The organism is Pseudomonas danubii (assembly GCF_042980055.1).
In the GTDB taxonomy this organism is placed as follows: Bacteria; Pseudomonadota; Gammaproteobacteria; order Pseudomonadales; family Pseudomonadaceae; genus Aquipseudomonas; species Aquipseudomonas danubii.
Genome location: NZ_CP116502.1, coordinates 937338 through 992563, shown reverse-complemented (window position 1 = coordinate 992563; position 55226 = coordinate 937338). Strand labels below are relative to the sequence as shown.

At 62.3% G+C, this 55226-nt stretch carries 56 protein-coding genes and 1 pseudogene (2 of these 57 cut by a window edge); 34 read left to right on the top strand and 23 right to left on the bottom strand.

Annotation, left to right across the window (positions count from 1 at the left end):
• Positions 1-417, top strand: partial view of an MFS transporter gene (locus PFZ56_RS04735; protein ID WP_170002917.1) — the final stretch only. The gene continues 732 nt to the left of window position 1, outside the view; 417 of the gene's 1149 nt are visible here — the last part of the coding sequence; its start codon lies beyond the left edge, outside the window; it ends in the stop codon at positions 415-417.
• A 4-nt stretch (positions 418-421) separates the two neighbouring features.
• Here PFZ56_RS04735 and PFZ56_RS04730 read toward each other — a convergent pair whose 3' ends face one another.
• Positions 422-1993, bottom strand: a complete 1572-nt coding sequence (locus tag PFZ56_RS04730; protein WP_170002919.1) for a phospholipase D family protein — start codon at positions 1991-1993, stop codon at positions 422-424.
• A 69-nt stretch (positions 1994-2062) separates the two neighbouring features.
• The gene (locus PFZ56_RS04725) at positions 2063-3487 is read right to left on the bottom strand and encodes a PLP-dependent aminotransferase family protein (RefSeq protein ID WP_170002921.1); all 1425 of its coding nucleotides are present in this window, start codon (positions 3485-3487) and stop codon (positions 2063-2065) included.
• Between the two features lie 180 nt (positions 3488-3667).
• On the opposite strand from PFZ56_RS04725, the gene PFZ56_RS04720 reads away from it, so the two are divergent.
• Positions 3668-3910 carry a DUF1127 domain-containing protein gene (locus PFZ56_RS04720; protein WP_102881281.1) on the top strand — a complete coding sequence of 81 codons (243 nt, stop codon included), beginning with the start codon at positions 3668-3670 and terminating at the stop codon, positions 3908-3910.
• 27 nt (positions 3911-3937) lie between these two features.
• On the opposite strand, the gene PFZ56_RS04715 is transcribed toward PFZ56_RS04720, so the two are convergent.
• Positions 3938-5251, bottom strand: a complete 1314-nt coding sequence (locus tag PFZ56_RS04715) for an FAD-binding oxidoreductase (RefSeq protein ID WP_115581206.1) — start codon at positions 5249-5251, stop codon at positions 3938-3940.
• A gap of 148 nt (positions 5252-5399) precedes the next feature.
• On the opposite strand from PFZ56_RS04715, the gene PFZ56_RS04710 reads away from it, so the two are divergent.
• Positions 5400-5753 (top strand): YkgJ family cysteine cluster protein, encoded by a 354-nt coding sequence (locus PFZ56_RS04710; RefSeq protein WP_102862531.1) that lies wholly within the window; start codon positions 5400-5402, stop codon positions 5751-5753.
• Between the two features lie 47 nt (positions 5754-5800).
• Here the strand turns inward: PFZ56_RS04710 and PFZ56_RS04705 are convergent, their stop codons facing one another.
• The gene (locus tag PFZ56_RS04705) at positions 5801-6289 is read right to left on the bottom strand and encodes an Lrp/AsnC ligand binding domain-containing protein (protein ID WP_011064210.1); all 489 of its coding nucleotides are present in this window, start codon (positions 6287-6289) and stop codon (positions 5801-5803) included.
• 157 nt (positions 6290-6446) lie between these two features.
• Between PFZ56_RS04705 and dadA the strand changes: the two genes are divergently transcribed.
• The 6 genes from dadA to PFZ56_RS04675 all read left to right on the top strand — a co-directional run bounded on the left by dadA (position 6447) and on the right by PFZ56_RS04675 (position 12582).
• Positions 6447-7748 (top strand): D-amino acid dehydrogenase, encoded by a 1302-nt coding sequence (gene dadA, locus PFZ56_RS04700; RefSeq protein WP_102862530.1) that lies wholly within the window; start codon positions 6447-6449, stop codon positions 7746-7748.
• Positions 7720-8073, top strand: coding sequence for a RidA family protein (locus PFZ56_RS04695; RefSeq protein WP_102862250.1), 354 nt, complete (start codon positions 7720-7722; stop codon positions 8071-8073). The genes dadA and PFZ56_RS04695 overlap by 29 nt, the downstream gene beginning before the upstream one ends.
• Positions 8074-8163: 90 nt before the next feature.
• Complete coding sequence (gene alr / locus PFZ56_RS04690) at positions 8164-9237, top strand: alanine racemase (protein WP_170002923.1); 1074 nt, start codon at positions 8164-8166, stop codon at positions 9235-9237.
• A 132-nt stretch (positions 9238-9369) separates the two neighbouring features.
• Positions 9370-9918 (top strand): cupin domain-containing protein, encoded by a 549-nt coding sequence (locus PFZ56_RS04685; RefSeq protein ID WP_102862248.1) that lies wholly within the window; start codon positions 9370-9372, stop codon positions 9916-9918.
• A gap of 182 nt (positions 9919-10100) precedes the next feature.
• The gene (locus tag PFZ56_RS04680) at positions 10101-10517 is read left to right on the top strand and encodes a cytochrome c5 family protein (protein ID WP_102881278.1); all 417 of its coding nucleotides are present in this window, start codon (positions 10101-10103) and stop codon (positions 10515-10517) included.
• Positions 10518-10653: 136 nt separating this feature from the next.
• Positions 10654-12582, top strand: a complete 1929-nt coding sequence (locus PFZ56_RS04675) for an acetyl-CoA hydrolase/transferase family protein (protein WP_170002925.1) — start codon at positions 10654-10656, stop codon at positions 12580-12582.
• A 113-nt stretch (positions 12583-12695) separates the two neighbouring features.
• Here the strand turns inward: PFZ56_RS04675 and PFZ56_RS04670 are convergent, their stop codons facing one another.
• Both PFZ56_RS04670 and rep read right to left on the bottom strand, forming a co-directional pair.
• Positions 12696-13268: a xanthine phosphoribosyltransferase gene (locus PFZ56_RS04670; protein WP_011064203.1), complete on the bottom strand. Its 573-nt coding sequence runs from the start codon at positions 13266-13268 to the stop codon at positions 12696-12698.
• Between the two features lie 55 nt (positions 13269-13323).
• A complete protein-coding gene (gene rep / locus PFZ56_RS04665; protein ID WP_102862245.1) occupies positions 13324-15333 on the bottom strand; it encodes a DNA helicase Rep in 2010 nt (669 codons plus the stop codon).
• Between the two features lie 267 nt (positions 15334-15600).
• Here rep and PFZ56_RS04660 point away from each other — a divergent pair, with 267 nt between their 5' ends.
• Positions 15601-17274, top strand: a complete 1674-nt coding sequence (locus PFZ56_RS04660) for a bifunctional diguanylate cyclase/phosphodiesterase (protein ID WP_102862244.1) — start codon at positions 15601-15603, stop codon at positions 17272-17274.
• A gap of 54 nt (positions 17275-17328) precedes the next feature.
• Here the strand turns inward: PFZ56_RS04660 and PFZ56_RS04655 are convergent, their stop codons facing one another.
• A complete protein-coding gene (locus PFZ56_RS04655) occupies positions 17329-18729 on the bottom strand; it encodes a NorM family multidrug efflux MATE transporter (protein WP_170002927.1) in 1401 nt (466 codons plus the stop codon).
• A gap of 157 nt (positions 18730-18886) precedes the next feature.
• On the opposite strand from PFZ56_RS04655, the gene PFZ56_RS04650 reads away from it, so the two are divergent.
• The 3 genes and pseudogenes from PFZ56_RS04650 (at position 18887) to PFZ56_RS04640 (ending at position 21977) form a co-directional block, all read left to right on the top strand.
• Positions 18887-19807, top strand: coding sequence for a LysR substrate-binding domain-containing protein (locus PFZ56_RS04650; protein ID WP_102862242.1), 921 nt, complete (start codon positions 18887-18889; stop codon positions 19805-19807).
• 193 nt (positions 19808-20000) lie between these two features.
• A pseudogene (locus tag PFZ56_RS04645) lies at positions 20001-21074 on the top strand (Cache 3/Cache 2 fusion domain-containing protein); the annotation flags it as partial.
• Between the two features lie 42 nt (positions 21075-21116).
• Positions 21117-21977 carry a methyl-accepting chemotaxis protein gene (locus PFZ56_RS04640; RefSeq protein WP_372342485.1) on the top strand — a complete coding sequence of 287 codons (861 nt, stop codon included), beginning with the start codon at positions 21117-21119 and terminating at the stop codon, positions 21975-21977.
• A gap of 86 nt (positions 21978-22063) precedes the next feature.
• On the opposite strand, the gene PFZ56_RS04635 is transcribed toward PFZ56_RS04640, so the two are convergent.
• A complete protein-coding gene (locus tag PFZ56_RS04635; RefSeq protein ID WP_170002931.1) occupies positions 22064-22990 on the bottom strand; it encodes an ABC transporter six-transmembrane domain-containing protein in 927 nt (308 codons plus the stop codon).
• Positions 22991-23103: 113 nt separating this feature from the next.
• Here PFZ56_RS04635 and PFZ56_RS04630 point away from each other — a divergent pair, with 113 nt between their 5' ends.
• Both PFZ56_RS04630 and PFZ56_RS04625 read left to right on the top strand, forming a co-directional pair.
• Positions 23104-23682, top strand: a complete 579-nt coding sequence (locus PFZ56_RS04630; RefSeq protein ID WP_170002933.1) for a TetR/AcrR family transcriptional regulator — start codon at positions 23104-23106, stop codon at positions 23680-23682.
• 113 nt (positions 23683-23795) lie between these two features.
• Complete coding sequence (locus PFZ56_RS04625; RefSeq protein ID WP_102862238.1) at positions 23796-25010, top strand: aldose 1-epimerase family protein; 1215 nt, start codon at positions 23796-23798, stop codon at positions 25008-25010.
• A gap of 4 nt (positions 25011-25014) precedes the next feature.
• Here the strand turns inward: PFZ56_RS04625 and PFZ56_RS04620 are convergent, their stop codons facing one another.
• Both PFZ56_RS04620 and PFZ56_RS04615 read right to left on the bottom strand, forming a co-directional pair.
• Positions 25015-26508, bottom strand: coding sequence for a YifB family Mg chelatase-like AAA ATPase (locus tag PFZ56_RS04620; RefSeq protein ID WP_170002935.1), 1494 nt, complete (start codon positions 26506-26508; stop codon positions 25015-25017).
• A 178-nt stretch (positions 26509-26686) separates the two neighbouring features.
• Entirely contained in the window at positions 26687-26947 is a 261-nt protein-coding gene (locus PFZ56_RS04615) for an accessory factor UbiK family protein (RefSeq protein ID WP_072451854.1), read from the bottom strand.
• A 416-nt stretch (positions 26948-27363) separates the two neighbouring features.
• Here PFZ56_RS04615 and glnK point away from each other — a divergent pair, with 416 nt between their 5' ends.
• The 4 genes from glnK to sutA all read left to right on the top strand — a co-directional run bounded on the left by glnK (position 27364) and on the right by sutA (position 30134).
• A complete protein-coding gene (gene glnK / locus PFZ56_RS04610) occupies positions 27364-27702 on the top strand; it encodes a P-II family nitrogen regulator (protein ID WP_002555808.1) in 339 nt (112 codons plus the stop codon).
• A 33-nt stretch (positions 27703-27735) separates the two neighbouring features.
• Positions 27736-29073, top strand: coding sequence for an ammonium transporter (locus PFZ56_RS04605; RefSeq protein WP_102881269.1), 1338 nt, complete (start codon positions 27736-27738; stop codon positions 29071-29073).
• A gap of 209 nt (positions 29074-29282) precedes the next feature.
• Positions 29283-29708: a secondary thiamine-phosphate synthase enzyme YjbQ gene (locus PFZ56_RS04600; protein ID WP_102862235.1), complete on the top strand. Its 426-nt coding sequence runs from the start codon at positions 29283-29285 to the stop codon at positions 29706-29708.
• Between the two features lie 102 nt (positions 29709-29810).
• Positions 29811-30134: a transcriptional regulator SutA gene (gene sutA / locus PFZ56_RS04595; RefSeq protein ID WP_007926654.1), complete on the top strand. Its 324-nt coding sequence runs from the start codon at positions 29811-29813 to the stop codon at positions 30132-30134.
• 124 nt (positions 30135-30258) lie between these two features.
• Here the strand turns inward: sutA and PFZ56_RS04590 are convergent, their stop codons facing one another.
• From PFZ56_RS04590 to PFZ56_RS04565, 6 genes are read right to left on the bottom strand one after another with little or no spacing between them, the layout of a single operon-like run.
• On the bottom strand, positions 30259-30963 hold the full coding sequence (locus PFZ56_RS04590) for an HAD family hydrolase (protein ID WP_170002937.1): 705 nt from the start codon (positions 30961-30963) through the stop codon (positions 30259-30261).
• Positions 30963-31859 (bottom strand): tyrosine recombinase XerC, encoded by an 897-nt coding sequence (gene xerC, locus PFZ56_RS04585; protein ID WP_170002939.1) that lies wholly within the window; start codon positions 31857-31859, stop codon positions 30963-30965. The genes PFZ56_RS04590 and xerC overlap by 1 nt, the downstream gene beginning before the upstream one ends.
• Positions 31860-31861: 2 nt before the next feature.
• On the bottom strand, positions 31862-32587 hold the full coding sequence (locus PFZ56_RS04580; RefSeq protein ID WP_102881265.1) for a DUF484 family protein: 726 nt from the start codon (positions 32585-32587) through the stop codon (positions 31862-31864).
• A gap of 13 nt (positions 32588-32600) precedes the next feature.
• Positions 32601-33431, bottom strand: coding sequence for a diaminopimelate epimerase (gene dapF, locus PFZ56_RS04575; RefSeq protein WP_102862231.1), 831 nt, complete (start codon positions 33429-33431; stop codon positions 32601-32603).
• 4 nt (positions 33432-33435) lie between these two features.
• Positions 33436-34683, bottom strand: a complete 1248-nt coding sequence (lysA, locus tag PFZ56_RS04570) for a diaminopimelate decarboxylase (RefSeq protein ID WP_102862230.1) — start codon at positions 34681-34683, stop codon at positions 33436-33438.
• Between the two features lie 9 nt (positions 34684-34692).
• On the bottom strand, positions 34693-34851 hold the full coding sequence (locus tag PFZ56_RS04565; RefSeq protein WP_082729310.1) for a lipoprotein: 159 nt from the start codon (positions 34849-34851) through the stop codon (positions 34693-34695).
• Between the two features lie 239 nt (positions 34852-35090).
• Between PFZ56_RS04565 and cyaY the strand changes: the two genes are divergently transcribed.
• From cyaY to rnk, 3 genes are all read left to right on the top strand, one after another.
• Complete coding sequence (gene cyaY / locus PFZ56_RS04560) at positions 35091-35423, top strand: iron donor protein CyaY (RefSeq protein WP_102862229.1); 333 nt, start codon at positions 35091-35093, stop codon at positions 35421-35423.
• Between the two features lie 4 nt (positions 35424-35427).
• Positions 35428-35661: a DUF1289 domain-containing protein gene (locus PFZ56_RS04555; protein ID WP_102862228.1), complete on the top strand. Its 234-nt coding sequence runs from the start codon at positions 35428-35430 to the stop codon at positions 35659-35661.
• Between the two features lie 142 nt (positions 35662-35803).
• Positions 35804-36217: a nucleoside diphosphate kinase regulator gene (rnk, locus tag PFZ56_RS04550; protein ID WP_011064182.1), complete on the top strand. Its 414-nt coding sequence runs from the start codon at positions 35804-35806 to the stop codon at positions 36215-36217.
• A gap of 7 nt (positions 36218-36224) precedes the next feature.
• Here the strand turns inward: rnk and PFZ56_RS04545 are convergent, their stop codons facing one another.
• The 3 genes from PFZ56_RS04545 to PFZ56_RS04535 form a co-directional block, all read right to left on the bottom strand.
• Positions 36225-39071 (bottom strand): class I adenylate cyclase, encoded by a 2847-nt coding sequence (locus tag PFZ56_RS04545; RefSeq protein ID WP_170002941.1) that lies wholly within the window; start codon positions 39069-39071, stop codon positions 36225-36227.
• A gap of 167 nt (positions 39072-39238) precedes the next feature.
• A complete protein-coding gene (locus PFZ56_RS04540) occupies positions 39239-39484 on the bottom strand; it encodes a TIGR02647 family protein (RefSeq protein WP_025130885.1) in 246 nt (81 codons plus the stop codon).
• Between the two features lie 193 nt (positions 39485-39677).
• A complete protein-coding gene (locus PFZ56_RS04535) occupies positions 39678-39962 on the bottom strand; it encodes a hypothetical protein (RefSeq protein ID WP_102862226.1) in 285 nt (94 codons plus the stop codon).
• 125 nt (positions 39963-40087) lie between these two features.
• On the opposite strand from PFZ56_RS04535, the gene PFZ56_RS04530 reads away from it, so the two are divergent.
• The gene (locus PFZ56_RS04530; protein ID WP_102862225.1) at positions 40088-40735 is read left to right on the top strand and encodes a glutathione S-transferase; all 648 of its coding nucleotides are present in this window, start codon (positions 40088-40090) and stop codon (positions 40733-40735) included.
• Between the two features lie 60 nt (positions 40736-40795).
• Here the strand turns inward: PFZ56_RS04530 and argH are convergent, their stop codons facing one another.
• Positions 40796-42190, bottom strand: a complete 1395-nt coding sequence (gene argH, locus PFZ56_RS04525; protein ID WP_102862224.1) for an argininosuccinate lyase — start codon at positions 42188-42190, stop codon at positions 40796-40798.
• Positions 42191-42814: 624 nt separating this feature from the next.
• On the opposite strand from argH, the gene PFZ56_RS04520 reads away from it, so the two are divergent.
• The 7 genes from PFZ56_RS04520 to rsd all read left to right on the top strand — a co-directional run bounded on the left by PFZ56_RS04520 (position 42815) and on the right by rsd (position 49140).
• Positions 42815-43561: a LytTR family DNA-binding domain-containing protein gene (locus PFZ56_RS04520; protein ID WP_102862223.1), complete on the top strand. Its 747-nt coding sequence runs from the start codon at positions 42815-42817 to the stop codon at positions 43559-43561.
• A gap of 126 nt (positions 43562-43687) precedes the next feature.
• The gene (gene hemC / locus PFZ56_RS04515; protein ID WP_102881262.1) at positions 43688-44629 is read left to right on the top strand and encodes a hydroxymethylbilane synthase; all 942 of its coding nucleotides are present in this window, start codon (positions 43688-43690) and stop codon (positions 44627-44629) included.
• The gene (locus PFZ56_RS04510; RefSeq protein WP_170002943.1) at positions 44626-45393 is read left to right on the top strand and encodes a uroporphyrinogen-III synthase; all 768 of its coding nucleotides are present in this window, start codon (positions 44626-44628) and stop codon (positions 45391-45393) included. Before hemC ends, PFZ56_RS04510 begins: the two co-directional genes overlap by 4 nt.
• A gap of 17 nt (positions 45394-45410) precedes the next feature.
• The gene (locus PFZ56_RS04505; RefSeq protein WP_170002945.1) at positions 45411-46550 is read left to right on the top strand and encodes a uroporphyrinogen-III C-methyltransferase; all 1140 of its coding nucleotides are present in this window, start codon (positions 45411-45413) and stop codon (positions 46548-46550) included.
• Positions 46547-47785 carry a heme biosynthesis protein HemY gene (locus tag PFZ56_RS04500; protein WP_110652920.1) on the top strand — a complete coding sequence of 413 codons (1239 nt, stop codon included), beginning with the start codon at positions 46547-46549 and terminating at the stop codon, positions 47783-47785. Before PFZ56_RS04505 ends, PFZ56_RS04500 begins: the two co-directional genes overlap by 4 nt.
• Positions 47786-47951: 166 nt before the next feature.
• A complete protein-coding gene (locus PFZ56_RS04495; protein ID WP_170002947.1) occupies positions 47952-48473 on the top strand; it encodes a disulfide bond formation protein B in 522 nt (173 codons plus the stop codon).
• A gap of 208 nt (positions 48474-48681) precedes the next feature.
• Positions 48682-49140 carry a sigma D regulator gene (gene rsd, locus PFZ56_RS04490; RefSeq protein ID WP_170002949.1) on the top strand — a complete coding sequence of 153 codons (459 nt, stop codon included), beginning with the start codon at positions 48682-48684 and terminating at the stop codon, positions 49138-49140.
• 61 nt (positions 49141-49201) lie between these two features.
• Here the strand turns inward: rsd and PFZ56_RS04485 are convergent, their stop codons facing one another.
• Positions 49202-49867 (bottom strand): FKBP-type peptidyl-prolyl cis-trans isomerase, encoded by a 666-nt coding sequence (locus PFZ56_RS04485; RefSeq protein WP_170002951.1) that lies wholly within the window; start codon positions 49865-49867, stop codon positions 49202-49204.
• A 193-nt stretch (positions 49868-50060) separates the two neighbouring features.
• Here PFZ56_RS04485 and PFZ56_RS04480 point away from each other — a divergent pair, with 193 nt between their 5' ends.
• A complete protein-coding gene (locus tag PFZ56_RS04480; RefSeq protein WP_394304588.1) occupies positions 50061-51164 on the top strand; it encodes an AlgP family protein in 1104 nt (367 codons plus the stop codon).
• Here PFZ56_RS04480 and PFZ56_RS04475 read toward each other — a convergent pair.
• The gene (locus tag PFZ56_RS04475; protein ID WP_102881255.1) at positions 51161-51625 is read right to left on the bottom strand and encodes a TIGR02444 family protein; all 465 of its coding nucleotides are present in this window, start codon (positions 51623-51625) and stop codon (positions 51161-51163) included. The two genes, PFZ56_RS04480 and PFZ56_RS04475, sit on opposite strands and share 4 nt — an antisense overlap.
• 50 nt (positions 51626-51675) lie before the next feature.
• Between PFZ56_RS04475 and PFZ56_RS04470 the strand changes: the two genes are divergently transcribed.
• The 3 genes from PFZ56_RS04470 (at position 51676) to PFZ56_RS04460 (ending at position 54991) form a co-directional block, all read left to right on the top strand.
• Positions 51676-53586, top strand: coding sequence for an ATP-binding cassette domain-containing protein (locus tag PFZ56_RS04470; RefSeq protein ID WP_102862213.1), 1911 nt, complete (start codon positions 51676-51678; stop codon positions 53584-53586).
• Positions 53586-54167, top strand: a complete 582-nt coding sequence (locus PFZ56_RS04465) for a mechanosensitive ion channel family protein (RefSeq protein ID WP_102881254.1) — start codon at positions 53586-53588, stop codon at positions 54165-54167. The genes PFZ56_RS04470 and PFZ56_RS04465 overlap by 1 nt, the downstream gene beginning before the upstream one ends.
• Before the next feature lie 191 nt (positions 54168-54358).
• Positions 54359-54991 (top strand): LysE family transporter, encoded by a 633-nt coding sequence (locus PFZ56_RS04460; RefSeq protein ID WP_102881253.1) that lies wholly within the window; start codon positions 54359-54361, stop codon positions 54989-54991.
• Between the two features lie 58 nt (positions 54992-55049).
• Here the strand turns inward: PFZ56_RS04460 and PFZ56_RS04455 are convergent, their stop codons facing one another.
• On the bottom strand, positions 55050-55226 hold the 3' end of the coding sequence (locus tag PFZ56_RS04455) for a penicillin-binding protein activator LpoB (protein WP_102881252.1). Its footprint extends 567 nt past the window's final position; 177 of the gene's 744 nt are visible here — the last part of the coding sequence; its start codon lies beyond the right edge, outside the window; it ends in the stop codon at positions 55050-55052.

The following is a 55226-nucleotide window of genomic DNA, read 5'->3' as shown; positions in this document are numbered from 1 at the left end:
GATGCATTGTTGCAGCTGCCGATCGGCGCCTTGGCTGATCGCGTCTCCCGGCGCGGCCTGTTCACCGGTTGCGCGCTGATCCTGCTGTGCTCCAGTCTGGCCATTCCCCTGCTGTTGGACAGCGTATTGATCTGGCCGTTGTGGGTGCTGTTCGGGGCCAGCGCTGGTGGGCTGTTCACCTTGTCGCTGATCCTGATCGGCGAGCGTTATCGCGACGATGCGCTGGTACGAGCCAATGCCCATGTGGCGCAGCTGTGGGGCATCGGTTGTCTGATCGGTCCCTTGGTGGCGGGGGCGGGCAGCCAGTGGGTCAGCGGTCATGCGATGTTGCTGCTGGTGGCGGCGGGCGCCTTAGGCCTGTTGCTTCTGCTGCTGCGTCAGGGCGCTTTTGGCAGCGTCCAGGCGCAACCCTTGTAGCGCGTCAAAGCATGCGCTCCAGACCGATGCGAGTGCTCAGCCAGGCATTGATGCGTCGCCACCAACTGCCGGGCTCGTGGCTCAGACTGTGCAGCTGCCCATGGTCCTCGGTGATCCAGACCAGCTTGCCGTCCTCCAGTTTGACCTGGTAGCTGAGGGGCGGCGCCATCCCTTGCAGGGCCAGGGCGCGTACATGCTCGGCCAGTTCGGGGCTGTCTACCAGTACCCCGACCTCGGTGTTCCACAGCACTGAGCGTGAATCGAAATTGAACGAGCCGATAAAGCTCTTCTGTCGGTCGAAGACCATCGCCTTGCTGTGCAGGCTGGAGTCCGAGCCCTTCAAGGAACTGCTGTGGAACAGCCGCGGACCGCTGCCGCCGCCCCGCTCTGCAGGTTGCCTGCGCAACTCGTAGAGCTTCACGCCGTGTTCCAGCAAGGCCTTGCGATAGGGCGCGTAGCCGCCATGCACCACCGGCACGTCGGTGGCTTCCAGGGCGTTGGTCAAGAGGCTGACCGCGACCCCGGCGTCAGCCCGGCCGGTCAGGTACACCAGCCCCGGCTGGCCCGGGACGAAGTAGGCCGAGACCATGATCAGTTCCTTGCTGACGCCCTTGAGTTCCGGTGCCAACTGGGTGGTCAGCAGCAAGTGCGGGTCGGGATCGCCCTTGGCCAGGACCTTGGTGGGGGCGTCCCACAGGGCCTGGTTCCAGGCCCAGATCAGTTCCTTGCGCCAGATATCCATGCGCGGCTGAGTCTGGTAGGTCATCAACTGGCGATACAGGGCCTGGTTCTGCCGGTGGCTGTCCTGTAGCGACTCTTCCAGGCGCTGGCGGGTGTTGTTCAGGGCCTGGGTTGAAGATGCGTAAGACAGGAACTCGCCTATGGGGCGGCTCAGGGCACTGTTCCAGTATTGATCGAAGCTATGGCCCAGCTGTTCGGCCACGGGGCCTGCGCTGAACATGTCGATGTCGGTGAAGTTGAGATTGGGTTCGGCATCGAAGTATTCATCGCCGATGTTGCGCCCGCCGACGATGGCCACGCTGTTGTCCGCCAGCCAAAGCTTGTTGTGCATCCGGCGATGCTGTTGCGACAGGTTGAACAGGCGGCCCACGGCTCGGGTAACGCCGGTGCTGCGGCCCAGGTGCAGCGGGTTGAACAGGCGGACCTGGATCTGCGGGTGGGCGGCCAGGGTGGCGATGATCTGGTCCAGCCCGTCGCTGGTGGTGTCGTCCAGCAGGATGCGCACCCTTACGCCTCGGTCAGCGGCCTTGAGCAGCTCGTCCACCAGCATCCGGGTGCTGATGCCGTCATGAACGATGTAGTACTGCAGGTCGAGGCTGCTCTGGGCGTTGCGGATCAGCTCGGCGCGGGCCATGAAGGCTTCGGTGCTGTTGGGCAGCAGGCGAAAGCCGGAGCGTCCCTGGTAGGGGGCGGCCTGGGCCCGGATGGACTGGGCGAAGCTGGAGTCACTGGCGGCCAACGCTTGGCTGGGCTGGTAAGGCACTTCCTGGGTGGCGCAGCCGCCTAGCCCGAAGGTCAGGATCAGCGGCAGGATAAACCCCTGTTTACGGCTCAAGTCAGGTCGTCTCGCATCGCGGCGCGGGTTGGCATGGGGCAGTGGGCTTCCTGCAACGTGACCCGGGGTTCAGTCCTGGGTTTCGCTGAGCAGCTTGATGGCTGCGGAGCCGACTTTGCGTACCGCGTCTTCGATCTGCGCGGTTGGCTTGGCAGCGTAGTTCATCCGCAGGCAATTGCGGTATTTGCCCGAGGCGGAAAAGATACTACCCACAGCGATCTGCACGCCTTGGTCGAGCAATGCCCGGTTGAGTTTCAGCGTGTCGAAGCCTTCGGGCAGTTCGATCCACAGCATGAAACTGCCCTGGGGGCGACTGGCGCGGGTGCCCGTGGGGAAATAGCGGCTGACCCAATCGAGCATCAGGTCGCGATTGCGCTGGTATTGAGTGCGCATCTTGCGCAAATGGGGCTCGAAATGACCGCTTTTCAGGAATTCGGCGATGGCCACCTGGGGTTGCGGGGCGGTGGAGCCGGTACTGATGTACTTCATGTGCAGCACCCGCTCCAGATAACGGCCGGGTGCGACCCAGCCGATACGCAGGCCGGGGGCCAGGGTCTTGGAGAAGGAACTGCACAGCAGAACCCTGCCGTCGTCGTCGAAGGACTTGATGGTTCGTGGGCGCGGGTAGGTGTAGGCCAGTTCGCCATACACATCGTCCTCGATGATCGCCACGTCGAAGCGCTGGGCCAGGGTCAGCAGGGCCCGCTTGCGCGACTCCGGCATGATGTAGCCCAAGGGATTGTTGCAGTTGGGGGTCAACTGTATGGCCTTGATCGGCCACTGCTCCAGGGCCAGTTCCAGGGCTTCCAGGCTGATCCCGGTAATAGGATCGGTGGGGATTTCCAGGGCTTTCATGCCCAGCCCCTTGAGGGTCTGCATGGCGCCGTGGAAGCTCGGCGAGTCTACGGCGACTATGTCCCCGGGCTCGCAGATAGCGCGAATGCTGGAAGACAGGGCTTCGTGGCAGCCGGTGGTGATCACCAGGTCATTGGCCCCCAGCTGGCAGCCAGAATCCAGCATCAGCCGCGCCACTTGCTCGCGCAACTCCAGCACGCCGTAGATGTTGTCGTAGTGCAGGCCGGGCATGTCCTGGCGCCGGCTGAGCCGGGCCAGGGCCCGTAGCAAGGGCTTCATGGTTGGCGTGGTGATGTCCGGCATGCCGCGGCCCAGCTGCACCACGTCCTTGCGCGGCACCGCGCGGATCAGCTCCAACACCTGGTCCCACTGGGAGATTTCCACCGGCCGCTGGGCCGGGCGACCGACTGCCGGTAGCGCAGGCAACTCACGGCTGGGGGGGACGAAGTACCCGGATTTTGGCTTGGGCATGGCCAGGCCGTTGTCTTCCAGCACGCGGTAGGCCTGCTGCACGGTACTCAGGCTGACCCCGTGTTCTACGCTCAGCGCGCGCACCGAGGGCAGTCGATCACCGGGGCGATAGAAGCCCTGTTCGATGCGGGTGCCCAGGAGTTCGGCGAGGTTCACGTAGAGGGTCATGGCGTTGGCTCGAAGTGGTAGTCACGGAGGACCAGTACAGATGAGGCAAAAATACGGCATTCAGCGGGATTTTTGGCAAATCTGTATGGAAGTAATACCGCTGTATTGGGTCTGTATTGGTTTTGGTGTGGCGCCCATCATGCTCGCTCATGGCAACTTGAGTAAACAGGAGCAATGGAGATGAACGGCTTGAGCGATGTGCGGCTGTCGTTACGCGGTCAGGAACTGGAAGTCGAGCAGGAGCGGGCGGCGGCGACCCTGTCGTGCACTGCGCCGTCCGGGCTGGGAACCTGGGACCTGTACTGGCATCGATTGCGTACCCGCAAGGCGTTGCTGGAGTTGACCGCCGAGGAGTTGCGGGATGTGGGGCTGAGCCGCGAGGAGGCACGGGCCGAAGGCCTCAAGCCTTTCTGGCGGCTGTAATCCGCGGCGACAAGGAGCCGCGGAAGATCAGGCCAGCTCTTTCAGGCGATGCCAGAGCATGCCCAGGGCCAGCAGTGGCGAGCGCAGGTGCTTGCCGCCGGGAAAGGTGATGTGCGGCACCTTGGCGAACAGGTCGAAGCCGCCGCCCTGTTGACCGCTGATGGCCTCTCCCAGCAACTTGCCCGCCAGGTGCGTGGCGTTCAGCCCATGGCCTGAATAGGCCTGGGCGTAATACACATTGGGCTGGTCCTTGAGTCGGCCGATCTGTGGCAGGCGGTTGGCGCCGATGCCGATCATGCCGCCCCACTGGTAGTCGATCTTCACCTTGGCCAGTTGCGGGAACACTTCCAGCATCTTCGGCCGCATGTACGCGGCGATGTCCTTGGGGTCGCGTCCCGAGTAGTGGCAGGCACCGCCGAACAACAGGCGCCGATCGGCCGAGAGCCGGTAGTAGTCCAGAGCGACGCGCTGGTCGCAGACCGCCATGTTCTGTGGCAATAGCTCTTGCGCCTGGGCCTCACTCAAGGGTTCGGTGGCAATGATGTAGCTGCCGGCCGGCAGCACCTTGCCCCCCAGCTCCGGGTTGAGGTCGTTGAGGTAGGCGTTGCAGCCCAGCACCAGGGTCTTGGCGCGGACCGTGCCGCGATGGCTGTGGACCTTGACCTCGGGCCCGTAGTCGATGCGAGTCACTGCCGAATGCTCGAACAGACGCACGCCCATCTGCTGCGCCGCCCGGGCTTCACCCAGGGCCAGGTTCAGTGGATGCAGATGGCCCGAGCCCATGTCGATCAGCCCGCCAACGTAGCGTGTGGAGCCCACTACGCTGTGCATTTCACTGGCCTGCAACAGGCGGGTTTCGTGGCGATAGCCCAGGCTGCGCAGCTCTTCGGCGTCTTCGGCAAAACCCTCAAGGTCTGCTGGCTTGTTGGCCAGGTCGCAGTAGCCCCAGGTCAGATCGCAGGGGATCTGCAGGCGTTCGATGCGCTGGCGGACGATTTCCACCGCCTCCAGGCCCATGAGCTTCATCTGCCGCACGCCGTCGCTACCGATCACCTTGGTGAACTGCTCCAGGCCGTGGCCGACCCCGCGAATCAACTGCCCACCGTTGCGGCCGCTGGCGCCCCAGCCGATCTTGCGGGCTTCCAGCAGGATCACGCTGAACCCGCGTTCGGCCAGTTCCAGCGCGGTATTGAGCCCCGAGAATCCGCCGCCTACCACGCACACGTCCGCTGTCAGCTCGCCTGCCAGTGTCGGGTAGTCCGGCTGCGGCAGGCTGCTGGCGGCATAGTAAGAGGCGGCGTGCCGATCGCTGGCGGCGGATGGCTGAGCACTGGCGGGCATGGAAAGTGTCCTGATCAGGGGGGCTTTAAAAATTGCCGGAGCATAAGCCGGGGCTTTCGTTTGCAGCAACCGCAGGATGCCCGGCCCTGTCTGCTGCCAGGCATTTAGGGCAGAATTCATGGCTATTCATGCCCCGGTAGCCTTTTTCATGAGCTGTAACCGTCAAATCGTCCGTAGTTTGCGTCAGCAGATTCCCTCTTTCGAGTGCGTTCCTGGTTGCCACGACTGCTGCGGCCCAGTCACCACTTCGCCTGAGGAAATGTCCCGCCTGCCGCGCAAGACCGCTGCCGAGCAGGACGCCGCCATGGACGAGCTCAACTGTGTGCACCTGGGCCCCAATGGCTGCACGGTGTATGACGAACGCCCGCTGATCTGTCGCTTGTTCGGCACCACGCCGAGCCTGCCGTGCCCCAACGGCCGGCGTCCCGTGGAGATGATCCACCCCCGGGTCGAGAAGCAGATCCACGACTACATGGCCAGCAATCGTCAGGTCCTGGTCTAGCCCCTCGCGCTCCGAGCCAGCTTGCCGCGGAACCGGCGCCCCTCATCTCAGTCCGGAATCGGCAGGCTCAGGCTTTCCTTCACTTCCTCCATCACGATGTAGCTCTTGGATTCCCGTACATGGGGCAGCTTGAGCAGGATGTCCCCCAGCAGCTTGCGATAGGACGCCATCTCCGAGATCCGCGCCTTGACCAGATAGTCGAAGTCCCCGGACACCAGATGGCACTCCAGCACGTGCGGCAGCTTCAGCACCGCCCGGCGAAACTCCTCGAAGGTATCCCCTGATTTGTAGTCCAGGCTAATCTCGACGAACACCAGCAGGCTGCCCTTCAAGTGCTGCGGGTTGAGCCGGGCGTTGTAGCCCATGATGATTCCTTCGCGTTCCAGGCGGCGCACTCGCTCGGTGCAAGGGGTGGTGGAGAGTCCGACCCGTTCCCCCAGCTCGGTGAAGGAAATGCGTCCATCGGCCTGCAGAATTCGCAGGATATTGCGATCTATCTTGTCCAGGGCACGACGGGTCTGATGATTGGTGCGCATAGGGGATGCCCCTCCGTGAAAAGCGATATTGCCGAGAATTCTCGCCAAATATAGGCGGTTATATAGTGAAAATCACTGCTCAATGTTTCTTACACTGCGCCCATCTTTGCTCTGAATAACAAACGTCAGCGGTCAAGCCGCGATGAGGGATATGAAAATGCGCGTTCTGGTCTTGGGCAGTGGCGTTATCGGAACCACCAGTGCCTATTACCTGGCTCGAGCCGGGTTTGATGTGACCGTGGTGGACCGCCAGCCGGCTGCAGCCATGGAAACCAGTTTCGCCAACGCCGGCCAGGTTTCCCCTGGCTATGCCTCGCCCTGGGCTGCTCCGGGCGTGCCGCTCAAGGCCATCAAATGGCTGCTGCAGCGCCACGCACCGCTGGCAATCAAGGCCACCGCCGATATCGACCAATACCTGTGGATGGCGCAGATGCTGCGCAACTGCACTGCCAGCCGTTATGCGGTGAACAAAGAGCGCATGGTGCGTCTGTCCGAATACAGCCGTGACTGCCTCGACGAATTGCGTGCGGAAACCGGCATCGCCTACGAAGGTCGCAGCCTGGGCACCACCCAGCTGTTCCGCACCCAGGCGCAACTGGACGGCGCGGCGAAAGACATCGCCGTGCTCAAGGAATCCGGCGTACCGTTCGAGCTGTTGGATCGCGAGGGCATCGCCCGGGTCGAGCCGGCTCTGGCCAGCGTCACCGACATCCTTGCCGGTGCCCTGCGCCTGCCGAATGACCAGACCGGCGACTGCCAGATCTTCACCACGCGCCTGGCTGAAATGGCCATCAAGCTGGGGGTGGAGTTCCGTTTTGGCCAGGACATCCAGCGCCTCGACTTCGCCGGCGACCGGATCAATGGCGTGTGGATCGACGGCAAACTGGAAACCGCCGACCGCTACGTGCTGGCCCTGGGCAGCTACTCGCCGCAATTGCTCAAGCCGCTCGGCATCAAGGCTCCGGTGTACCCGCTCAAGGGCTACTCCTTGACCGTGCCGATCACCAACCCGGCGATGGCACCGACTTCGACCATCCTCGACGAGACCTACAAGGTCGCGATCACTCGTTTCGACAACCGTATCCGGGTCGGTGGCATGGCCGAAATCGCCGGTTTTGACCTGTCGCTGAACCCGCGCCGGCGTGAAACGCTGGAGATGATAGTCAACGATCTCTATCCTCAGGGCGGCGATCTGTCCCAGGCCAGTTTCTGGACCGGGCTGCGTCCTACCACCCCGGATGGCACGCCAATCGTCGGTGCCACGCCGTTCCGTAATCTGTTCTTGAACACCGGTCATGGCACCCTCGGTTGGACCATGGCCTGTGGTTCCGGTCGTTTGCTGGCGGACCTGATGGCCAAGAAAAAGCCGCAGATCAGTGCCGAAGGCCTCGATATTTCCCGTTATGGCAACCCTCAGGAGTCAGCTAAACATGTCAATCCAGCGCCAGCTCACCAATGAGCGCATGAGTCAGATCGTCGTTCACAGCGGTACGGTGTATCTGTCCGGGCAGGTCGGCGATGACATGAGTGCCGGGATCGAACAGCAAACCCGGGAAACCCTGGCCAACATCGAGCGTCTGCTGGACCTGGCGGGCACCGACAAGAGCAAGCTGCTGTCGGTGACCATCTACCTCAAGGACATCGATGCCCACTTCGCAGGCATGAACAGTGTATGGGACCAGTGGCTGCCAAAAGGCGTGGCCCCGGCCCGGGCCACTGTGGAGGCCAAGCTCTGCGAGCCGGAAATCCTCATCGAGCTTTCCGTGGTGGCTGCTCTGCCTTAAGCGACAAGATCCCTCTCCCGGTGCCGGTGGCGGTCAGCCGTCATCCAGCACCGGTTTTTTATTCCCATGACCGCCTAGAAGTCTGCCGCCATGCGCCCTGCCCGTGCCCTGATCGATCTCCAAGCCCTGCGTCACAACTACCAACTGGCCCGTGAAGTCTCGGGTGTTCGCGCCCTTGCGGTGATCAAGGCTGATGCCTACGGTCATGGCGCCGTGCGTTGCGCCCAGGCGCTGGAGGCCGAGGCCGACGGCTTTGCCGTGGCCTGCATCGAAGAGGCCCTGGAACTGCGCGCCGCCGGTATTGGTGCGCCGATCCTGCTGCTGGAAGGTTTCTTTGAAGCCTCCGAGTTGGCGCTGATCGTCGAGCATGATTTCTGGTGTGTGGTGCATTCGCTGTGGCAGCTCGAGGCCATCGAGCAGACACCGGTGGCCAAGCCGCTGACGGTCTGGCTCAAGCTGGATTCGGGCATGCACCGGGTTGGCCTGCATCCCAAGGATTACCAGACGGCCTATCAACGGCTGCAGGCCAGCGGCAAGGTCGAGAAGATCGTGCTGATGAGCCACTTCGCCCGTGCTGACGAGCTGGACTGCTCGCGCAGCAGTGAACAGGTCGCGGTATTCGAGGCGGCTCGTCAGGGGCTGGGGGCTGAAATCAGCTTGCGTAACTCGCCGGCGGTCATGGGCTGGCCGAGCGTGCCCAGTGACTGGGTGCGTCCCGGCATCATGCTTTATGGCTCTACGCCGTTCGAAGAAAACAACTCCGTGGCTGAGCGACTGCAGCCGGTCATGACCCTGGAATCCAAGGTGATCTGTGTGCGTGAGCTGCCCGCCGGCGAGCCGGTGGGCTATGGCGCCAAGTTCATCACCGACAAGCCGATGCGCATCGGCGTGGTCGCCATGGGTTATGCCGATGGCTATCCGCGCCACGCGCCGACCGGCACTCCGGTGCTGGTGGACGGCCAGCGCAGCCGCCTGCTAGGCCGGGTGTCCATGGACATGCTGTGTGTCGACCTGACGGATGTGCCACAGGCCGGGCTGGGTTCCCGGGTGGAATTGTGGGGCAAGAACATCCTCGCCAGCGAGGTTGCCCTGGCCGCCAATACCATCCCTTATCAGCTGTTCTGCAACCTGCGTCGGGTGCCGCTGGTGTACTGCGAAGACTGAGATTGCGCGGGTTGTACCGAAAGTCGCCTGCCCTCGGGGGAATCGGGGCCAAGTGTTGTAAATACTGAACGCTGTCGCCATGATAACGCTCAATTACAACAACGCCTGATTCCCGCCTAGGAGGCTGCCGCATTGGACGTCGGTGAACGACTACAATCCATCCGTAAACTGAAAGGTCTTTCCCAGCGTGAACTCGCCAAGCGTGCGGGCGTCACCAATAGCACCATTTCAATGATCGAAAAGAACAGTGTCAGCCCCTCGATCAGCTCACTGCGAAAGGTGCTGGGCGGCATTCCCATGTCCATGGTCGAGTTCTTTTCCGAGGAAATCCTCCAGGAAACGCCTTCTCAGATTGTCTACAAGGCCCACGAACTGATCGATATCTCCGATGGCGCAGTCACCATGAAGCTGGTGGGCCGGGCGCATCCGAGTCGTGCTATTGCGTTTCTCAACGAAATCTACCCGCCCGGCGCCGATACCGGGGAAGAGATGCTCACCCACGACGGCGAGGAAACCGGCATTCTTCTCGAAGGTCGCCTGGAACTGGTGGTAGGGCTGGAAACATTTGTCCTGGAGGCCGGCGACAGCTACTACTTTGAGAGTACGAAGCCGCACCGTTTCCGTAATCCGTTCGATGCTCCGGCGCGACTAATCAGCGCAGCCACTCCGGCGAATTTCTAGACCAAGAGGCATCCTGCAAGGTTTGCAGAGAGGCCCCCAGCGACATTTCGCCGCGATTAAGACCCCTTCGACTTTGGGGTTGTTTCAGTGTGGCGGGCTAACCGTTATACTTTCGCCCGCCTGCGAAACCGTGGCCGCAGGCGTGACTAGCCACCATTGAGGGTGTACGCGTGAACCTAATTATGAAAATGCTGGCCGCACCAGCAACCGTATTGGCCCTTTGGGCAGTCAGCGCTCAAGCTGCGACTAATGATGACATTGCCAAGCGTCTTGAGCCTGTTGGCCAGGTCTGCGTTCAGGGGCAGGAATGCAAGGGTATGGAAGTCGCTGCTTCTGCAGGTGGTGGCGGTGGGGCGAAATCCCCGGATGACGTGATTGCCAAGCATTGCAATGCTTGCCACGGCACCGGCCTGTTGGGTGCGCCGAAAATCGGTGACACCGCAGCCTGGAAAGAGCGTGCCGATCACCAGGGCGGCCTCGACGGCATCCTGGCCAAGGCCATCACCGGTATCAACGCCATGCCGCCTAAAGGCACCTGCGCCGATTGCACCGATGACGATCTCAAAGCTGCTATCCAGAAGATGTCCGGCCTGAAATAAGCCGCCATTTTCAGCGAAAAAGCCGCTTACGAGCGGCTTTTTTGTGGGCGTAATTCAGCCAGTGCACTGTTCAAGGCAGCAAACTCCCGGCAAGCTCGGTCCAACCTCAATTCATGGATGGTCCCCGGAGGGTCAGATGCTGCAATCCTGTTCTATCGAGCGTGCGGTAGATGAAGTGCTCGCCCGTTTGCCGCAACACATTCACATGGGCATGCCCCTGGGCCTGGGCAAACCCAACCGTTTTGCCAACGCTCTGTATCGTCGCATTGCCCAATTGCCCGAACGCCAACTGACGATCTATACCGCCCTGAGCCTGGGCCGTCCGTCCCTGGGCGACGGTTTGCAGAAGCGCTTTCTCGAACCCTTCGTGGAGCGGGTGTTCGGCGACTATCCGGAACTGGATTTCCTTGCCGACCTGCACCGCGACAGCCTGCCGGCGAACATCCGCGTCGAGCAGTTCTTCATGCAGCCCGGCAGCCTTTTGCACAGCGCCGCAGCGCAGCAGGACTACGTCAGCAGCAACTACAGCCATGCCGCCCGGGACATCAACGCCGCCGGCCTCAACCTGGTGGCGCAACTGCTGGCCCGCGATCCGCAACACCCCGGCCGCCTGAGCCTGAGCTGCAACCCGGATATCACCCTCGACATGCTGCCGATGATTGCCAAGCGTCGTGCGGCGGGGGAGACCATCCTGATTCTCGGCCAGGTCCACAGTGACCTGCCTTATATGCCCGGGGACTCCGAGATCGACGCTGCGGACCTCGATCTGCTGATCGACGAAGAAGAGCGCAGCACCCTGTTTTCCACGCCGAACATGCCGGTGGGGATTCAGGATCATTGCATCGGCTTGCATGCCAGCACCCTGGTGCGCGACGGCGGCACCTTGCAGATCGGCATTGGCTCCATGGGGGATGCACTGACCGCAGCCTTGCTGGCGCGGCAGGCCGACAACGACGGTTATCGTGCCCTGCTGGCGGATCTGCAGGTTGACCACTGGCAGGCGCTGATCGACCGCGAAGGCGGCGTCGAGCCCTTTGTCCAGGGGCTCTATGGTTGCAGTGAAATGTTCGTCAACGGCCTGCTGGCCCTGGCGGATGCCGGCATCGTGCGGCGCAAGGTCTACCCAACTTTGGAGCTGCAACAGCAAGCCAACGCCGGCACCCTGGATGCGGCCACGGCTGGCGGGGTCTCGATTCACGGCGGCTTCTTCCTCGGGCCACGCAGTTTCTATCAGCGGCTGCGAGAATTGCCCAAGAGCAAGCTGGCGCAGTTCAACATGACCGCCATCAGCTACATCAACGAGCTGTATGGCCATGAAGAACTCAAGCGCCTGCAGCGCCGGGATGCGCGATTCATCAACAGCGCGTTCACCATGACCCTGATGGGCGCGGCGGTGTCCGATCAGTTGCAGGGCGGCAAGGTGCTCAGCGGTGTGGGCGGGCAGTACAACTTCGTTGCCCAGGGACATGCTTTGGCAGATGCCCGATCAGTGCTGATCCTGCGTAGTTGGCGCGAATCCGCTGGCGAAGTCAGCTCCAACATCGTCTGGGAGTACGGCCATTGCACCATCCCGCGTCATCTGCGGGACATCGTGATCACCGAGTACGGCATTGCCGATCTGCGAGGTAAAACGGATGCGCAAGTGATCGAGGCGCTGCTCAACATCAGCGACTCACGCTTTCAGCCGGGGTTGATGGAGCAGGCACAGAAGGCCGGAAAACTGCCGAAGGATTTTCGTCTGAACCCGCGTTTTACCGACAACAGCCCACAGCGTTTGCAGAATATCCAGGCGCGTCATAGCCACCTGTTTCCGGAGTATCCGTTGGGCAGTGATTTCAGCGATGAAGAGCGTGACCTGCTGCGGGCGCTGAACTGGCTCAAGAGCAAGTTCAAGCTCAGCGAGATCCTTGAGCTGGGCAAGGCGGCACTCGATGCGCCGGAGCCTGAGGCATTTGCGGCGCACCTTGAACGCATGGGGCTGGAGCAGCCCGATGGGCTGCGCGAGGAGCTGTATCAGCGGTTCCTGCTGGCCGGGCTGCAGGCCACGGCACCCACCTTGTCGTAGGTGCCGGCTTGCCGGCGAATGGGCCATCAAGCCTTGTGCTGCTCTCAAGGGCGTCTTCGCTGGCAAGCCAGCTCCTGCACCAGTCAGTTGCTGCGCAGGCCTGGCGGGCAAGGTTACTCGATGAAGGTGACCACGCCGCCGGCCAGGGATTTGACCCGGGCCAGGGATTCCACGCGGTAGCCCTGGGAGTCCAGTTCGGCACGGCCGCCCTGGAAGGACTTCTCGATCACGATGCCCAGGCCGGCCACGGTGGCGCCGGCCTGCTTGATGATCGAGATCAGTGCCTGGGACGCCTTACCGTTGGCCAGGAAGTCATCGATGATCAGCACACGATCGCTGCTGGTCAGGTGTCGTGGGGAGATGGCGACGGTGCTTTCCACCTGTTTGGTGAAGGAGTACACGGTGGCCGACAGCAGGTTCTCGGTCAGGGTCAGGGACTGGTGCTTGCGGGCGAAGATCACCGGCACGCCCAGGTTCAGGCCGGTCATGATGGCCGGGGCAATCCCCGAGGCTTCGATGGTGACGATCTTGGTGATCCCCGAGTCCTTGAACAGCGTGGCGAATTCATCGCCGATCAGCTTCATCAACTGCGGGTCGATCTGATGGTTCAGAAAGGCGTCGACTTTCAGTACTTGATCGGAAAGCACGATGCCTTCTTCGCGAATTTTCTTGTGCAGTGCTTCCACGGAGCTTCCTCAAATAGCGCCTGTTGCGCCAAAGGTCAGTTAAAAATAGTCGATTTTAGCGCTTTAACATCGCGCGTATATCCGCCAAAGCGCTATTGCCGCGAACGGCTTTGACTTCGGTCGGCGTGTCGTCATTGCCTTCCCAGGCCAGGTCGTCCGGGGGCAATTCATCGAGGAAGCGGCTCGGTGCGCAGTCGATGATTTCACCGTATTGCTTGCGCTTGGCCGCGAAAGTGAAGGCCAGGGTCTGGCGAGCACGGGTAATGCCCACATAGGCCAGGCGTCGTTCTTCCTCGATGGTATCGGCTTCGATACTGGAGCGGTGCGGGAGGATTTCCTCTTCCATGCCCATGATGAACACGTAGGGAAACTCCAGCCCCTTGGAGGCATGCAAGGTCATCATTTGTACACCTTCGGCGCCGTCTTCCTCTTCCTGCTGGCGTTCCAGCATGTCCCGCAGGACCAGCTTGCCGATGGCGTCCTCGACGGTCATTTCGCCGTCTTCGTCTTTTTCCAGGGTGTTCTTCAAGGCCTCGATCAGGAACCAGACGTTGCCCATCCGGTAGTCCGCGGCCTTGTCGCTGGAACTGTTGGTGCGCAGCCAGTTCTCGTAGTCGATGTCCATGACCATGCTGCGCAGGGCGGAGATCGGGTCTTCGCCGGCGCATTGTTCGCGGACCCGATCCATGAAGCGCTTGAAGCGCGCCAGGCGGTCGGTGAAACGGCTGTCCAGGTGCTCGCCCAGGCCGATTTCATCGGTGGCGGCGTACATCGAGATCTTGCGCTCGGTGGCGTAGTTGCCGAGTTTTTCCAGGGTCGTGGAGCCGATTTCCCGGCGCGGCACGTTGATCACCCGGAGGAAGGCGTTGTCGTCGTCCGGGTTCACGATCAGGCGGAAGTAGGCCATCAGATCCTTGACTTCCTGGCGTCCGAAGAAGCTGTTCCCACCGGACAGGCGATAGGGCACCTGATGGTGCTGCAGCTTCAGTTCGATCAGCTTGGCCTGGTAGTTGCCCCGGTAAAGAATGGCGAAGTCGCTGTAGGGCCGGTCGGTGCGCAGGTGCAGGCTGAGGATCTCCATGGCCACCCGTTCGGCCTCGGCGTCTTCGTTGCGGCAGCGGATCACGCGGATCTCGTCGCCGTGGCCCATCTCGCTCCACAACTGCTTTTCGAACTCGTGGGGGTTGTTGGAGATCAGCACGTTGGCGCAGCGCAGGATACGGCTGGTGGAGCGATAGTTCTGCTCCAGCATCACCACTTTCAGGGACGGGTAGTCGTCCTTGAGCAGCATCAGGTTTTCCGGGCGCGCGCCACGCCAGGCGTAGATCGACTGGTCGTCGTCGCCCACCACGGTGAACTGGTTGCGTTTGCCGATGAGCATTTTCACCAGCAGGTACTGGCTGGCGTTGGTGTCCTGGTATTCGTCCACCAGCAGGTAGCGGACCTTGTTCTGCCATTTCTCCAGGATGTCGGCGTGTTCTTCGAACAGCTTCACCGGCAGCAGGATCAGGTCGTCGAAGTCCACCGCGTTGAACGCCTTGAGCGTGCGTTGGTAATGGGTGTAGACGATGGCTGCGGTCTGCTCCTTGGGGTTGCGGGCATTTTCCAGGGCTTGGGCCGGCAGGATCAGGTCGTTCTTCCACGAACCGATCATGTTCTTGATCTCGTCGACGCCGTCGTCCCCGGAATACTCCTTCTGCATGATGTCGGTCATCAGGGCCTTGACGTCGGCTTCGTCGAAGATCGAGAAGCCCGGCTTGTAGCCCAGCCGCGCATGCTCCTTGCGGATGATGTTCAGGCCCAGGTTGTGGAAGGTCGACACGGTCAGGCCACGGCCTTCGCCGGCGCGCAGCAGGGTGCCGACCCGCTCCTTCATTTCTCGCGCGGCCTTGTTGGTAAAGGTCATGGCGACGATGTACTGGGCGCGGATGCCGCAGTTCTGGATCAGGTGCGCGATCTTGCGGGTGATCACGCTGGTCTTGCCGGAGCCTGCGCCGGCGAGCACCAAAAGAGGGCCGCCGACATAGTTCACGGCTTCTTGCTGCCGGGGATTGAGTCGGGACATGACGGTAAAAAGGGATCGGTTACGAAAAGGGCGGGCATTTTAACAGGCTGGACAGATTCTGCTGCTCTCTCCGACTTGTGACGCACAACGCTATCTAAATTTGCCGGTTTTGATACTTTCCCTCAGGATGCGCGCTGAATATGCGTCTAATGTTCGAGTTAGAGCGGTACAAGAAATTGCGTATGATAATCAATATCAATTGTTATTGCTTATTTGCGCGCCATAATGCCCGCCGCCAACTAATTTTGCAGAGTCTAGGGAGCTAGCTTGTCTAAGCCTGTCGAACCCTTGCGTTTGCTGCTACTGGCCGAAGAGCCGGTGTGGACAGCGTTGTTGCGCGAGTGTGTCGCTCCGTTGGGAGACTCGGTGGTATTGATCAGTGCTCCCACCTGGGAGTCGGTCAGTCGTTTGTTCGAAGACGATCGCAATGCGGTCCTGCTGACCATTCCACGCCTGCAGCCCGGTCCCGGGCGTTGCAGTTTGCCCACCATTCTATTGCTGGACCATGAGCCCTCAGTAGCCCCGGTAGGTGTCAGCGACTGGCTGGTGGGTTCTTGCCTGAGTACCGATGCCCTGCGCCGCTGCCTGCGTCATGTACGCGAGCGCGGTGTGCTGGAAAACACCCTGCAACGCCTGGCCGAGCAGGACCCCCTGACCGGCATCGCCAACCGCCAGGGCTTTCAGACCCTGCTGGCCGCACGGCTGGCGGAAAACGACGGTCGCGGCCTGGCCCTGGGGCACCTGGACCTGGATAACTTCCGCCACGCCAACGACGCCCTCGGCCACCAGGCTGGCGACCGCCTGATCTTGCAGGTGGTGTCGCGGCTCAAGAGCCAACTGGAGGCTGGTGACCAACTGGCTCGCCTGGGCAGCGACGAGTTTGCCTTGCTGATCGACACCCGCCGCGCGCCGCAGCGCGCCGAATGGATGGCCGAACGCATCACCGAAGCCATGGCCGAACCCTATTGGGTCGATGGCGAAAGCCTGTTGATCGGCTGCAGCCTGGGGATTGCCCATGCCCGGGCCAATGCCGGCGCCGACCCGTTGATGTGGCATGCACATATCGCCATGCAGCAGGCCAAGAGCACCCAAGGCTGCACCTTTCATATCTTCAATGAGCGGATCAACCGCAACGCCCGCAGCCTCGCCGATCTGGAAAGCGAACTGCGCCGAGCCTTGCGCCGTGATGAGCTGGAGCTGCATTACCAACCCCGGCTGAACCTGCATGACGGCAAGATCGTCGGCCTCGAAGCCCTGGTGCGTTGGCGCCACGGCGAGCGCGGCTTGCTGCCTCCCAGCGAGTTTGTGCCCCTGGCGGAACAGAGCGGGCTGATCGTGCCCTTGGGCTACTGGGTGATTTCCCGTGCTCTGCGAGACATGCAGGCCCTGCGCGAGCGCGGGCTGCCTTCGCTACATATGGCGGTCAACCTGTCGTTCCGCCAGTTTCAGGACAGCCAGTTGCTCTCGACCCTGAGCCGGCTGATCGCCGAGCGCGGGGTTGAGGCCCAGTGGCTGGAGTTCGAGCTGACGGAAACCGCAGTGATGCGCCGCAGCGATCTGGTGAAGCAGACCATGGATGCCCTGGGGCGCCTTGGAGTGCGTTTTTCCCTGGACGACTTCGGTACCGGTTTCTCTTCCTTCGTCCACCTCAACAGCCTGCCGATCACCCTGCTCAAGGTCGACAAGAGCTTTGTCGGGGGCATGGAGCAGCGTGAAGAGAACCGCAAACTGGTACACGCCATGATCAACCTGGCCCACAACCTCAATCTGGATGTGGTGGCCGAAGGTGTGGAAACCGCGGAGCAACTGGCGTTGCTACGAGGCTTTGGCTGCGATCAGGTCCAGGGCTACCTGATCAGCAAGCCGTTGCCCCTGGCGGACCTGATGGAGTACCTGACGTTCGGCAGCAGCCAGCAGTCGCTGCAGGAGGGGATGCTTTAAGCGACGGATACCGGTGCTGATCCACCGCCTTGGGCGGCGAGGACCCGCTCCCCGTCAATCCGCGCTGCTGGCTTGAACGTTCATCGCCGCAACCTCGGGCTCGCGCTTGATCATGCGGCGCATCCGCCACTCGAACGCCAGAGTCAGGCTGATGGCCGCGCAGGCCAGGCCCAGGGCCAGTCCCCACCAGACACCGGTCGGTCCCCAGCCCAGGGTAAAGGCCATCAGCCATGCCGAAGGGGCACCGATCAGCCAGTAGCAGCCCAGGCCCACCAGGAAGGTGGTCTTGGCATCCTTGAGACCGCGGATCGCGCCCATGGCGATGGTCTGGGTGCCATCGAACAGCTCGAACCAGGCCGCCACCGCCAACAGGCTCACCGCCAGTTGAATCACCTCGGCGAAGGCCGGGTCGTTGTGGTCGAGGAACAGCCCGATCAACTGGTTGGGCAGCAGCCAGAAAATCATCGCGAACCCCAGCATCGCCACCGCGCCGAAGGCGATCCCGACCCGTCCGGCCAACCGTGCATCCAGCAATTGTCCGGCGCCGTAGTGCTGGCCGATGCGCATGGTGATGGCGTAGGAGATGCCCGCCGGCACCATGAACGCCACCGACACGATCTGCAGGGCGATCTGGTGCGCCGCCAATTGAGTGCTGCCCATGGTGCCCATGCACAGCGCGGCGAAGGCGAACAACCCGACTTCCACCGCATAGGTGCCGCCGATGGGCAGGCCCAGGCGCCACAGTTCCCGCAGGTAATGAGTGTTCAGCCGAGCCAGACCCTGGCGCAATGGGTACGCGGCGTAGGCCGGATGGTGCTTGATGTGCCAGGCCAGGGCCAGCGCCATGCAGTTGGCGACGATGGCGGTCACCAGGCCGATGCCCATCAGGCCGAGTTTCGGCAGGCCGAACATGCCGGTGATCAATGCATAGTTGAGCAGGAAGTTGGCCACAGTCCCTGCCAGGCTGATGACCATCACCGGCGTCGCCCGGCCGATGGCGCTGGTGAAGCCGCGCAAGGCCATGAAGCTCAAGTAGCCGGGCAGGGCGAACGGCAGGATCAGCAAGAACTGGCCGGCAGCCTGGACGTTGCTTTCAGTCTGGCCAAAAAGCAGCAACAGCGGTTTGAGGTTCCACAGCAGCAGGCCGGCGACCAGGGCCATGATCCAGGCCAGCCACAGGCCGGCCTGGGTCAGGCGGGCGGCGCCCTGGATGTCTCCGGCGCCCTGACGAATCGCCACCAGGGTGCCGACCGCGGCAATCACGCCGATGCAGAAAATCGAGACAAAGGAATAGCTGGCGGCGCCCAGGCCACCGCCGGCCAGGGCTTGCGGGCTGAGGCGGGCCATCATCAGGGTGTCGGTGAGAACCATCAGCATGTGCGCCAGCTGGGAGGCGATCAGCGGCCCCGCCAGCCGCAGGATGGCCCAGAGTTCGGTACGTGCTGGATGCTGCATGGTCATCAGGCTCGATCAGGGAAAAGTCGGGGAGAGCGCTGATTCTCGGCGCTTCCGGGCCATAGCACAAAGGGATAAAAATACTTGCTGGCATGATAAAAACTCATGCGAATAACTTTCTGGTAGCGTTGCGTCATTCCGCTGCTGGAGCGCGTCCATGTCCCGTCGTCTTCCTCCTCTTTATGCCCTGCGCGCCTTTGAAGCGGCGGCGCGGCACAGCTCGTTCACCCGCGCGGCCGAGGAGCTGTCCATTACCCAGAGCGCTGTCAGCCGGCATATCCGCACCCTGGAGGAGCACTTCGCCTGCCGGCTGTTCCAGCGCAGCGGGCGTAATCTGCAACTGACCGAAGCGGCGCGCTTGCTGCTGCCGGGTATCCGCGAGGGTTTCGGTGCCCTGGAGCGGGCCTGCAATACCCTGCGGGCCGAAGACGACATCCTGCGCATGAAGGCGCCGTCGACCCTGACCATGCGCTGGTTGCTGGCCCGCCTCAGCCGCTTCCGCCATCTGCAGCCGGGCAACGAAGTGCAGCTCACCAGTGCCTGGATGGACGTGGACTCCGTGGACTTCAACCAGGAGCCCTTCGACTGCGCGGTACTGCTGAGCAACGGACACTTTCCACCGGACTGGGAAGCCAGCTACCTGTTCCCGGAGTTGCTGATCCCGGTGGGTGCTCCGAACTTGCTCGAAGACCCGCCCTGGGATGTGGCGCGGCTGGCGGCCACGGAGTTGTTGCACCCGACTCCGGACCGGCGGGACTGGCGCAGTTGGCTGGAGCAGATGGGGCTCACGGATCAGGTTTCCCTCAAGGGCGGGCAGGTGTTCGACACCCTGGAACTGGGGATGATTGCGGCGGCTCGGGGTTACGGCGTGTCCATGGGGGATCTGCTGATGGTGGCCGAAGATGTGGCTCAGGGTCGCTTGAGCCTGCCCTGGCCGACCGCCGTCGCCAGTGGCTTGAACTATTACCTGGTGTGGCCCAAGACCCGGCCGGGAGGCGAACGTTTGCGTCGCCTCAGCGACTTTCTCCAGGGCGAGGTCCAGGCCATGCAACTGCCCGAGGTAGAGCGCCTCGGCTGAAACGATGCAGTGCCCGGCCGACGGGGGCGCGGAGATATCCTTGCTAGGCGCTCAAGTATTCGTGGGCGCCGCCGAATCCATGGGTTATGGAACCAGCGTTCAGGAAGGTCCTAAATTACTAAAAATCCTAGAATAATTACTGCCGAGTGTGCTGATCGATCAGGATGATCCGCCTTCTCGGTAAGGAGCCATCATGTCTCAACCCCGTGCCCGGATAGCCTCCCAGCTAGGGCTTGCCCTTGCCTTGATACTCGCCCTGGTGATCAGCGGCAGTACCCTGTTTGCCCTGCGTTCTCTGGATTCGGCGAATCTCGACACTAGAGAGGAGCACCTGGCCAGCGAAGCGCGCCTGCTGGCGGATCAGCTCAACACCTTTCACAGCAGCCTGCGCGAAAGCACCCAGCGCCTCAGTGGCTTGTTTGAAAACCGCTTCCGCAGCGGCCTGAGCCTGCATCCCGAGCAACCGGTGAGTGTGGCCGGGGTTCAGACCCCGGGCCTGCACCTGGGGGACGTGGTGCTGAACAACAACTTCGAGGAAGTGGACGAGTTCAAGCAGATGACCGCCGGGGTGGCGACCCTGTTCGTGCGCAGCGGCGACGACTTCATCCGGGTCAGCACTTCCTTGAGCAAGCAGGACGGCAGCCGGGCCATTGGCACCTTGCTCGACCATGCCCACCCGGCCTATCAGAAACTCATGGCGGGGCAGGGTTATGTCGGCCGCGCGCTGTTGTTCGAGCGTTTCTACATGACCCAGTACACCCCGGTGCTGGATCGTGCCGGCAAGGTGATTGCCGTGTTGTTCGTTGGTTTTGACTACACCGATGCGCAGAACGCCCAGTTCGACAATCTCCAGCGCTTCCGCATCGGACACAGCGGCTCCCTGGCCTTGCTGGACGAGCAGCACAAATGGCTGGTGCCACCAGCGGGCGTGCAAGGACTGGATCAGGCCGCGCAGGTCATGACCGATGCAGCGCAGCAGCCGGGCAAGGGCCGCTTCTGGAGCGACCAGGGCGAAGACTTCTACAGCCTGGCGGTGCCTTTTGCCGGTGGGCCCTGGTCGGTGGTGGCGAGCATGCCCAAAGCCGAGATTCGGGCGGTGACCTGGAGCGTCGGCATCCGTCTGGTGATCGGCAGCCTGTTGGCGATGTTGTTGGCGGTGGGCGCCACGGTCTGGCTGCTGCGCAGCAAGCTGGCGCCCTTGAGTGATCTGGTGCGTCAGGCCCAGGCCTTGGGCGGCGGCGACCTGAGTGCGCGGTTGAATGTGTCCAGCCACGATGAGATCGGCCAACTGGCTCGCAGTTTCAACCAGATGGGTGAAGCCTTGTCGACCATGGTCGAGCACATCCGCCGTTCTGCCGCTGAGGTCAACGGCCGGGCCCAGGCCTTGTCTGGCCTGTCCAGCGGTGCCTATGAAGGCATGGAGCAGCAGTCGGGCGAGATCACCAGCATGGCGGGGGCGGTGGAGGAGTTCAGCGCCACGTCGCTGAACATCGCCGACAACATGGGCAGCACCCAGCGCCTGGCCGAGGAAAACGCTCAGCAGACCCATATCGGCCGCGAGTCCATGGAGCAGGCGTCATCGTCCCTGGAGCAGATTGCCGGGGCGCTCAACAGCACGGCTACGGTAATCAATACCCTGGGCCAACGCTCCCAGGAGATCGGCGGAATTGTCGGGGTGATCACCGCGATTGCCGACCAGACCAACCTGCTCGCTCTCAACGCCGCCATCGAGGCGGCCCGTGCCGGCGAGCAGGGTCGCGGCTTCGCCGTGGTGGCGGATGAGGTGCGCAACCTGGCGTCGCGTACCCGCGAGGCCACCGACGAAATCTCGCAGATGATCAACAGCATCCAGCAGGAAACCGGCCATGCCATCGAGACCATGGAACAGGGCAACCGGCTGATGCAGGAAGGCTTGTCGCGCAACGCCGATGTGGCTTCGGCCCTGGCCCTGATCGACGAGCAGAGCCGCAGCGCCGGCGAGCAGTTCGCCGCCATCACCACGGCCACCCAGGAGCAGAGCAGCACCGCCACGGTGCTCAGCAGCAACCTGCAGAGCATTGCCCAGGCCAACAGCGAGCAACGGGAAGTGGTGTCCAACCTGGCGGTCACTGCCCGTGAGCTGGAAACACTGGCTGCCGACCTGCGTCAGGAAGTCGACCGCTTCCGCTGACAGTGGCCCTTTCGCCCCGCAACCCTGGGTTGCGGGGCAAGGTCCTGCTGCACGCCGGCGGCTATCGCATCCGGCGGTTCTGAGGTTTAGCGGGGTTCGGTCGGTTCACCCAGCCCCGGGTCAACGCGCTTGCCGATGTCCCGCAGGCGCGCCAGTTGATCGACCATGGTCGGGGCCTCGTCGACGCTGCTGACGAAGGTCCACAGATAAGTCATTACCGCATACACATGCCCGGCCTTGACCTCGGGTGACAGCGCCAGCTGACTGATGGCAATGACAAACAGAATCGCCGCCACGGCGCCCAGAAACAGATAGGCCGCCGCCTCCCGGTCCGAGAGCCAGATGCGCAGCCGCGACAGCAGCCGATAGTGGCGTTGCAGCGAGGCCGCGCCGACCTTGGCCACCAGGCCGATCTCCTTTTCCAGTCGATCGTTCAGGCGTTCGTGCAACTGCTGATTGCGCCGTGCAAAGCGCGGCAGCAGGGTGACGCACAGCAGCAGGGCTCCCAGGCAGGCCAGGCCGATCCAGGGTTCGATCACCAGCAGCATGACCGCGGCACCGACAATCGATACCAGGGCGGTGGCGATGGTCGGCACATGCTTTTCGAAGAAGTCGACGAACTCCCTGGCCAGCACCACCCGCGCCGCTGCCGTGGAAGTGTTTTGCTGCTGCAGGCGCTGATTGAGGATCACCGGCACCGCCAGGTCGGCGTAGATGCGGGTGAAGGTGCGGGTGTCCACCGCTCGCCGCGCGGCCCCCACGACCCAGAAGCCCAGCACCACCAGGGCGTAGATCAGCGCGTGGGTGGTGTCACCCCGCAGGATCGAGTCTACGGCGAACCCGGCAAACAGCGGGTAGGCCAGCAGCAGGGCGTTCTCTAGCGCCACCAGGGACAACGTGACAAACAGCTTGCCCGGGTACGCCCGGGCAATGGCCTTGAGCGTCTGGCCGGCCGATTGCTGGCCGATCTTTTGTGTGGGGTCGACGATAACGGATGGGGTGACGACAGACATGAGTGCACCACAGGTGTGATAACGGTTAATATTGAGCGACTGCTCAATTATCTTTGAGCGATCGCTCAAAATGCAAGCGCCGTCCATCTCGGCGTCAAGAGGTCCGATTGCCCATGTCCCGTAACGACCGTAAAGACCAGATCATCGGCGCGGCCCTGGAGTTGTTCCGCAGCAAGGGGTTCGCCGATGTCTCCACTCGCGACCTGGCCGAACATGCCGGGTTGTCCCGTAGCCATGTCTATCACTACTTCAGCGATTGGAAGGAGCTGCGCCGCGAGGCCTTCATACGTTTTGCCAATGAGCAACTGGAGGCGGTGGGCGAACCGCTGCAAGGCGTCGCGCCCATGGAGGCGCTGCAGGGTTTTCTTCGCGATTGCCTGCCCGATTCCGCCGAGGACGGCTGGGCGCTGTGGCTCGATGCCTGGGACGAGGCCATGTATGACCAGGAGCTGGCCGAGGCCTACCTGAAGATCAACGGTCAGTGGCAGCAGATGTTGGCGCAGATCGTCCACCGTGGGGTCCAGGCCGGAGTGTTCCGCTGCTCCAGCCCCGAACGCGTGGCACGACAGTTGTTCGCGCAAACCATGGGCTACGCCGATGACCTGCTGCTGCGGGCCTCGCCCGAGGCTGCCGCGGCTGCCTTGGCAGAAGTCCTGGAAGTGGCGGGCTTGCTGTTGGGGTTCGAGGACTGAGGGCCTCAGTGCAAATGATGGGATCTTGTGGTGGTTAGCGCGATTTATTGGCTTGCTGAAACGATTCTTCAGCGCTATAAAAATCGTACAACTCCAATAAAGGCGATCCCTCGATGAAGTCCCTCAAACTGCTTGTCTCCCTCGCTGCGCTGAGCGCCGCTTCCCATGCCATGGCCTGGGACTATGTATTGCTCGACAGCGACAAGGCCGCCGACAACCTGCACCTCACCAGCCAGCAACTGGGGGTAAAGACCGAGCGGCCCTTTTCCGTGACCTTGCGCACCTTGCATGGCGGTCGCCAGGAAGGGGTGAGCATCATCGACATCGACAATGGCGTGATGAAGCTCTCGGTGGTGCCGACCCGGGGCATGAATGTGTTGCAGGCCTCGGTGGGCGATGTGCGCCTGGGCTGGGATTCACCGGTCAAGGAAGTGGTCAATCCGGCGTTCATCGAACTCAATGGCCGTGGTGGCCTGGGCTGGCTGGAAGGCTTCAATGAGCTGGTGACGCGCTGCGGCTACGAGTGGGTCGGGCACCCTGGCCTGGACAATGGCGAGTTGCTGACACTGCATGGCCGCGCGGCGAACATTCCCGCCAGCAAGGTCACCCTGCATATCGACGAGAAACCGCCTTACGCCATTCACTTGCGGGGCGAGCTCAAGGAGCAGGCGTTCAAGAAGGTCGATTTCAGTGTCGCCACCGAACTGGTTACCGAGCCCGGCAGCACCAGTTTCACCCTCAATGACCGGTTGACCAACAACGGTGATTATCCGAAGGAATACCAGGCGCTGTACCACAGCAACTTCAGCACGCCGTTCCTTGAGCAGGGGGCCAAGTTTGCGGCACCGGTGAAACAGGTCTCGCCCTTCAACGACAAAGCCAAGGCCGATCTGGCGGACTGGCAGACCTATCGCGGCCCGACCCGCGACTATGACGAGACCGTCTACAACGTCGTGCCTTATGCCGACGCCAAGGGCGAGACCCTGGCGGTGCTGCATAACAAGGCGGGCAGTCTCGGCGTATCGCTGGGCTTCAATACCCAGCAGTTGCCGGTGTTCTCGCTATGGAAGAACACCGACACCCAGGGCCAGGGTTATGTGACGGGACTGGAGCCGGGCACCAGTTTCTCTTACAACCGCCGCTATCAGCGTCCGCTGAATCTGGTGCCGACCATCGGCGCCAAGGAGCAACGGCAATTCCAGATCCGCTACAACCTGCTGGCGGACAAGGCCGCGGTGGATGATGCGCTGAGTCTTGTCGGCAAGATTCAGGATGGACGCCAGACCGAAGTGCGCCCCACGCCGCTGGTGGATCTGTCCAAGGAGTGACCCTTCAACCTGTGCTCGGCCGGTAATGCAGGGCTTCTGCCAGATGCTCGCGGTTGATCCGTGCCGCCTGCTCCAGGTCGGCCAGGGTCCGGGCCACCTTCAGCAGGCGGTGGGCGGCTCGTAGCGATAGGTCCAGGCGTTCGCAGGCCGCCTCCAGCCAGCGTTCGTCTGCCGTGGATAGCCGGCAATGGCGCCTCAGACCGGGGAGGTCGAGATGGGCATTGGCGCAACCCTGGCGTTGCCGTTGCAGCTCGCGAGCTTGAGCCACCCGAGCGGCGGCGCTGGCACTGTCGTCCCCCGGTTGCGGCTCGGGGTTCAGGGCGGTGGCTTCGCGGGCTACGGTCAGGTGCAGGTCGATGCGATCGAGCAAGGGGCCGGACAGCTTGTTGCGATAGCGCTGGATCTGTTCCGGTGTGCAGCGGCACCGTCCGTTGGGGTCGCCAAGGTAGCCACAGGGGCAGGGGTTCATGGCGGCTACCAGTTGGAAGCGCGCCGGAAACTGTAGCCGGTCGCGGGCGCGAGAGATGACGATCTGGCCCGACTCCATGGGCTCGCGCAGAACCTCCAGGACCTTGCGGTCGAACTCCGGCAGTTCATCGAGAAACAACACACCATGATGGGCCAGGGTGATTTCTCCCGGACGAGGTTTCGAACCGCCACCCACCAGTGCAGGGCCTGATGCCGAATGATGGGGCTGGCGGAAGGGGCGCTGCGGCCAGTGGCGCAGCGGCTTGTGGCTGCTCACCGATTGAATGGCTGCGACTTCCAGGGCTTCGTCTTCCTGCAAGGGTGGCAGCAGGCCGGGCAAGCGACTGGCCAGCAAGGTCTTGCCGGTGCCGGGCGGGCCGCTGAACAGCAGGTTATGGGCGCCGGCGGCAGCGATCAGCAGGGCACGCTTGGCAGCCAGTTGGCCCTGGACTTCCCGCAGGTCGGGGTAGGGCGTGTGATTCTCCTGCAAGCCGTCGCTGACGTAAGCCGCGATGGGGGCGTGACCATTGAAGTGGGCGACGGCCTCCAGCAGATGGTCTACGGCGATCACCTCCAGGCCCGAGGCCAGGCAGGCTTCCTCGGCATTGGCCCGGGGCACCAGCAGGGTGCGTCCGGCCTTGCGTGCCGCCAGCGCGGCCGGGAGCACACCGCGCACCGCTCGCACCTCGCCGGACAAGGCCAGCTCACCCAGGCATTCGATGTTGTCCAGCGCCAGGGCCGGCACCTGCACGCTGGCGGCGAGGATGCCCAGGGCGATGGCCAGGTCGAATCGTCCACCGTCCTTGGGCAAGTCCGCGGGTGCCAGGTTGAGGGTGATGCGTCGCGGCGGGAAGTTGAATCCGGCGTTGAGGATGGCGCTGCGCACCCGGTCCTTGCTTTCCTTGACTGCGGCTTCCGGCAGTCCGACCAGGGTCAGGCTCGGCAGGCCGTTGGCCAGGTGCACTTCAACGCTGACAGCCGGAGCCTGTACGCCCACTTGGGCACGGCTGTGGATGATTGCCAGGGACATGGGGAGATCTTCCTTGAGACAGCGGGAACCGCGTCCTGCGGTGCTGCAAGGATAGATGAGGGCTTTGGCGGGAGGAGCTTTGAATGCGCACAGGATATGTCGCCGGCGCTATGGCTTTCGTTGGCAAACCGGCTCCAGGTTTGTAGGAGCCGGCTTGCCGGCGAATCGCGGGCTCAGCTCATTGCGCTGCCGGATTGAGCCGGGCTTCCAGCTCCGCCACTTTGGCCTCCAGGCTTTCCAGGCGTGCCCGGGTGCGGGCCAGGACCACCATCTGGCTGTCGAATTCTTCCCGGCTGACCAGGTCCAGCTTGCTGAAGCCGCTTTGCAGCAGGGCCTTGAACTGGCTTTCGATTTCATTGCGAGGCAGAGGTGTTTCACCGCTGAGCAAACGCGAGGCGTGGCCGCTCAGGGCATCGAGAAGGTCTTTGGGCGCGAGCATGGGAGTGTCCTGAATAGCAGATGGGCCGCAGTGTATCACGCACGGCTCAAGGGCTTGGTGGTGCTCGCTCTGCACGTTTTTCGCGCATCCGGGCGGGCGCTCGCGCACCGTTATTGTGCGTATCCGCGATGCCGATTGGTGGCAAGCCCGGACGGCCGTGGGCAAGGGACTGAAATCACTGATTTTTCCCGAGCTGGCAAGCTTTCTGCTTAGACCTTGGTGACCCATGCACTGATGCAGTCGCTGTGACGAATGCAGTGCGGCAGGCGGAGCGGGGAGTGTTTCGTCAGAAGCGGTTAGCTGGCGTCGGTCTGGCTGAGGAAGGCCGACGATGCGTTACAAAGCCAGGCACTGCGCTTAGACTTGAGTCGGGTTTGTTTTCCTGGGGCAAGTCCACCAATTCGGGAGAGAGTTTCATGAAGCTAGTCACTGCCATCATCAAGCCGTTCAAGTTGGACGACGTGCGCGAGTCGCTGTCCGAGATCGGCGTGCAGGGCATTACCGTCACTGAGGTCAAAGGCTTCGGCCGGCAGAAGGGTCACACCGAGCTGTATCGCGGTGCGGAGTATGTGGTGGATTTCCTGCCCAAGGTGAAGATCGATGTCGCCATTGACGACAAGGATCTTGACCGGGTTATCGAGGCGATAACCAAGGCCGCCAACACCGGCAAGATCGGTGACGGCAAGATCTTCGTGGTCAATCTGGAACAGGCTATTCGCATCCGTACCGGCGAAACCGATACCGACGCAATCTAAGCCGCCAAACCCAACGCCCCAGGAGAAAACAATATGACTCTGCGTAAATTCGCAGGGCTAGGAGCCCTTTTGTCCCTCGTAATGCCTGGCCTGGCCATGGCGGCAGACGAAGTGGCAGCTCCAGTCCTCAATTCCGGCGACACCGCCTGGATGCTGACTTCCACAGCCTTGGTGCTGTTCATGACCATTCCTGGCCTGGCGCTGTTCTACGGCGGCATGGTGCGGTCGAAAAACATTCTTTCAGTGCTGATGCAGTGCTTTGCCATTACCGGCCTGATCAGCATTCTGTGGGTCATCTATGGCTACAGCATTGCGTTCGACACGACGGGCATGGAACAGGGCGTCGTCAACTTCAACTCCTTCTTCGGTGGCCTGGGCAAGGCTTTCCTGGCGGGCGTGACCCCAGCCAGCGTAACCGGCCCGGCGGCGCTGTTCCCTGAAGCGGTGTTCATCACCTTCCAGATGACTTTCGCCATCATCACTCCGGCGTTGATTGTCGGTGCCTTCGCCGAGCGGATGAAGTTCTCCGCCATGCTGATCTTCATGGGCGTCTGGTTCACCCTGGTGTATGCACCGATCGCGCACATGGTCTGGTCCGGCAATGGCGGCCTGATGTGGGACTGGGGCGTGCTGGATTTCGCCGGCGGCACCGTGGTCCACATCAATGCCGGTATCGCAGGCCTGGTGGCGTGCCTGGTACTGGGCAAGCGCAAAGGCTTCCCTACCACGCCGATGGCTCCCCACAACCTGGGCTATACCCTGATGGGCGCGGCCATGCTGTGGGTCGGTTGGTTTGGCTTTAACGCTGGTTCCGCTGCTGCGGCCAACGGTACTGCCGGCATGGCCATGCTGGTGACTCAGATCGCTACTGCCGCCGCGGCTCTGGGCTGGATGTTTGCCGAGTGGATCACCCACGGCAAGCCAAGCGCGCTGGGTATCGCTTCGGGCGTGGTCGCCGGCCTGGTAGCCATCACTCCGGCCGCGGGCACCGTTGGCCCGATGGGCGCCCTGATCATCGGCCTGGCCGCTGGCGTGGTGTGCTTCTTCTGTGCCACCAGCCTCAAGCGCAAGCTGGGTTATGACGACTCCCTGGATGCCTTCGGCGTTCACGGCATCGGCGGTATTCTTGGCGCGATCCTCACCGGTGTGTTCGCCGCTCCATCTTTGGGCGGCTTCGGCACCGTGACCGACATCGCCGCGCAAGTCTGGATTCAGTGCAAAGGTGTGGGCTTTACCGTGATCTACACCGCGATCGTGACCTTCATCATTCTCAAGGTTCTGGATGCCATCATCGGGCTTCGGGTTACCGAGGAAGAAGAAGCGGTCGGCCTCGATCTGGCACAACACAACGAGCGGGGTTACAACCTGTAATCGCGTCTGAAAAAACGCCCGGCTCCGGCCGGGCATTTTTTTGCCTGGCGTTTGTCATTGAGAAAGGCTGAATGGATTTACTGACAAGCATTGGCGTGTATGCCGTGGCGATTTCCAGCAGGACAAATGCTTACACTAAAGCAGGATTATTCGGCGCTTTGTTTTTTCCCTGAGCGCGCTAGAATGCGCGCCGAAGCGTGGAGATCGGTATGTGGCAACAGACCCTGATTACCCTGCGGGCCAGGCCCCGGGGCTTTCATCTGGTGACGGACGAGTTGCTCGCCGGCCTGCCTGAGTTGAGGGCATGTCGGGTTGGTCTGCTGCATTTATGGCTGCAACATACCTCGGCCTCGTTGACCATCAACGAGAACGCCGATCCGGCGGTACGGCGTGACTTCGAGCGTTTCTTCAACACCCTGGTGCCTCAAGGCATGGCCGGGTACGAACATGACGACGAGGGCGCGGACGACCTTCCGGCGCACTTCAAAGCCAGTTTGCTAGGCTGTCAGCTGACTTTGCCGGTAGCGGCGGGGCGCTTGGCGCTAGGCACCTGGCAAGGTGTTTATCTGGGCGAGCATCGCGATCATGGCGGTGCTCGCAAAGTCCTTGCCACCCTGCAGGGTGATCGGGCATAAGCCGCTGAGTATCAGTGGACGTTGATTTTTTTCCGGCAGCCTTCGACAGTCGGCGCAGCTGGGCTATAACTAATCTGCTTTTCGCAAGTCATGAGGTAGAACATGAGCGACGATGATCTGGAAAACGACGACCTCGAAGTAGGTGACGAAGACGAAACCGAAGAAGGTCTTGAAGCGGCCGCCGACGATGTGGCGGAAGACGACGGCAGTGATGTTCCTGCTCCGACCGCCAAAGGCAAGGCCAAGGCCGCCGTCTCGGTAGACGAGCTGCCGAGTGTCGAAGCCAAGAACAAGGAGCGTGATGCACTGGCGCGTGCCATGGAAGAGTTCCTGGCCCGTGGCGGCAAAGTGCAGGAAGTCGAGGCCAATGTGGTCGCCGATCCGCCCAAGAAGCCGGATAACAAGTACGGCAGCCGGCCTATCTGAGCCTTGTTACTTGCTTGCTGAAAAAGCCCGCCGTCGCTGCGGGCTTTTTCATGGGCGCGTGCCGGGTAAATGGCGCTGCGTGGCGGCGATCGCGAGCAAGCTCGCTCCTACAGAACGAGCCGCATCAGGTGCCGCTGTGCCAGCGACCCAGCAGTGCTGGCAGTTCTTTGAGGCTGCGAATCTCGGCATCAGGGGCGCGCTCGGCTTCCCAGGCCTTGCCCGCAGGATTGAACCAGATGGCCCGCAGGCCCGCCTGCTGGGCGCCGGCAATGTCGTCGCCCGGGTGATCGCCGATATGCACGGCGGTTTCGGCCGTTGCGCCACCGCGCTGCAGGGCTTCATGGAACAGCCGGGCATCCGGCTTGGCGACCCCAATGTCTTCGGCGCACAGGGCGAACTTGAAGTAGTCCGCCAGACCCAGGCGACGCACGTCGGCATTGCCGTTGGTGACGACCCCTAGGGCGAAATGATTGGCCAGGGCCTCCAGGGTCGGCTGAACCTCGGGGAAGATGTCCAGCTGATGCCTGGCATGCAGGAACACTTCGAAGCTCTGGTCGGCCAGCTGGCTGGCTTGGCTGTGCTCATACCCGGCCTCTTCCAGGGCATGGAACAGCACCCGGCGGCGCAGGGCGCTGATCCGATACTTGAGCGTCGGCTCGTCCTGCAGCACACGTTCGCGAATGGCCCACAGATGCTCCACCGGCACGCCGCCGAGATTCGGTGCGTGCTCGGTCAACCACTGGCGCAGGGTGGCTTCGGCGCTGACGATCACCGGCGCGGTATCCCACAGGGTGTCGTCGAGGTCGAAGGTGATCAGCTTGATGGTCATTACTCACCGCCTTTGTTGCGTTTGGCCCGTGGATGGGCGCTGTCGTAGACCGCTGCCAGGTGCTGGAAGTCCAGGTGGGTATAGATCTGTGTGGTCTTGATGTCCGAATGCCCCAGCAACTCTTGCACGGCTCGCAGGTCCTGGGAGGACTCCAGCAAATGGCTGGCAAAGGAATGGCGCAGCATGTGCGGGTGCAGGTTCTGTCCCAGTTCCCGCTCGCCGGCGGCCTTGACCCGCAACTGAATGGCTCGTGGCCCCAGGCGGCGCCCCTTCTGGCTGACGAACAGGGCGCCGTCCGGCGGGTTGCTCAGGGCTCGCAGCGGCAGCCACAGCGTCAGGGCTTCCCGGGCCTTCTTGCCCACCGGCAGCACACGGGTCTTGCTGCCTTTGCCCAGCACCTGCACCAGGCCGTCGGCCAGATCCAGCTGTTCGAGGTTCAGGCTGGTCAGCTCGGAGAGACGCAAGCCGCAGGAGTAGAACAGTTCCAGGATCGCCTGGTCGCGATGGGCCAGGAAGTCGTCTTCTACCGCGCCGTCGAGCAGTTGCAGGGTGCGATCGGTATCCAGGGTATTGGGCAGGCGACGTTCGCCCTTGGGCGGTGCCAGGCCGTTGGCCGGGTCGTGATCGCACAGCCCTTCGCGGTTCAGGTAGTGATAGAGCCCGCGCACGGCGGACAGAAGGCGTGCCAGGCTGCGTGATGACTGACCTTGCTGGTGCAGGCGGGCAATCATGCTGCGCAAGCCCTGGATATCCAGGTCGGTCCAGCTGCGCACCTGCTGCTTTTCACAGAATCCCAACACCTTGTCGAGATCGCGCCGGTAGGCCAGCAGGGTATGGGGCGACACCTGGCGCTCACTGCGCAGGTGTGCGCAGTAGGCATCCAGTTGCTGCTGCATGGTCAGCGTACCGAGCGCAGCGAGTGAGTGAAGCGCGGCAGCACGCGGCCGGTGACTTCAGCGATGTAATTGAGGAACAGGGTGCCCACCGAGCTCTTGTAGTGCTGCGGGTCACGGCTGGCGATGGCCAATACACCGTGCATGCCCTGGTGCGCCAGGGCGACTACCGCAGTGGAGCCGATCTGCTTGCGCTGTTCTTCGCCGAAGAGAAAGTCCAGTTCGTGCTCGCGCAGGCTTCCACTGACACTCTTGCCTTCTGAAAGCAGGCCACCGATGGCGCCTTGGGCTTCGGCGGCGGAGACCCAGCGCCCTACCGGCATGGGGCTGTCGCTGAACAGAATCAGGCTGACGAAGGGCACCTGGAAATCCTGGCGCAGGCTGTCTTCGACACTCATCACCACCTCTTCCAGGCTGGTGGCGTCCATCAGGGCCAGGATCAGGCGTCGGGTCTTGTCGAACAGCCGGTCGTTGTCCCGGGCCACGTCCATCAATTGCGACAGGCGATGGCGCATCTCGATGTTGCGCTCGCGCAGGATCTTCATCTGCCGCTCCACCAGCGATACGGTGTCGCCGCGCTGGTGCGGAATGCGCAAGGCCGGGAGCAACTCGTCGTGCTCGACGAAGAAGTCCGGATGGGCCTCCAGGTACGCGGCGACGGCGGCTGCGTCCAGGTCGGCAGAAGGCGTTGGGTCGGGCTTTGCGGCGGGAGCCTGCGGCTGATCAGTCATGGATTTCGCTCACTTAAAGACGCACCTGTCCTTCGTATACGCGCACTGCCGGACCGGTCATCATCACCGGTTGGCCAGGGCCTGCCCATTCAATGGACAGGCGCCCGCCCGGCAGGTCGATCAATAGGGGCGAATCCATCCACCCCTGGCTGATCGCGGCCACTGCGGCTGCGCAGGCGCCGGTACCGCAGGCCTGGGTTTCCCCGGCGCCACGTTCCCAGACCCGCAATTGCGCGCGTTGACGGTCCAGCACCTGGAGAAAGCCGACATTGACCCGCGCCGGGAAGCGCGGGTGATGCTCGATCTTCGGCCCCAGTTCGTGTACCGGCGCGCTGTTGATGTCATCCACCCGCAACACGGCGTGAGGGTTGCCCATGGACACGGCGGCCAGCTCGACCTGCAGGCCGTCGACGTCCAGCGTGTAGCTGTCGGCCTGGGCCGGGGCCTGGAACGGAATGTCCGCCGGCACCAGGCGCGGAGCCCCCATGTTGACGCTGATCTGTCCGTCGTTGCGTACATCCAGTTCGATGACGCCGCTCTTGGTCTCGACGCGGATCTGACGCTTGGTGGTCAGGCGCTTGTCCAGTACGAAACGGGCGAAGCAGCGGGCGCCGTTGCCGCACTGTTCCACTTCGGAGCCGTCGGAGTTGAAGATCCGGTAACGGAAGTCCACGTCCGGGTTGCTCGGGGCCTCGACGATCAGCAGTTGATCGAAGCCGATTCCGGTATGGCGATCACCCCATTGTTTGGCGTGCTTGGGCAAAATATGCGCGTGCTGGCTGACCAGGTCGAGAACCATGAAGTCATTGCCCAGGCCATGCATCTTGGTAAAACGCAGCAGCATGGTCTTACTCCGGCAGCAGGCTTTCGCCAGCGAATAACTCGGCTACCGTCTCGCGGCGACGCACTTCAACAGCCTGGTCACCATCGACCAGTACTTCAGCGGCACGGCCGCGGGTGTTGTAGTTCGAGCTCATGACGAAACCATAGGCACCAGCGGAATGCACCGCCAGCAGATCGCCCTCGGCCAGGGCCAGGTTGCGTTCCTTGGCGAGGAAGTCGCCGGTTTCGCAGATCGGTCCGACGATGTCGTAGGTGCGGGGTTCGGCATCCCGCGGCTGGACGGCACTGACATCCATCCAGGCCTGGTACAGCGCTGGGCGGATCAGGTCGTTCATGGCGCCGTCGACGATGGCGAAATCCTTGTGTTCGGTGTGCTTGAGGTACTCGACACGGGTCAGCAGTACACCGGCGTTGGCCACGATGAAGCGGCCCGGTTCGAACACCAGGGCCAGGTCGCGGCCATCCAGGCGTTCACGCACGGCCTTGATGTAGTCGGCGGCCAGTGGCGGCTCTTCGTCGCGATAACGCACGCCCAGACCGCCACCCAGATCGATGTGGCGCAGGTAGATGCCGCATTCTCCAAGACGATCCACCAGATCCAGCAGGCGGTCGAGGGCGTCGATGAAAGGCGCCAGGGTGGTCAGTTGCGAGCCGATGTGGCAGTCGACCCCGACGATATCCAGGTTCGGCAGCTGCGCGGCGCGGATGTACACGTCCTCGGCAGTCGCAATGTCGATGCCGAATTTGTTTTCCTTGAGCCCGGTGGAGATATACGGGTGGGTGCCGGCATCGACGTCGGGATTGACTCGCAGCGAGATTGGCGCGCGAACACCCAGTTCGGCGGCCACCAGCTGCAGGCGCTCAAGCTCTTCTGCGGACTCGACGTTGAAGCAATGGACGCCCACTTCCAGGGCTCGGCGCATGTCGTCACGGGTCTTGCCGACACCGGAAAAGACAATCTTGTCGGCTTGGCCGCCAGCCGCCAGGACGCGCTCCAGCTCGCCCCGGGAGACGATGTCGAAGCCTGCGCCCAAGCGCGCCAGGACATTCAGCACACCCAGGTTGGAGTTGGCTTTTACCGCGAAGCAGACCAGGTGCGGCATGCCGGCAAGCGCCTCGGCATAGGCCAGGTACTGGGCCTCGATGTGCGCTCGGGAGTAGACGTAGGTCGGCGTGCCGAAACGCTCGGCAATGGCGGACAGGGCTACGCCTTCCGCGAACAGCTCACCGTCGCGGTAGTTGAAAGCGTCCATGGTGAGCCCTTAGTAGGTGTCGTGCTTGTGCGACTTCGACTGCGATTTCGCCTGTTCTTCTGGGGATTTGCTGTCATCGGGCAGATACAGCGGGCCTTTCTGGCCGCAGGCGGTAACAAGGCAGGCAACCGCGACGAGCGCAGCAAGGGAAGAGATCAGGCGCTTCATGGCGAAATCCTTGAGAATGCGTAAATTGCGCCCGAGTATACCGGCCACCCGGCAGCTTGCCTATGCAGCGTAACTCCCGTCCAGCGGGCCTTTGCCAGGGGCTGCTCAGAGGCTTTGGTCGGCTTCCGACACAATGGGCGTCGCATTTATCCGCCTGTTCGGTATCCTTTGCATTCGCCGGGGAGCGTCCGTATCTTGCGGCGCTTGAGCGTGAGTAGACACTTTTTGAGGTTCCTGCAATGAGTTTGACCGAAGCCCGTTTTCACGACCTGGTGGACGCCACCCAGCAGACGCTGGAGGATATTTTCGATGAAAGCGACCTGGACATTGACCTGGAAAGCTCCGCCGGAGTGCTCACCGTCAAGTTCGACAACGGCAGCCAGGTGATCTTCAGCCGCCAGGAACCTTTGCGCCAGCTATGGCTGGCCGCCCGCTCCGGTGGTTTCCACTTCGACTACGACGAGGAAAGCGAGCGCTGGATGTGCGACAAGAGTGAAGAGCAGCTGGGGGAGATGCTGGAACGCATCGTTCTCGAACAGGCGGATATCAAGCTCGATTTCGAAGGGCTCTGAGGTCGTGACTCAGCCTGCCGCAGCCCGACCGCCCAAGCCGCTCTACAGTAATGTCAGCCCGGCGGTCAGTTCGCCGTGCATCAGTCTGTGCCGTCTCGATGAGGAGAAGGTCTGCCGCGGCTGTTTCCGCCATGTGGAGGATATTCGCGAGTGGCGTTCGGCCGATGACGAGCGGCGGCGAGTGATCTGCGCACAAGCGCTGCAGCGCAAACAGAGCGGTACAGCCGGGGGACTTTAGGTTCGTACTGGTACGGTTTGTTTATTCAGTGTGCTGTGATAGTGTCCGACTTCGCCTCGCTACATCGAGGCCGGTGAGAACCCCGTCTTATTTGGCGGGGTTTTGCTTTTTTGTGCAGAAAAAATAGGAGTCAGCCAGGATCATGAGTACTGCACCATCCATCATCCTTACCCGCCTTGACGTGCAACGTCTGGAGCGCCTGATCGACAGCCTGGACGACTCGCTGCCAGGCGTCATTGCACTGCAAACCGAGTTGGATCGTGCCGAAACGCTGGTGGGTCACGATGAAGTACCGGCCGGTGTCGTAACCATGAACTCGCGTGTGCATTGCCGTGAGGAAAGCAGTGGCAAGGACTATCACCTGACCCTGGTTTATCCACAGGACGCCAACGCCGACGAAGGCAAGATTTCGATCCTTGCACCCGTGGGCAGCGCCTTGCTGGGCTTGCAGGTGGGTCAATACATCGACTGGCCGGCGCCGGGTGGCAAGACCCTGAAGCTGACTCTGCTGGAAGTGGAATACCAGCCGGAAGCCGCGGGCGACTACCACCTCTGATTTGCGGCTAGACCTGCTCGAGCGCGTCGTTCAGTGCGCGCTCCAGGCTGGCCTTGTAGCGCAGATACACAATGCTCGAACTTTGCATATCACCGAGCAGGCCGGACAGGTCCAGGTCGGTGATGTAGCAGCGATAGCGTTCCGGTTCACGGCGCTGTCCGACGATTTCTTGGGCCACCGCGCTGAATAGCTGGTTGCCATATTCCAGTTCGGAAAACTCCCGTTGATTGCAGTACAGCGAGACTTGCACCTGGCCAGGTGCAGCCTTGCCGATGATCGCCTGCACGTCATAAAAGGCCTTGTCCACAGGGGTCGCAGGTGCTGGTCGCGGCTCTACCCGGCGCGCCCGACCGGTGCCTGAGGGCAGTATCTGCAAGTAGAGTGTGTCCAAAGGTTTCTCGCCCTGGCTACTGTCCATCGACTGTAGCGCTTCACGGCGGTAGAGGATCGACTGCAGGAAGCGCTGCAGGGGCACCAGCAGGCTTTGTTCGTCGTGGTACGGCAGGGTCTGCTGCCACAGGGCGTTGTGCTCATCGAGGATATAGAGTTCGGCGTGCTGCTCGATGATCCGGTAGAACACCTGAATGCAGTCTGGCTGGCCCATGGGCAGGATCAGCGCCAGGTCGTGATCTTCCAGGGCCATGGGATCGAGGTGCAGGGGGCTATAGCGGGCTTGCTCCTGGCCCAGGTATTCAAGCAGTGCGGCGGGTGTCGCCATGGCCCGATGCCGAACCTGGCCGGGTACCAGTTCGAGGACGTGAAAGTGCTGCTGGACCTGGATCAGGTAGCGGTAGTTGAGCTGACTGAGCAGGAGGTGGTGCGCGGTTTCGAACAGCTCCTCCACCCGCCGAGCGATGAACTGTGCGCGGTTGTGGCAGAAGCAGCGGACCCGCAACCGTGGTTGTGAGTCGGACGGCAGGTTATTGAGGTAGTCCCGCAGGCATTCGAGCAAGGCATGTTCAGCGTCATAGCGCCCGACCATGACCTCGTTCCAGCTATTGAGGGTGACCTGATCCAGGGTCAGCACCAGGTTTTCCCGCACCCCGGCGTAGCTCAGGGAGTCGGTGCGCTCGGTGGTCATGAGAATGTTCAGGTCGCGGTGATGCTTGAGCGGGTCGACTCCGACGTTCACCAGGATCAGCACTTCGCCGGGTACGCTGGCATGCAGCAGCTGGTCTTCGTCGACGGTGGTCAGTGGCAGGGCCACCGTCTGTTGCAGGCTGCCGAGCAAGTTGAACAGCTCGAACTCGCTCAGGTCGCTGCTGCCAGGGTGCAGCGCCAGGCGCGTGCTGCTATCGATCACCCCATTGCGATGGCACCAGGTCAGCAGCTCAAGCAATTCACGGCTGCGCTTGATAGGCGCGAAGTGCTCCCACTCCAGGGCGGTCAGATTGCCGTTGTACAGGCCCCAATGAGTCTGCCCTGGTTCTTTCTTGTTCGGCGATTGCACCAGGGTCAGGGTGTCTTCCGCGAGGTCCGGGGCGATACCGGGATTGATGAACTCGATTTTTCCCGCCTTGCGTTCGAATGCTGCGTACAGGCGTCGGCCCAGCACGTTCAAGTCGCGCTTATTGATCAGGCTGGCGGCCTGTTCGGTGCGGGCGAACTGGGTCAGGAAGCGGTAGCTGTAGTTGAGCTCGTTGACCAGCGCCCGGCGCTCGCTGCTGACCTGGCGCACTTTCCATTGGCTGCGACTGTCCAGCAGGGCCAGCTGGCGCTGATCCCAGCCCCATTCGCTGGCCAGGCGCTCAAGCAGTGCCCGCTGCCAGCTCGGGCTGCGAGCGCCATTGCCGCTGGAAAGCTTGCGGTTGACCTTGAGGTACAGGCTGCGCCGTACCAATTCCAGACGCTCGGGCTCGCCACGGGCCTTGAGGTATTCCTCGATGCGTCGGTAAACCACGATATAGGGGTCGAGCTCGTCCAGGTCCAGGCGGTTGGCGAACACCGCCTGCTTGAAGCGCAGGCTCAGGCACTGGACCCTGGGATGCTCACTGGCGTAGACCTCGATCAGCAGCAGCTTGAGTACTGATTTGTAGGGGGACTCGATGCCCTTGAACAGCTGCCAGAGTCCGGCTCCGATGAACTCTCCGGGCGGAATGCGTGCCATGTGGCCCAGGTCCAGGTTCTCTTCGGCGGGTACGAAGCGCTTGGAGAGCAGGGTGTGGATGTAGCGCTCGTAGCGGGACTCCTCGTACACCGGCACCAGCCACCACAACGGCGTGCGTCCGGCCAACCAGATGGCGGTGCGGTAGAACTCGTCGAGCAGCAGGTAGTGCTGGGTGGTGCCGCAATCATCCGAACTCAACTGTGTATCCCGCTCGCCGCGGACAAAACGGCTGGGGTCGATCAGGAAAAAGTGCGCCTCGGCGCCCTGGCCCGCGGCCCAGACTTCCAGCAACTGGCATTTCTTCTGCAGTTCGGCCAGCTCGGTTTCGCTCAGGTCCGGCGCATGGCACACCCAGACATCCATGTCGCTCTGGTCCGCCTGGGCCAGGGTGCCCAGGCTGCCCATGAGAAACAGGCCGTGGATAGGTCGAGGTGGATTGCCATGACGAGGCTTGTAGGAAAAGGAGCGGGTCAGGCGCTGGGCTTCAGCCAGGGCTTGCGGGTCGGGCTCGTAGTTGGACAGTCCCGCCGGGGTAGCGCCGGAAACGTAGCCGGGCAGCAGTGGATGATTGACGTGAAAGAACAGTGGCAGCAGGTTGAGGACCAGCTGCTGGCGTGCCGACAACCCTTCCATTGCCCGAGCCATGCGTCCGGCATTGAGGGTGAGAAAACGCGCGCGCAGTTGACTGAGAACCTTGCGATCGATTCCTTCATCCAGATCGGGACGGATTTCATGGGTATGGGGCATTTCAAGCTGAGCTCGAACGTGGCGGTTTGAGGACGGCAGCAGTTTATCGTCAGACAAGACCGAGCCTTAAGCTGATTTTGTTTTTTGACGCCAGATTTCTAGCGTATTGGCGGGAGGGTGCCTACGGAATCCGACAGACGGGAACCCCGCAGGCCGAGGAACGGTGTTCAGGCGGTTTCTTTGACGCTCAGGATGGTCAGCAGGCCTTGGGCATGTTCAGCAGCATCCCGGCCAAGGCTGGTCAGGTAGCCCCCATCGGGCTGGGTAATCAGTTCTTTGTCAAACAGGCGTTGGGCGGCGGCGATGGCAGAAGGGGCGGCAGTCTGATGGATTTTCAGGCCTTCCTGGGAGTTGTCCAGGTTGAAGAGTGCAAGGATTTCCAGTTCGGCAACCAACTCAGGGGTATACGACATAAGGACTCCAGACTTTCTAGGAATGAGAGGTCAGCGTTCTTAAGGTGACCGCAGAACGGCGGCGTGTCCAGCATTCGCTGAGGACTTTTGTACCTGGGGGCAGCGGTCTTTGGCCGCAGGGTGCCTGCAGTGTAGTCAGGTCGGGAGTGGCGTGCCGGAGCGTTGCTGCGGGCAGCGCTCCGGTAGTACCGGCTTACTGCTTCTCTGGAGGCAGTTCCGGCAGGGCGCGCAGCGCGGCTTCGTACCATTGGGTATCGAAGGCGCGGTCTTCCTCGAGGATCGCATCGATCTCGACAGCCAGGACGTGGGCCATCAGGTTGAGGATTTCTTCCCGCTCGTAACCCACCAGAGTCAGCTTATTGAAGGTGGCCTTGGCTGCTGGCGGATTGTCGCTTTCGATCTGGTTCTCGATCGCTTCGATCAGGGTGTTTTCGGCGAACTCTTCTTCGTCGTTGTCGATATCGGTTGGCTCGCTCATGGCAGGCTCCTCAAGGAAAGGTCGCCAGTTTACTCGTATTCAGAGGCTGGATGCTGCTGGTCAGAAGTGGATTAACCTTCTATAAAAAGTCCTGCCGACCCCCTGCACGGCCTGGAGGCTATGGGATGTTCAAGCTTTATGGCTTCGCCATCAGCAACTACTACAACATGGTCAAACTGGCCCTGCTGGAAAAGGGCCTGCCCTTCGAGGAGGTGTTGTTCTACGCCGGCCAGAGCCCCGAGGCGCTGGCCATCAGTCCCCGGGGCAAGGTTCCGGTGCTGGAAGTGGAGCAGGGCTTTATCAGTGAAACCAGCGTGATTCTCGATTACCTGGAGCAGGTCCATCCCGAGCCGGCGCTGCTCCCGGGAGATGCCTTCGAGAGGGCACAGGTGCTGGCACTGGCCAAGGAGATCGAACTCTATATCGAGCTGCCGGCCCGAGCCTGTTTCCCCGAAGTGTTCTTCGGTGCAACGCTGCCCGAGGCCATCAAGGAAAAGGCTGGAGTCGAATTGCTGCAGGGTTTTGCCGCATTGCGCCGGCATGCTCGGTTCGCGCCGTATGTGGCGGGTACCAGCCTGAGCGTGGCGGACCTGTATTTCCAGTACAGCGTGAACCTGGCCCTGGTCGTTGGGGACAAGCTGTTCGGGATCGATTTTCTGGCCGATATGCCAGAGGCCAGGGCTCTGTTGGAGCGCCTGGAACAGACGCCCAACGCCAGGCGGATTGCCGCTGACAAGGCTGCGCTGATTACCGCCAGGCGATCGGGGCGCTAGCGTCGGGTAGCCCGCTTGCAGGGACCGGCAGAAGGGTTGCCGGCCCCTACGGCCAGGGGCTTAGCGGCTGGCCAGCAACGCCTGGCCGCGAGCCACGGCAGCCCGGACCTGGGCTGGAGCGGTGCCGCCGATGTGGTTACGGGCATTCACCGAACCTTCCAGGGTCAGCACGGCAAACACGTCCTGCTCGATCTGGTCGCTGAATTTGCGCAGTTCTTCCAGGCTCATTTCTGCCAGGTCCTTGCCAGTCTCCACACCGTACTTCACGGCATGGCCGACGATTTCGTGGCAGTCACGGAACGGCAGGCCACGGCGCACCAGGTAGTCCGCCAGGTCGGTGGCGGTGGAGAAGCCGCGCAGGGCCGCTTCACGCATGATGGCGTGCTTGGGCTTGATGGCCGGGATCATGTCGGCGAAGGCCCGCAGTGAGTCGCGCAGAGTGTCGGCAGCGTCGAACAGCGGTTCCTTGTCTTCCTGGTTGTCTTTGTTGTACGCCAGGGGCTGGCCCTTCATCAGGGTCAGCAGGCCCATCAGTGCGCCGAACACTCGGCCGCTCTTGCCCCGCACCAGCTCTGGTACGTCGGGGTTTTTCTTTTGCGGCATGATCGAGCTGCCGGTGCAGAAGCGGTCCGGCAGATCGATGAACTGGAACTGCGCGCTGGTCCACAGCACCAGCTCTTCGGAGAAGCGCGACAGGTGCATCATTGCCACGCTGGCGGCGGCGCAGAATTCGATGGCGAAGTCACGGTCGGAGACGCTGTCCAGGGAGTTGCCGCCCACGGCTTCGAAGCCCAGCAGCTGGCAGGTCAGCTCGCGGTCGATGGGGTAGGTGGTGCCGGCCAGCGCAGCGCTGCCCAGGGGCATGCGGTTGGTGCGCTTGCGGCAGTCCACCAGGCGCTCGTAGTCGCGGCTGAGCATTTCGAACCAGGCCAGCATGTGGTGCCCGAAGGTCACGGGCTGGGCGGTCTGCAGGTGAGTGAAGCCCGGCATGATGCTTTCGGCTTCGCGCTCGGCCAGCTCCAGCAGGCCTTTTTGCAGGCGGGTGATCTCGGCCAGGATCAGGTCGATTTCGTCCCGCAGCCACAGGCGGATGTCGGTGGCCACCTGATCATTGCGGCTGCGTCCGGTGTGCAGCTTCTTGCCGGTGATGCCGATGCGGTCGGTCAGGCGCGCTTCGATGTTCATGTGCACGTCTTCAAGGTCCACGCGCCAGTCGAAGCTGCCGGCCTCGATCTCGCCCTGGATGGTCTTCAGGCCGTCGATGATGCTGTCACGCTCGGCGTCAGTGAGCACGCCAACCTTGGCCAGCATGGTGGCATGAGCGATGGAGCCCATGATGTCGTGGCGATACAGGCGCTGGTCGAAAGTGACAGAGGCGGTGAAGCGGGCGACGAAGGCGTCGACGGGTTCACTGAAGCGGCCGCCCCAGGACTGATTGGTCTTGTCAGTGCTCATGAATTCGCTCGTGATCTGCTGAAGGAAGATGGCGTAAAAAACAGGCGCCGATAATAACAGGGTTGCCTGGGCTGTCGCTGGCACTGGTCGGCAGCTTTTTTCTCCGGGCCTGTGCTGCGTGGCTTGTCGCCGGTCCCGAGGGCGCAGAGACTGAGGTCGGCACAATCCAGAGTGGATCAGGACAGGGGGGCCTTGAGTGCGGAAGGTGATATCGATCAAACGATATTTATCGATTGAGCAATATCGTCTTGGCAACCGTCTACAGTTGGACAGGAGGACCGGCACAATTGCGTAACACCCCTCGCGTGTTCGCAGTGAGTCTGTCCATCGAGTTCACTCCGCGCAGGTCCATGCAACTCGCCCACGAAACGAGGCGGGTGCGGCCAGGGTGGACACCGACCACAGTAACGAGGGGGGCTTTGTGTTGAATACCAGCATTCCCTGCAACGCCGTCGCGCATCCACCGACCTTGGGCGGTATCGGGCAGGTCCGGGTAAATATTGGTGCCCGACTTGCGGCACTTTTTGGCCTTCGCACTAGTCTTATCGTGGATCGCCGTGACGGACGTCACTCCACCTGTCTACGCTATCCTTGTGCGAGACTCACGCAGGAATCCAGCGCAATATGAATGTCCTGATCGTTGATGACGAACCCCTAGCCCGCGAGCGCCTGAGCCGGATGGTCAGTGAGCTTGAGGGATACAGTGTCCTGGAGCCCAGCGCCACCAATGGCGAAGAGGCACTGAGCCTGATCGACAGCCTGAAGCCGGATATCGTCTTGCTCGATGTCCGCATGCCGGGTCTGGACGGTCTGCAGGTCGCCGGAAAATTGTGCGAACGCGAGACGCCTCCGGCGCTGGTGTTTTGCGCGGCCCCGGACGAATTCGCCTTAGAGGCCTTCGATGCCAGCGGGGTCGGGCACCTGGTCAAGCCCGTGCGCCCAGAACTGCTGCTGGAGGCGCTGAAAAAGGCCGAGAAGCCCAATCGTGTGCAGTTAGCGGCCCTGACCCGGCCGGCGGCGGAAAGCGGCAATGGCCCGCGTAGTCACATCAGCGCCCGCACCCGTAAGGGTATCGAGCTGATTCCTCTGGCTCAGGTGGTGTATTTCATTGCTGACCACAAGTATGTGACCTTGCGCCACGAAAGCGGCGAGGTGCTTCTGGATGAGCCATTGAAGGCATTGGAAGACGAATTTGGTGAGCGCTTTGTGCGTATTCACCGCAATGCGCTGGTGGCCCGAGAGCGGATCGAACGACTGCAGCGTACGCCCCTGGGACATTTCCAGCTGTACCTCAAGGGGCTCAATGGTGATGCCCTGATCGTTAGCCGACGCCATGTGGCGGGTGTGCGCAAGATGATGCAGCAGCTCTAGACCGCGACTCAAGGCCCACAAAAAGGCAAGCCTGGCGTCGGGAGGGCGCTGCGTTTCTGATACAAGTCAAAGCTGCTTTGGCTGAGCTGTTATTATCTGCCGTATCTATTCAGTACGGATTGATCCATGTCCTCTCGCGAAATCCGCATCGCTACCCGCAAAAGTGCACTGGCCTTGTGGCAGGCCGAATACGTCAAAGCCCGTCTGCAAGAGGCCCATCCGGGCCTCGTCGTGACCCTGGTGCCCATGGTCAGTCGCGGTGACAAACTGCTGGACTCGCCCCTGTCGAAAATCGGCGGCAAGGGCCTGTTCGTCAAAGAGCTGGAAACCGCACTGCTGGAAAACCAGGCCGACATCGCTGTGCATTCGATGAAAGATGTGCCCATGGACTTTCCCGAAGGCCTGGGGTTGTTCTGCATCTGCGAGCGTGAAGATCCACGTGACGCCTTTGTTTCCAATACCTACGCCAGCCTTGAGCAATTGCCGGAAGGCAGCGTGGTGGGTACCTCCAGCCTGCGCCGCCAGGCTCAACTGCTGACCCGTCGGCCTGATCTGCAGATTCGTTTTCTGCGGGGCAACGTCAATACTCGGCTGGCCAAGTTGGATGCCGGTGAGTACGACGCCATTATCCTGGCCGCCGCCGGCCTGATCCGTCTGGGCTTCGAAGACCGCATCAGTTCGTCCATCAGTGTCGATGAGAGTCTGCCCGCCGGTGGCCAAGGCGCAGTCGGCATCGAGTGCCGTAGTGCCGATACTGAAATTCACGCGTTGCTGGCGCCTCTGCATCATGCCGACACAGCCAGCCGGGTGACTGCCGAGCGAGCGCTGAACAAGCATTTGAACGGTGGCTGCCAGGTTCCGATTGCCTGCTACGCGGTGCTCGAAGGCGATCAGATCTGGCTGCGTGGCCTGGTCGGCGAGCCTAGCGGTGGCCTGTTGTTGAGCGCGCAAGCGCGTGGCCCGCGAGCGTCGGCTGCTGAACTGGGGGTGAAGGTGGCAGACGACCTGTTGGCCCAGGGCGCCGATGACATCCTGCGCGCGGTCTACGGCGAGGCGGGCGAAGAGTGATCGGGTGGCGCCTGCTGCTGACTCGGCCGAGGGAAGATAGCGCTGCGTTGGCAGCGACCCTGGCTGAGGTCGGTGTCTTCAGCAGCAGCCTGCCGCTACTGGAGATTCAAGCCTTGCCTGTCAGCGATTCGCAGCGGGCGATCCTGCTGGAACTGGATCGTTACTGTGCGCTGATCGTGGTCAGCAAGCCTGCCGCGCACCTTGGCCTTGGCTTGCTGCGAGCCTATTGGCCTCAGCCTCCCGCTCAAAGCTGGTTCAGTGTCGGTGCCGGTAGCGGGCAGATCCTTGCGGATGCCGGTCTGCAAGTTTTCTACCCTCAAACAGGTGATGACAGCGAAGCCTTGCTTGAACTTCCCCAATTGCGCGAGGCTATCCGGCGGCCTGAGCCACGGGTGCTGATCGTCCGTGGAGAGGGCGGTCGCGAGCTGCTCTCTGAGCGCTTGCGTGACCTAGGTGCTAGTGTCGATTATCTGGAACTCTACCGTCGGTGCCTGCCGCATTACGCCAAGGATGCGCTGCTTGAGCGGATTCAGGGGGAACGCTTGAACGGCCTGGTGGTCAGCAGTGGACAGGGTTTCAGCCACTTGCAGCAGTTGGCCGGCCCAGCCTGGTCGCAGTTGGCGAAGATGCCGTTGTTTGTTCCAAGCCCCCGGGTCGCCGAAATGGCACGTGCCGCCGGGGCGGAAAAAGTTGTGGATTGTCGCGGCGCCAGTGCCGCGGCTTTGCTAACGGCGTTACGGGAGCAACCCGTGCCCGTTCTCTAAACGCAAAGGATGGATACGTGAGCGAAACAGCCTTGCCTAAAGATGAAGTGCGGCCGGTGCCTGAAGCACCTGCCGAGCCCACGACCCCAACCGTTGAGCGTCGTGGCAACGGGTTGGCGATACTGGCCCTGCTGCTGGGGGCGGCGGGTGTCGCCGCTGGCGGCTGGGGGATCTGGCAGGTGCGCAGCCTGCAAGCCAACAACCAGCAGCAACTGAGCCAGCTGCAGGCCTTGGGGGATCAGGCGCAGAGTTTCAAACTCAGTGAACAGCGCCTGAGTGCACGCCTGGAACAACTGCCGGCAGCCGATGAGCTGGAGGACCGGCGGCGGCTGGTGGCCCAGTTGCAAGGTGATCAGCAGCGCTTGAGTCAGCGCTTGGAAACCGTGCTCGGCGCCAGCCGCAAGGACTGGCGCCTGGCCGAGGCCGAGCATCTGCTGCGTCTGGCCAGTCTGCGTCTGTCTGCACTGCAAGACATCAGCAGTGCTCAGGCACTGGTCCAGGGCGCAGACGATATCCTGCGGGAGCAGAACGACCCGGGCTCTTTCGCTGCACGCGAGCAATTGGCCAAGAGCCTGGCGGCTCTGCGCAGTACCGAGCAACCAGATCGCACCGGCCTGTTCCTGCAACTGGGAGCCCTGCGTGATCAGGTCCTTGAGCTCAGCGCCGTGGCTCCGGAGTACAAGGACCGCGGCGAGTCACTGCTGGGGCTGACCGCCGACGGTGACGGCGCGAGCCGCTGGGCGCAGTGGTGGGATCAGATCTCCCGCTATTTCCGCATCGATTTCAATGCCGACAAGAACATCCGTCCGTTGCTGGCCGGCCAGGGGCTGACTCAGGTACGCCTGGCCCTGAGCCTGACGTTGGAGCAGGCACAGTGGGCCGCCTTGAATGGTCAGGCGGCGGTCTATACCCAGGCACTGACCGAGGCACGTGATGTACTGACCAGCAACTTCAATCAGGACAATCCGCAAAGCAAGATCATGCTTGAGCGCTTGTCCGAACTGAGCAAGCAGCCCGTGACTGTTGTCACCCCGGATCTGGCCAAGACCCTGAGCACGGTCCAGGCCTATCTCGAGCGGCGCAATCTGAACGCTGAAGATTCAGTCAAGCCTCTGGCCAAACCTGCGGCGAACACCGCCCAGGAGACGAGCCCATGAAGCGCGTCTATGTGATCGTTCTACTGCTCATTGCAGCCATCGGCCTGTTAGGGTTGGCCATTGCCGAGCATCCCGGGTACGTGCTGATCGCCTACAGCAACTTCCGCTATGAATCGAGCCTGTGGGCAACCCTGGCCCTGGTGGCGCTGATCTGGTTGGTGATCTGGGGCATCAAGCTGCTGATCGAATTGGTGATGGTCTCTGGTGGTGTGGTCAATCCCTGGTCGCGGCGCAATCGGAGTCGCCGGGTACAAATCGCCATCGAGCAGGGCCAGATGGACCTTGCCGAAGGTCGTTGGGCCAGCGCGCAAAAACACCTGCACCGTGCTGCAGAGGCCGAACGTCAACCACTGTTGTATTACCTCGGTGCGGCCCGCGCCGCCAACGAGCAAGGCCACTATGAGGAGTGCGACCAGTTGTTGGAGCGGGCACTGACTCGCCAGCCCCAGGCCGAGCTGGCGGTCGCCTTGAGTCATGCCCAGTTGCAGACCGACCGCGGTGATACCGAAGGTGCCCTGAGCACCCTGCAAGCGATGCATGAGCGCCATCCCCATAGCGTTCAGGTCCTGCGCCAGTTGCAGCGCCTGCATCAACAGCGTGGTGACTGGTCGGCGCTGATCCGTTTGCTGCCCGAGTTGCGCAAGGACAAGGCCCTGCCGGCCAGCGAGTTGCAGGAGCTGGAGCGTCGCGCCTGGGGTGAGAACCTGACCTTGGCGGCACGGCGCGAAGAGGATCAGGTGGCAGCCCTGCAGTCTCTCAATCGAGCCTGGCAGCAACTGACTTCGGCCCAACGCCAGGAGCCACAGCTGGTGCTGGCCTACGCCGAACAACTGCGTCAGCTGGGGGCGGGAGCCGAGGCTGAAGAGGCCCTGCGCACAGCCCTCAAGCGCAAATATGAAAGCCACCTGGCACGGCTTTACGGATTGGTGCGCGGCAGCGATCCATCGCGCCAGTTGCAGACTGCCGAGCACTGGTTGAAGGAGCATGCGGACGACCCGAGTTTGCTGCTGACCCTGGGCCGTCTGTGTCTGCAGAACAGTCTGTGGGGCAAGGCCCGGGACTACCTGGAAAGCAGCCTGCGACTGCAGCGCAATCCTGAAGCCTGTGCCGAGCTGGCTCGTTTGCTGGCGCAACTGGGTGATACCGAGCGCAGCAACCAGCTGTTCCAGGAAGGCCTGGGAATGCTCGACGAGCGCCTGCTGGCGTCACCGTTGCCGGTTCCGGTACGGATCTGAAGCGTCTTCAGGGCCGGTTGCCGGTTGCAGGCAACCGGCCTGTTTTTATTTGGGGTTGATGGCTCATTCACGGTTGATTGTCGATCCGCTGCGGCATAGCGCTTCTTGAAAGGAGCGAGCGCTTTCTCTACCGTGGCTGCCTGTTTCTCTCCGTTACGGATATCTCATGTCGCTGGCCGGCTCTCGCTTGCTGTTCTCCCTGGTGTTCCTGGTGGGGGCTTTTGCCTCGTGGGCGGCGTTCAACCTGCAATCCGGTGGTAGCCTGGAATCCTGCACCTTGTGGGGCGTGCAACGCTTGCTGCTGATGATGTTCGCTGGCGTCAATCTACTGGCTGTGGTGCAGGGGCCGGGGCGCATGGGACGAGCTGTCTACTGGGCGCTCAACCTGATACTGGGCCTGTTCGGGGTGATCACTGCCGGGCGTCATGTGTTGTTGCAGAACATTCCTTCCGAGCAACTCCTGGCCTGCCTGCCGGACATGCCGTTCATGTTGCGCAACCTGTCCTGGTGGCAGGCACTGCAATTGACCTTCGTGGGGACATCGGACTGCGCGGAGGTCACCTGGACCCTGCTCGACATGAGTCTGCCGGAGTGGAGCCTGCTGTTTTTCGTGATCATGCTGATCTTCAGCGGCTACCGTCTGCTGCGCCTGTTTCGAGCCACTCGCAAGGCTGCAGCGTTGCCCTGAGTCATGGTTTGGTGGGAGGGCGCGGATTAAACGCTTGTATGAACTTTATCTCCTGCGTACCTTGATGCTGTTGTCGAGCGGGCATAATCTGGCCCGCACGCGTCACTGGAATTATGTTGCTCGATGCTGTTGCGCCTGACCGGATCCAGAGTCTCCAGAAGGGGGGCGGCGGGCAAGCGGCATGACCCATAAGGGAAGAGAGATCACCATGCTCGAAAGTTGTCAGAATGCTCAGGAACGCTGGGGTGGAGTGCATCTGCTGATCGACCGCTGGTTGCAGGAGCGTCACGAACTGGTTCGAGCCTATGATGCGTTGGGTGCCGAGCCCGAAGCCCTGAGCGAGAGCAAGAAATCGCTGCAGGAATTCTGCGGGATTCTGGTGGACTACGTTTCCGCCGGTCATTTTGAAATCTACGAGCAGCTCACCAGCGAAGCCAAGGCCTTTGGCGACAAGCGCGGGCTTGAGCTGGCCGATACCATCTATCCGCGTATTGATGTGATCACTGAAAAGCTCCTGGCGTTCAACGACCTGTGTGATGCGGGTCAGTGTGTGGCGCAGAAGTTCAAGGAGCTGGGCGGCCTGTTGCACGAACGCTTCGAACTGGAAGATTGCCTGATCGAAGTGCTGCATAACGCCCACAAGCAGGACGCGGTGGCTCAGGCCTGAAAACAGGGCGGAGCAATACGAGAACGGCACGCCTTGGCGTGCCGTTTTTCGTTCCTGTGCCTTAGTCAGCAACGCCCAGCAGTTCGATCTCGAATACCAGGGGGGTGTAAGGCGCGATCAGGTCGCCTGCGCCTTCGGTGCCGTAGGCCTGATTCGAAGGAATCACCAGTCGCCATTTGGCGCCGGTGGGCATCTGCGACAAGGCGCTGCGCCAGCCTTCGATCACGCTGTCCAGGCGAAACCACTGCGGTTGCTGGGTCTGGTCGAACACGGTGCCATCGGGCAGGCGTCCGGTGTAGCGCACCTGGACTGAACCGTTGGGGCTGGCCTTGTTGCCACTGCCAGGTGCCAGCTCGGTCAGGAGAATGCCATCGGCCAGTTGGCGAACGCCGGGCTTGGCCTTTTCCTGGTCGAGAAAACGTCGTTCGTTTTCCAGGGCCGCTTCAGTTTTCGACTTGCTCGACTGCTCGCTGATCCGTGCATCGTGCTGAGCCAGGATCTGTTCGATGCGTTCGGTTTTTAGGGCCAGTGGCTTGCCTTGATAAGCGGCTTTCAAACCCTCGACCAATGCCTGGATCTGCAGATCGGGCACTTCGTCACGCAGTCGTTCACCGAGGCTTGCGCCCAGGCTGTAGGCAAGGTCGTGAGCGTCATTGGGCGGCGCTTCGGCAGCAGCCTGAGCCAGTGGCAAGAACAGGCTCAGGGATAAAAACAGGTAACGCGACATGGGCACTCTCCGGCCTGAGTAGCGGTGGATTATGCCAGCGACAAAGCACGGGTTGGTGAGCAACTTCGATGACGGCGAAGAACATTTTCAATCCGCTGCAACGCCGGGCTTTCGATACTGTCAACATGCCCTAGCGGCGGTAGCAGCAGAGGTCTAGTATGAGCCGCAACTCACGTCAGCCAGGAGGTAAACCATGTCGGCCAATAAGAAGCCTGTAAATACTCCGTTGCATTTGCTCCAACAGCTGTCGGGCAGCCTGCTCGAACATTTGGAAAACGCTTGTTCCCAAGCCTTGGCTGATGCTGAAAAACTGCTCGCCAAGCTGGAAAAACAACGGGGTAAAGCGCAGGAAAAACTGCACAAATCGCGCACCAAATTGCAGGACGCTGCGGCGGCCGGCAAGGCCAAGGCACAAGCCAAGGCCAAGACCGCGGTGAAAGAACTCGAAGACTTGCTGGACGCATTGAAAGAGCGCCAGGCACAAACCCGCAGCTACATTCTGCAACTCAAGCGCGATGCCCAGGAAAGCCTGAAACTGGCTCAAGGCGTTGGTCGTGTGAAAGAAGCAGTAGCCAAGGCATTGAGCACTCGTGATGCCAAGCCGGTAGCTGTCGCGGCGAAGAAACCAGCGGCCAAGCCTGCAGCTAAAGCACCAGCCAAATCTGCCGCCAAACCAGTGGCGAAAAAAGCGGCTGCCAGCGCAGCTAAACCCGCGGCGAGCAAACCCGCAGCGGCTAAACCTGCCGCCAAGCCTGCGCCTGCCAAACCTGTTGCCGCCAAGACCGCTGCCGCCAAGCCAGCAGCCAAAGCCGCCGCAGCCAAGCCTGCCGCCGCCAAGCCAGTGGCCAAACCTGCCGCCAAATCTGTAGCAGCCAAACCTGCCGCTAAACCAGCAGCCAAGCCTGCGGCCAAACCCGCAGCGGCTAAAACAGCTGCCGCTAAACCTGTCGCAGCCAAACCCGCAGCCAAACCTGCCGCCGCAAAAGCGCCGGCCAAACCTGCTGCCAAACCCGCCAGCAAACCTGCAGTAGCTGCCAAGCCAGCAGCATCGTCGGCTGCTAAACCAGCAGCCAAGCCTGCGGCCAAACCGGCTGCGAAAAAGCCGGCGGCCAAGCCTGCAGCAGCCAAACCTGCTGTGGCCAAATCCGCCACCCCGGCAGCCAAGCCAGCGGCTCCAGCACCGGCTGCGGCCAAGCCCGCTGCACCCGCGCCAGCAGCCTCGCCAGCAGCGGCTGCGAGCACAGCTCCTGCCGCTCCCGCTCCGGTAACTGCCGGTACTCCTTCCAGCGCTTCTTAAGCGCCGGTCGCCGCGACGCGCAGCACCTGCAGCGCGTCGCGGTTGCGTTCGGCGGCTCCGGCCGCCAATCCTTCAAGCCAGTCTTCCAGGCTCTTCGCTTGAACCTCCGGCCATTCCCGTACCCGCTCCTGCAAACGCAACAGCAATTGCCGTTCGGCTTCCAGTTCCAGGGTCTTGACCTGTTCGCGCAAGGCACTCAACTCAAGGTCTTCGCGGGCCGCATCGCGCCAGCCAATGCGCAAGTCGCGCAAAGGTTGAACCACGTCCCGGTGCCAAGGCGCCGCGAGCTCTTTCAACTGCTCCAGGCGCTGGCTATCGCAGCGGACGCCACGCTGGCCAAGCCAGGCACCACAGAGCAGCAGGCAGACATTGGCACCTTCGTCCTGTAGTTGCAGGCAGGCTTCCTGCACGCCGGGAAGGGCATAAATGGTCAGGGAAAAATTCCACAGGTCAGAGGACATAGTGCTACTCGCGCCAGTTGCGAGCGAAGCTGGTAGACTCCGCCGCCATTATGATTCGACTTCAGAACCTGACTTTACAGCGTGGCCCGCAACGTCTGCTAGAAGACGCCGAGCTGACCCTGCACGCCGGCCAGAAAGCCGGCCTGATCGGTGCCAACGGCGCCGGCAAATCCAGCCTGTTCGCCTTGCTGCGCGGCGAGCTGCATCCGGATTCGGGTGACTGCTTCCTGCCCGCCGATTGGCGCATTGCCCACATGCGTCAGGAGGTCGACACCCTCGAGCGCCTGGCCGTGGACTATGTGCTCGACGGCGACCTGCGTCTGCGCCAGGTGCAGCGTGAACTGGCCGCCGCCGAAGCGGCCCATGACGGTGGCGCGCAAGCGCGCCTGCACGCCGAGCTGGACAGCGCCGACGGCTACACCGCTGACGCGAGGGCGCGCAAGCTGCTGGCCGGACTGGGCTTCACCAACGAACAGATGGACCGCCAGGTCGGCGACTTCTCCGGGGGCTGGCGGATGCGCCTGAACCTGGCCCAGGCGCTGATGTGCCCGTCGGACCTCTTGTTGCTCGACGAACCCACCAACCACTTGGACCTCGATGCCATCATCTGGCTCGAAGACTGGCTCAAGGGTTATCCCGGCACCTTGCTGTTGATCTCCCACGATCGGGATTTCCTCGATGCCGTGGTGGATCACGTGGCTCACGTCGACCAGCGCAAGATCACCCTCTATCGTGGTGGCTACAGCGCCTTTGAGCGGGCCCGTGCCGAGCGGCTGGCCCAGCAACAGCAGGCCTACGAGAAGCAGCAGGCGCAACGGGCGCACATGGAAAGCTACATTGCCCGCTTCAAGGCCCAGGCCACCAAGGCTCGCCAGGCCCAGAGCCGCATCAAGGCCCTGGAGCGCATGGAGGAGCTGTCGGCGGCCCATGTGGACTCGCCGTTCGACTTCACCTTCCGCGAGTCGACGAAGATTTCCAGCCCGCTGATCGATCTCTCTGATGCCCGTCTGGGGTATGGCGAGCGCGCGGTGCTGGAGAAGGTCAAGCTGCAACTGACGCCGGGCGCACGGATCGGCCTGCTGGGCCCTAACGGCGCCGGCAAGTCGACCCTGATCAAGAACCTCTCCGGTGAGCTGCAGCCGTTGTCCGGCCGTCTGACCCGGGGCGAGAACACTGTGGTGGGCTACTTTGCCCAGCATCAATTGGACTCCCTGGATTCCAAGGCCAGCCCCTTGCTGCACCTGCAGCGGCTGGCGCCCACCGAGCGCGAGCAGACCCTGCGCGACTTCCTCGGTGGCTTCGACTTCCGTGGCGCGCGGATCGACGAGCCGGTGCTGAATTTCTCCGGCGGTGAAAAGGCTCGCTTGGCCCTGGCCCTGATCGCCTGGGAGCGGCCGAACCTGTTGCTGCTCGACGAACCCACCAACCACCTGGACCTGGAGATGCGCCTGGCCCTGACCATGGCCCTGCAAGAGTTCAGCGGCGCGGTATTGGTGGTCTCCCACGATCGCCATCTGCTCAAGAGCACCACGGACAACTTCTTCCTGGTGGCCGACGGCAAGGTCGAGGAGTTCGACGGCGACCTGGATGACTACACCCGTTGGCTGGTGGACTACCGCCAGCGCAATGCCCCGGTCAGCAACACGCCGGTCAACCCGGACAAGACCGACAAGAAAGCCCAGCGCCAGGCCGCGGCTGCTTTGCGTCAGCAGTTGGCACCGCACAAGCGCGAGGCCGACAAGTTGGAAGCCGAGCTGGGCAAGGTCCATGAGCGCCTGGCCAAGATCGAGACCAGCCTGGGCGACAGCGGTCTTTACGAAGCGGCGCGCAAGGACGAGCTGCGGGACCTGTTGGCTGAGCAAGCCAAGCTCAAGACTCGCGAGTCCGAACTGGAAGAGGCCTGGATGGAAGCCCTGGAGTTGCTGGAAAGCATGCAGGCAGAACTCGAGGCACTGTCCTGATGGAAGCGTTGCAACTGCCATTGCCGGCGCAGTGGGTCGCTCCGTTGTGGGTGGGCGTGCAGATCCTGCTGATTCTCCTGGCGGGCTATCTGGCCCAGCGTTTTGTCGCCCGTTGCCTGACCCGTCTGGGCGAGCGTTACCCGTTCCCGCCGCAGTTGCTGATGCCCCTGCGCGGCGGTCTGCGCTGGCTGATCATGGGCAGCGCGGTGATCTTCGTCCTGGAGCGCCTGGGGGTTTCCGCCACGGTGTTGTGGACCGCCCTGTCCGGCTTTGTCGCCGTGGCGGCGGTGGCCTTCTTCGCCATGTGGAGTGTGCTCTCCAACCTGCTGTGCGCGATCCTGATCTTCACCGTTGGCCCCTTCCGCCTGGGTGACGTGGTGGAGTTGGTGGACACCGTCGACAAGCCTGGCGTCAAGGGCCGGGTCGTGGCGATCAACCTGCTGTACACCACCCTGATCGAGTCCGAAGAAGCCGGCACCGGCAGCGCCATGGTCCAGGTGCCCAACAGCCTGTTCTTCCAGCGCTCGGTGCGTCGCTGGCGCGGCAGCGATGTGCTGCCGGTAGGAACTGGCGAAAAGTAATCCCTTCCTCTGTAGCCGCTGCCGCAGGCTGCGAACGGCTGCGCAGCTATTGCCCCTGGTCCTGCGGACCTATCGCAGCCTGCGGCAGCGGCTACAGGGCCGTGCATCACCTTTGGGCGAAAAAAATATAGTCAGCCGCGGGTCGGAGGATTAGCTTAGGCAGTCACGACCAATCCGATCCGAGGTGTGCGATGGTGCTTGAAACATGGCTGGCGTTCTTTGCCGCCAGTTGGGTAATCAGTCTTTCTCCGGGAGCCGGCGCCATTGCGTCGATGTCCTGTGGCTTGCAATACGGTTTCTGGCGCGGTTACTGGAACGCCCTGGGCCTGCAACTGGGCCTGGCCTTGCAGATTGCCATTGTCGCCGCCGGTGTTGGCGCCATCCTTGCCGCATCTGCCACCGCCTTCTATGCAATCAAGTGGTTCGGTGTGGCCTACCTGGTGTACCTGGCGGTCAAGCAATGGCGCGCGCTGCCCAGCGATCTCAGCGATGACGCGGCCATCCGTCCCCTTGGCAAGCCTCTGGCCCTGGTGTTTCGCGGCTTCCTGGTGAACATCAGCAACCCCAAGGCCCTGGTGTTCATGCTGGCGGTACTGCCGCAGTTCATCGACCCCCATGCGCCGCTGGTCCAGCAGTACCTGATTCTCGGCGCCACCATGATCGTGGTCGACCTGATCGTCATGGCCGGCTACACCGGGCTGGCGTCCAGGGTCCTGCGCTTGTTGCGTACCCCGGTCCAGCAGCGGCGGATGAACCGTACCTTCGCCGGTTTGTTCCTCGGCGCGGCGGGCTTCCTGGCGACCATTCGCAAAGCCGCGGCCTAAGTTCTCCAGAGACAAAAGAAGGCGACCCCACGGGTCGCCTTTTTCGTTTGCGTACGGCTTAGCGCAGGATTACCGGCGCTGTGTCCGGCGGCAGGTTGTTGCGCATCGGCGCTTGCCCCGGTTGCTCGTAGCCACCGCGACCCAGCTGCTCGGCCATCTGCCGGGTAACGTCTTCGCCCAGGGCCTTGGAGACTTCGCGTACCACCCGTGGCCGGTTCAGCGAGACACGGATGTC

Bases quoted from the DNA above. Each gene is read 5' to 3' on its own strand.
- PFZ56_RS04715 (WP_115581206.1), bottom strand. From the start codon at position 5,251: ATGCCCGCCAGTGCTCAGCCATCCGCCGCCAGCGATCGGCACGCCGCC.
- xerC (WP_170002939.1), bottom strand. From the start codon at position 31,859: ATGCAGCAGCAACTGGATGCCTACTGCGCACACCTGCGCAGTGAGCGC.
- PFZ56_RS04460 (WP_102881253.1), top strand. From the start codon at position 54,359: ATGGTGCTTGAAACATGGCTGGCGTTCTTTGCCGCCAGTTGGGTAATC.
- rsd (WP_170002949.1), top strand. From the start codon at position 48,682: ATGCTCGAAAGTTGTCAGAATGCTCAGGAACGCTGGGGTGGAGTGCAT.
- PFZ56_RS04675 (WP_170002925.1), top strand. From the start codon at position 10,654: ATGCTGCAATCCTGTTCTATCGAGCGTGCGGTAGATGAAGTGCTCGCC.
- PFZ56_RS04480 (WP_394304588.1), top strand. From the start codon at position 50,061: ATGTCGGCCAATAAGAAGCCTGTAAATACTCCGTTGCATTTGCTCCAA.
- PFZ56_RS04590 (WP_170002937.1), bottom strand. From the start codon at position 30,963: ATGACCATCAAGCTGATCACCTTCGACCTCGACGACACCCTGTGGGAT.
- PFZ56_RS04695 (WP_102862250.1), top strand. From the start codon at position 7,720: ATGTCAATCCAGCGCCAGCTCACCAATGAGCGCATGAGTCAGATCGTC.
- glnK (WP_002555808.1), top strand. From the start codon at position 27,364: ATGAAGCTAGTCACTGCCATCATCAAGCCGTTCAAGTTGGACGACGTG.
- hemC (WP_102881262.1), top strand. From the start codon at position 43,688: ATGTCCTCTCGCGAAATCCGCATCGCTACCCGCAAAAGTGCACTGGCC.
- rnk (WP_011064182.1), top strand. From the start codon at position 35,804: ATGAGTACTGCACCATCCATCATCCTTACCCGCCTTGACGTGCAACGT.
- PFZ56_RS04640 (WP_372342485.1), top strand. From the start codon at position 21,117: ATGGGTGAAGCCTTGTCGACCATGGTCGAGCACATCCGCCGTTCTGCC.
- lysA (WP_102862230.1), bottom strand. From the start codon at position 34,683: ATGGACGCTTTCAACTACCGCGACGGTGAGCTGTTCGCGGAAGGCGTA.
- PFZ56_RS04635 (WP_170002931.1), bottom strand. From the start codon at position 22,990: ATGTCTGTCGTCACCCCATCCGTTATCGTCGACCCCACACAAAAGATC.
- PFZ56_RS04470 (WP_102862213.1), top strand. From the start codon at position 51,676: ATGATTCGACTTCAGAACCTGACTTTACAGCGTGGCCCGCAACGTCTG.
- sutA (WP_007926654.1), top strand. From the start codon at position 29,811: ATGAGCGACGATGATCTGGAAAACGACGACCTCGAAGTAGGTGACGAA.
- PFZ56_RS04535 (WP_102862226.1), bottom strand. From the start codon at position 39,962: ATGAGCGAGCCAACCGATATCGACAACGACGAAGAAGAGTTCGCCGAA.
- PFZ56_RS04580 (WP_102881265.1), bottom strand. From the start codon at position 32,587: ATGACTGATCAGCCGCAGGCTCCCGCCGCAAAGCCCGACCCAACGCCT.
- PFZ56_RS04540 (WP_025130885.1), bottom strand. From the start codon at position 39,484: ATGTCGTATACCCCTGAGTTGGTTGCCGAACTGGAAATCCTTGCACTC.
- dadA (WP_102862530.1), top strand. From the start codon at position 6,447: ATGCGCGTTCTGGTCTTGGGCAGTGGCGTTATCGGAACCACCAGTGCC.
- PFZ56_RS04710 (WP_102862531.1), top strand. From the start codon at position 5,400: ATGAGCTGTAACCGTCAAATCGTCCGTAGTTTGCGTCAGCAGATTCCC.
- PFZ56_RS04520 (WP_102862223.1), top strand. From the start codon at position 42,815: ATGAATGTCCTGATCGTTGATGACGAACCCCTAGCCCGCGAGCGCCTG.
- PFZ56_RS04600 (WP_102862235.1), top strand. From the start codon at position 29,283: ATGTGGCAACAGACCCTGATTACCCTGCGGGCCAGGCCCCGGGGCTTT.
- PFZ56_RS04650 (WP_102862242.1), top strand. From the start codon at position 18,887: ATGTCCCGTCGTCTTCCTCCTCTTTATGCCCTGCGCGCCTTTGAAGCG.
- PFZ56_RS04720 (WP_102881281.1), top strand. From the start codon at position 3,668: ATGAACGGCTTGAGCGATGTGCGGCTGTCGTTACGCGGTCAGGAACTG.
- PFZ56_RS04655 (WP_170002927.1), bottom strand. From the start codon at position 18,729: ATGCAGCATCCAGCACGTACCGAACTCTGGGCCATCCTGCGGCTGGCG.
- argH (WP_102862224.1), bottom strand. From the start codon at position 42,190: ATGAGCACTGACAAGACCAATCAGTCCTGGGGCGGCCGCTTCAGTGAA.
- PFZ56_RS04500 (WP_110652920.1), top strand. From the start codon at position 46,547: ATGAAGCGCGTCTATGTGATCGTTCTACTGCTCATTGCAGCCATCGGC.
- PFZ56_RS04465 (WP_102881254.1), top strand. From the start codon at position 53,586: ATGGAAGCGTTGCAACTGCCATTGCCGGCGCAGTGGGTCGCTCCGTTG.
- PFZ56_RS04495 (WP_170002947.1), top strand. From the start codon at position 47,952: ATGTCGCTGGCCGGCTCTCGCTTGCTGTTCTCCCTGGTGTTCCTGGTG.
- cyaY (WP_102862229.1), top strand. From the start codon at position 35,091: ATGAGTTTGACCGAAGCCCGTTTTCACGACCTGGTGGACGCCACCCAG.
- rep (WP_102862245.1), bottom strand. From the start codon at position 15,333: ATGTCCCGACTCAATCCCCGGCAGCAAGAAGCCGTGAACTATGTCGGC.
- PFZ56_RS04475 (WP_102881255.1), bottom strand. From the start codon at position 51,625: ATGTCCTCTGACCTGTGGAATTTTTCCCTGACCATTTATGCCCTTCCC.
- PFZ56_RS04680 (WP_102881278.1), top strand. From the start codon at position 10,101: ATGAAAATGCTGGCCGCACCAGCAACCGTATTGGCCCTTTGGGCAGTC.
- PFZ56_RS04630 (WP_170002933.1), top strand. From the start codon at position 23,104: ATGTCCCGTAACGACCGTAAAGACCAGATCATCGGCGCGGCCCTGGAG.
- dapF (WP_102862231.1), bottom strand. From the start codon at position 33,431: ATGCTGCTGCGTTTTACCAAGATGCATGGCCTGGGCAATGACTTCATG.
- PFZ56_RS04605 (WP_102881269.1), top strand. From the start codon at position 27,736: ATGACTCTGCGTAAATTCGCAGGGCTAGGAGCCCTTTTGTCCCTCGTA.
- PFZ56_RS04625 (WP_102862238.1), top strand. From the start codon at position 23,796: ATGAAGTCCCTCAAACTGCTTGTCTCCCTCGCTGCGCTGAGCGCCGCT.
- PFZ56_RS04545 (WP_170002941.1), bottom strand. From the start codon at position 39,071: ATGCCCCATACCCATGAAATCCGTCCCGATCTGGATGAAGGAATCGAT.
- PFZ56_RS04615 (WP_072451854.1), bottom strand. From the start codon at position 26,947: ATGCTCGCGCCCAAAGACCTTCTCGATGCCCTGAGCGGCCACGCCTCG.
- PFZ56_RS04705 (WP_011064210.1), bottom strand. From the start codon at position 6,289: ATGCGCACCAATCATCAGACCCGTCGTGCCCTGGACAAGATAGATCGC.
- alr (WP_170002923.1), top strand. From the start codon at position 8,164: ATGCGCCCTGCCCGTGCCCTGATCGATCTCCAAGCCCTGCGTCACAAC.
- PFZ56_RS04620 (WP_170002935.1), bottom strand. From the start codon at position 26,508: ATGTCCCTGGCAATCATCCACAGCCGTGCCCAAGTGGGCGTACAGGCT.
- PFZ56_RS04485 (WP_170002951.1), bottom strand. From the start codon at position 49,867: ATGTCGCGTTACCTGTTTTTATCCCTGAGCCTGTTCTTGCCACTGGCT.
- PFZ56_RS04530 (WP_102862225.1), top strand. From the start codon at position 40,088: ATGTTCAAGCTTTATGGCTTCGCCATCAGCAACTACTACAACATGGTC.
- PFZ56_RS04725 (WP_170002921.1), bottom strand. From the start codon at position 3,487: ATGACCCTCTACGTGAACCTCGCCGAACTCCTGGGCACCCGCATCGAA.
- PFZ56_RS04565 (WP_082729310.1), bottom strand. From the start codon at position 34,851: ATGAAGCGCCTGATCTCTTCCCTTGCTGCGCTCGTCGCGGTTGCCTGC.